The organism is Scytonema sp. NUACC21 (genome assembly GCF_054684315.1).
Genome location: NZ_BAAFZH010000092.1, coordinates 1 through 57,671 on the forward strand (window position 1 = coordinate 1; position 57,671 = coordinate 57,671).

Below are 57,671 nucleotides of genomic sequence, written 5' to 3' on the forward strand. Positions count from 1 at the left end.
CAAGTGTATATTGTTGAGGAATTGATGAATTAGCAAGTGTCATAACTACATATTCCCTTGTTTTATACCTATTTCCACTTTAGCAAAACTCTAAGACTTACTATCTGGCATTGTGCAGGCGTTGGATTCCCTTTTCCCCGACAATAACCAGGGCAAACGCATCTAAATTTGATGTCCCGCACTCAAATGTATTCTGGATGAGTCACAAAGGTGATGATTAGAACTTGACAGTAGTGCAACTATGTGTATCAATAGGACTACCTTTTTGAGCGAGGCTGTTGCTGCCACTTCGCGATCGCCAACTTCAAAACAGTCATTCATGGGCGATCGCACTTTTACCTTTGGATGCTTCAAACGAGAAAAGTCGTGCGATCGCATTAATATAGTACTAGAGAAGTTTGGGCGGTGGCGATCTCACCTGATAATCAACAAGTCATTTCCGGTTCAGCGGATCGGACTCTCAAAGTTTGGGATTTGCAATCTGGTAAAATCTTGAAGCTGATGGAGGGCTAGTCGCCTGTGCGATTGCACCTGATGGAATGACAATTGCAGCGGGTGAGGAATCAGGGCGTATGCATTTTCTGCGATTGGAAGGTTGGGATAAATTAGAGGAGCGATCGCCACTGCTCCAATCCAGATAAAGCGAGATTGACAAGCGGGTTGTTTGCAATTATCCCTTTGAATAGAATATTATTGAAAACCAAAGCTGCTCGTTTAGCATTTCAGGTTACACATACAATTGCAAAAAATGTATCTGTCCTGATATGTCTCCAGCGACAACCGTTTTCCCATCTGGAGTAACAGCACAACAAAATAAAGTACCATCTGCTACAAAACTAGTCATTTCTTGTCCACTCGTCAAATCCCAAACTCTAAGAGTTTTGTCATAAGAAACAGAGATTGCTCTTTGTCCGTCAGGAGTCACTACTACTTTGTTGATAGAGTCAGTATGACCAGTTAGGGTATTCAGTTCTTTACCAGTTGCTACATCCCATACTTTGAGTGATTTATCGACCGATCCAGAAATGAGCCGCTTTCCATTTGGTGTGACAGCAATGGTTGTCGTTGAGTATTCATGACCTTTGAGAGTTACCAGTTCTTCTCCTGTGTCTAAATTCCAGACTTTGATATTTCCACCAGATGACGAGGAAATGACTTGCTTCCCATTTGGAGCGATCGCAACAATTATTCCCGAACTCCTGTGATTTCTCAAAGTAAATACTTCTTTTTTCATTGTTAAATTCCAGATTTTAATAGTTGTATCATGAGAACCGGAAATAACTTGCTGACCATCTGGCGTGACAGCAAGGTTCCATATGTCACCAGTATGACCTGTGAGGGTAAATTCTTCTTCTCTGGCTTCCAAATTCCAGACTTTGATGTTACAGTCAGATGAACCAGAAATCAGCTGCTTTCCATCTGGTGTAATGGCAAGAGTCCAAATCTGACTTGTATGACCTCTGAGTATAAATTCCTCTTCTCTAGTTTCTAAATTCCAAACTTTGATGGTACGGTCAGATGAACCAGAAATCAGCTTTTTTCCGTCTGGTGTAATAGCAATACTATTTATCCGTGCCTTATGACCTCTTAGAGGAGAAGCAAGGGTTTCTTTTTCTAATTTCCATACTTTTAAAGTATTATCCGAGGAACCAGAAACAATCTGTTTTCCATCTGGGGTAACAACAAGTGCTGCCACAGGATTTTCATAACTTCTAAGCAAGAAACGTTCTTCTGTTTTCAGATTCCAAACTTTAATAGTATTGTCAGAGCAACCAGAAATTACTTGCTCTCCATCTGGTGTCATAGCAAGTGAAATCCCAGAAAAGTTTTCTCCTGTAAGTGTTAATACATTTTCTCCAGTTTCCAAATTCCAAAATCTGAGGCTTTTATCATAAGAACTGGAAATCACTTGCTGACCATCTGGTGTAACGACCAATGCAGTCACTTTATCTTTATGACCTTTGATAGTCAAAATTTCTTTTCCAGTTTTTAAATTCCAAACTTTAATAGTTGAATCATAAGAACCAGAAATCAACTTATGTCCGTTCTCAGCAATGGCGAGACTACTTATGCTTTCAGTATGACCTTTGAGAGTCAACAGTTCTTCTACAGTTTCTAAATTCCAAACTTTAATAATTGAATCATAAGAACCGGAAATTACCTGTTTTCCATTAGGAGTCATGGTAACTGCTTCTACCGAAGATTTATGACCTTTGGCAGGAATAAAAAAAACTTCTTGATTGGTTTCCAAACTTAAGAATTTGATAACATCCGATGAAGCAGAAATAATATATTTTCCATCTGGAGTGACAGCAATTTTTTCAATCGGGGAATTATAATTTCCAAAAGAGGATAGCTCTTCTCCCGTTTCTAAATTGTAGACTTTTACAGAATAATCTGCTGCACCTGAAATAAAATATTTTCCATCAGGAGTTATAGCAATTGTTTGTATCGGAGTATCTTGAAATTTAAGAGTGAATAATTGTTTTCTTGTTTCTAAGTTCCAAACTTTAATAGTTGTGTCATAGGAACCAGAGATAACTTTCTTCCCATCTGGCGTGATGAGCACTGTAGATATCCAATCTTTATGATTTCTAAGAGTAAATAGTTCTTTTCCTGTTTCCAGACTCCAAGCTTTCAAATAATGAAGATTTAGAGTATAGTTAGATATACCTGAAATAACTAGCTTTCCATCTGGACTGACAGCAATTGTACTTATATCTTGCACGTCATTTTGTCTATCTATAAGGACAAATTGTTCTTCTCCTGTTTCTAAATTCCAAACTTTGATGTTTTTTTCATAAGACCCGTTTATGAACTCATAAGAGCCAGAAATAAGTTTTTTTCCATCGGGAGTGATAGTAAGTGTATTCAATGGATAGTTAGAATTTTTGAAAGTCGATTTTTCTTCTCCAGTATGCAAATCCCAGACTTTTAGAGTTCTATTTAATAAACTAGCAACTACTGTTTTTCCATTAGGAGTAAAAGCAAAATATCCAACTTGAAAATCAGGACTTTTGACAGAAAATATTTCCTGACCTGTTTCCAAACTCCACACTTTTATTGTTGTATCAGAAAAACTAGAAACGAGGTATTTCCCATTGGGAGAAATATCAATAGTTCCTACTCTATCCTTATGACTACAAAAAGTAAATAATTCTGCTTGATTTTGCAAATCCCAAACTTTTATTCTTCCATCATTTGCTTTAAAAATTGCTTGTTTATTTTTAGTATTAAAAGCAACTGTTTGAACCGATCCATTATAATCATCGGCTGCAAAAGTTAATTTTTCTTCTCCAGTTTCTACGCTCCACACTCTGATAGTTTGGTCAGACGAGCCGGAAATAACTTGCTTTCCATCTGGAGTAACGGTCACTGTATTGACTTTATTTTTATGCCCTTTGAGAGTAAATATAGCGTCTCCAGTTTCTAAATTCCAAATTTTAAGTGTATTATCAGATGAACCAGAAATAATATTTTGTCCATTAGAAGTTATTGTTACTGCATTGATTGAATCTTGATGTCCAGTTAATACTTTTATTGAACTTCTTTCAGGAGGTGTTAAGCAACAAGCAAGAGGACATAACCAAGGTAATGATGCTTCATTTTTTGCTTGTTTTAATAATTTTTCAATAATAGAAAAATTAAAACATAGCAAACGTCCCAATAACTGACTGGCTAAATGTTTTTTATCCTGATTTAAAATATGTGTTGATAATTGCAACGCATCTTGAACTAATTTCAGGCTTTTTCCTGTTTCTCGGGACAGTAAATTATTAGTGTTGATAGCTAAATCATAATCAGTAATAAGCGGTTGCACACTCAAGATGAAGATTTTGTACTGAAGAAAATCAAACTCAGTCAACAATTCACACAATTCATCAGCCATATCTGCTGCTGTCAAATGATATGGCAAATTTAAAACATAATTCGCATCTTCAGGTGATAAGTTATCAAACTCACTCATGGCAACTATTCTTCCTGATTTAATTGAGCTATTGAACCTCACTCATTCGGCGTCCCTTGCGCGTCTCCTTTGGAGACGCCGTTATCGCAAAATAGACGAGGCAGGCAGCGCGTTGTGGTGAACCAGAGACAGCAGGCGAAGAGAATTTACTTTTAAGTGTTTACTGGAACTTATTTGTGTCTGCACAAGTCATAAATTTTGCGGAATGTAAGGGAAATTGTCAAATAGTCTGAGGTTTTACGGTTTAATTTAGAAAAAAATATATACTCTGGATTTCGTTAGAAGTTTTTTGATGTATTTAATATACACCTAAAATTAGTGACTTGACTAAAATACGATGTAATTAGCCCTAAAGAGTTAAATTCTATTCTCGACCGCGTTACCAAGCACCAGCAAACTAAAACCTTTTAAATTCACTAGACTTACTAAATAGGAAGCTCATATCATGAATACGCCAGTTCCTTATCTAGAGATTGCCCAGAATTATGCTGATGGAGTGCGTGTATTGTTTGCTCCATCAGGCAAATCGACTGGCGAACGGGGAGCACGTGGTTCGACTTCTCCTCAAGATTTAGCTGAGCAAGCCGAGAATTTATCACCAGTGTCGGTGGCGCTAACCCAAGCTTTGGCGGTTCAGCGAGCGGATGCTGACCCTAGCGTGCGCTTTGAAGCATCCCTCAGGCTACTGGCTAAAGCCTTAACTGATTTGGAAATTAGTGCCTATCTGCTAGAAGCAGCTAGAGACGAAGAAGAGGGAATTTTGAGGTTGCAAGCCAATTTAACAGAACGAAGCTCCGTAAACCTGACAAAGATTGAAGAAAATCTTCAAGTTTTACTTGGTATAGTTGAAGTTAGGTTGCGCTTTGCAGAACGAGGGGAGACAAAGCCAAGGGATATTCCTACCGCTCGTACAGATTTATCAAACACGATCGCCGATACCTTAGGTAGCATTTTAGAACGAGCAAGTGAAACTGGTGAATTAGCCCTAAGCAGGGTTATGGGTTTGGGTGTTGCTGAACTCGCTCAAGCAGTCGGTTTTATAGGCATGGATATTGCTAAGGTATTAGGGCAAGGGGACAACGTGACTCGTTTATACAATGTTGTCCGCGATTTCTTCAATAGAGCTTATGAATCTCTGCTAGAACTCCTGGGACAGCAATTAGCACAAACGTCTTCCCAACAAGTGCTTGAGTGGATACAGGAATTGAAAGAAGGTACACGTTTAAATACGATATTGGAAAAATTTTACCAAACAGAACAAACCAATCGGGAACTCACGAATTTTGTGTCAACCTCCCAAGCTGATTTAGAGCAATTCATTCAAGCCATTCAAGGCGTAAATGGTTTGGATACATCTTATAGGAAACAAATTAGTTGGGTTGAAAAAATACTGCAAGCTTTCAGGTGGTTTGGGACACTTTCAACAGCAGTGTTGCCTCAAGGTGAACTGCTCATAGCATCCTTATGTATTATTTTAGGAACATATGTTATATTATTAGGCGCAGATTACGTAGATTCACCAAAAATATCTGCTTTGGATTGCGTACCGGGCGTGCGTCGTGTTGTAGAAACTAACATGGCTACCGCATGAGGGGGAAATAACAGGTGGTAATTACTAAATACTGTGATTTTGTACTGGCTGTTGATAACGTTAAGAGCGATCGCTCGCAATTCTCAGTCAGGGTTTGGGAATCCCCCGCAGGTGAAAGCCATGCTGCCGAATTTGTGTCACTTCCAACAAGCTTGCAGCGAAACTTGCGCCAACTGGAGAACCGTACTTCTGATATCAGAGACATTATTGTCTTAGGAGAACAATTAGCTGATTGTCTACTCCCGACACAGGCGCGAAACCTATTTATCAACAGCCGAAATAAATTGCGAGCAGATGAAGGGTTGCGCCTACGTCTGATGTTGGAGCCAAGTCTGGCGAGCATTCCTTGGGAGTACCTCTACATTCAGGAATTGGCTGACAAAAGAGACAACACGGGTTTCTGTGCGCTGAATCCAAAAATTTCCATCGTGCGCCATGAACCTCTTCCTGTTGCAGTCAACATTGACACGACAACCAAAACTCGTCGCTTGTTAGTAGCCCTGGCTAGTCCCCAAGATGATGAACCCCTCGATGTCACTAAAGAACGCGCAAATATTGAGAGTGCTTTAAAAGATATCCCTGGAATTCAGCCGGAATTTGTAGAAGGAACTACAGTTGAACTTTTGAACGAAAAATTGATTGCAGGATCTGACATATTTCACTTTGCCGGTCATGGCAAGTTTAAACAATCAGTGTTAGACACTAATGGGGGATACATCGTCCTGCAGGGAAAAGATGGCAAATCTACTCTTATGTCAGCCGAACAACTGGCTATAAATTTGCGCCAACGGGGAGTGCAATTGGTATTTTTGGGCGCTTGTGAAACGGGAAGGCGTGACGAGCAAAATGTTTGGAGTGGTGTGGTAACGGCGCTGATGGGAGCAGGAATTCCAGCTGCTGTGGCAATGCAATACAAAATTTGGGACGAAAGCGCGATCGCATTCAGTCAAAGTTTTTACAAAGCACTAGCTGCAGGGCTTCCCTTGGATCAAGCAGTTTCATTAGCTCGGATAGCGGTTTTTAACCTGTGTGATTTGCTCAAAGAGGAGCCGCAGCGACAATTCTTCTGGCGAGATTGGGGAGTACCCGTGCTGTACTGTCGAACCAAAGAAAATTTTGTCCTCCCGGCGATTCAGGATGAAAAACAGCGACAAGACGTACTTAATGAAGTTATAAATGTCCAAAAAAATCCCCAAGTGCTTCAGGTAGGTAAGTACAACATTAATATGGATAAAGCTGAAGGTATAGCTATTGGTGATGGCGCACAAATAATCAACAGAGAAATGAGAGGCAGTTGAATATCTAGCATAAATTAAAAGCATTGAAAAATCGCGATCGCCATGAGTGAGGTTAATAATCTTTTGCCAGAAGATAGCGAATATGTCTTAAATTTGCCCTATCACCTAGCTGAGGGAGGTATGGCAGATGAGCTTCGCGAATTACTGATTGAGTTTAATTTTATTGAGTATAAGATTTCGGCTCAATCACCACAACCACTAATTGAAGATTACGAGTTCGCTTTCCGACCAAATATCGAGATTCCTACAAACATAAAGAATAGTTTGAGGCTAATTCAAAGTGCGATTCAGATGTCAGCAAATGTTTTGGAGCAGGACAAAGCACTACTTTCAAGTCAATTAATTGGGCGTTTGCTGTCTTTTGATATGCCAGATATTCAAGCAATGCTGTTGCAAGCAAAGCAAGAGAAAAATGGTTCTTGGCTATGTCCCTCGACGTCAAGCCTGATGTCTCCAGGAGGACCTTTGCTGAGAACAATTACGGGACATACAGGTAGTGTGTTAGCCGTTGTAGTAACCCCAGACGGCAAACGAATAATTTCTGGTGCTGTTAGTAACCCTATCATAATTTGGGATTTGGCAACAGGAAGAGAGTTAAATAGATTGAAACTTAGTTCTAAGTCAACAATAAACAATGCTGAAAATGCTTTTCTAAGTTTGGCAATTACCCCAGATGGGAAACGATTAATTTCTGGCAGTAACAACGGAGATATCAATATTTGGGATTTAGAAACTGGCGAGCAACTAAATACCCTTATAGGGCATAGTGAAGCTGTTAATGCTGTATTAATAACACCAGATGGTCAACGAGTTATTTCTGGTTCAACAGACAGGAAACTTAACATTTGGGAGCTAGAAACTGGTAAGAAATTAAAGACTTTTACAGAACAGAAGTCTGCAGTTCTGGCGTTGGCATTAACACCGGATGGTAAGTATTTAGTTTCCGGCTTAATAGACAGCACTATAAAAATTTGGGATTTAGAATTAGGTAAGAAACTATTCACTTTAAGAGGTCATTCAAAGGCTGTACAAGCTTTAGTAATAACACCAGATGGAAAACGCATTATTTCAGGGTCATTTGATAATAGTCTAAAAGTTTGGGATATCAAAACCGGACAGGAGCTAAATACACTAGGAAGCCATACTTCCGCTGTCATTGCGGTAGCAGTAACTCCAGATGGTAGACATTTAATATCTGGTTCGTATGACAACACTCTTAAAATATGGGACTTGGAACTTAGCAGAGAGGTCAATACTTTGATAGGTCATAGCTCTTGGGTTAGAGCTATAGCAGTGACTCCAGATGGCAAACAGATTATTTCTGGCTCATTAGATATGAGGCTGAAAATCTGGAAATTGGAAACTGACAAACATCTTCTTCCCACCATAGGTCATACTCAGTCAGTACTAACTCTTGCAGCAATACCAGGAAGTAACAAAGTTATCTCTGGCTCTAGGGATAGCACACTCAAAATATGGGACTTAGAATCAGGTAAGGAATACTCTACTCTTAGTAGTCACGTGAGTGCGGTCAACACTGTGGTAGTTACCCCCAATGGTACACAAGTTATTTCTGGAGCAAACGATTGCACTCTCAAGATTTGGGATCTCAAAACAAACCGAGAAATTTTAACTTTGAAGGGGCATACTGGAGCGGTAAATGCTGTGACAGTTACCCCAGATGGTCAACAGGTCATTTCTGGCTCAAGTGACCAGACCATTAAAGTTTGGAGTTTAGAAACAGGCGAAGAACTACAGGTGCTTAGAGGTCACACTGGTGCTATCAATACTATTGTAACAACCTCAGATGGTAAAAGACTTATTTCTGCTTCAGGGGACACAACAGTTAGGGTATGGGATTTAAACGAAGGAAGAGAACTATTTACTTTTGTTGATAAAGATTTGTTAAGCTCTCTTGAGACATTTTATTTAAGACAAGATTTCATTGCTCAAGATTCTATCGTTAGACAAGATTATATGCAATTTGTGGAGTCACTTAGGAGTGAAAATTACAACCAAAAATCATCCAGCAGCCATTGGTACACTGTTACGAGCTTAGCTTTTATTCCAAATCGTAATTGGGTAATATCTGGTTCTCCCGACGAAACCATTAAAGTTTGGAATCTAGCAACGAGAGAGAAACTTTTTACACTGCTGGGTCACAGCAACTCTGTTAAGGGCTTGGCAGTGACTCCAGATGGACAACACCTAGTTTCTGCTTCAGATGATAATTATCTCAATGTCTGGGATTTAGAAAATCAGAAAGTTATTGCTTGTTTCAGAGGTGATGATATGTTAAATTGCTGTACTGTTGTGTCTGATGGAACAACGATTATTGCTGGTGAACGTTCAGGACAGGTGCATTTTCTTCGGTTAAAAAATCATGACCAATTACCTCTCAGACAAATTATGGTTCAAAGTTTCAAATCTAGATGAGGCGAGAGGGTAGAAGTGGAATTGGGTCAAAAAGCAAATCTCGTGAAACTGAAGCGATGGTTGAAAAATCTAGCTGAAATTGCACCAGATATTCAAGAACCGAACGTTGCCATTTTAGAACGTCCTCATCCTGACATTGCTGAACCAGTGCGTCTACTTGCTGCTGATGCGCGAAAAGTCAACTAGGTAATGAATAAAGCTGCCAAAAAAGAGCCAAAAAAGGAGTGAGAAAGGAAGAAGGATCGCAGTGAGTGAGTTTGATAATAAGTCAGCTAAATATGAGGAATATGAATATGTGTTGCATTAGCCTTATCATCTAGCTATGGCTGGTATGGCTAATGATTTGTGCGAATTATTAACAGAATTCGAGTTTATTGAACATAAGGTTTTTGCTTCACGACCACAGCCACTTATTGAGGATTATGACTTGGCTTTGCAACCACTTGCAGATAATATTGGTTGGGTGAGATCGATTGCTGTGACGCTGGATGGACAATACGCGATTGGTGCTGTAGCCAACCAATTTATTATCAAGATTTGGGATTTAGAGAACAAAACGGCATTGCCTTACCTCAAAGGTCATTCGGGTTCAATTCAAGTAGTAGCGATCGCCCCAAACACCAGCCTTGGATAAAAAATAACGAAAAACTGGTATAGCATTAGGATAGGCAAGTGAGTTTGGAAAACGATGAGTTCTCAAGAGCTAAGCGAGATTCTCGATCGCATTGTAGAAGGTAAGCAGAATGAAGCAGATATCACAGATCTGCGTCAGGTGTTAAAGGCGGCTATGACTTTAGGCGGTTCTCCAGAGGAGAAGCAACACCAACATCAAATTGTCCTCCAATTTGGTAAGTATAACGTCAATATCGTTGAAGGGAAAGAACTTCGCATTGGCGATCGCATCTTACCACCACTAAATGATGAGACAATAAATTTACTAACTCGCGCCCTTCCTCCCCTCAACCAATTCAAGTTACTGATTGAAGACAAGACTAAATGGTTCGTTGGGCGTCAGTATGTCTTTGATGCCATTCAATCTTTTATCAACAACAACCCCAAAGGCTACTTCACTATCATCGGCGATCCCGGTCAGGGAAAAAGCGCCATATTAGCTAAATATGTGCAGGATACCGGGTGTGTTGCTCACTTTAACGTGCAACTACAGGGAATTAACCGAACTGACCAGTTTTTGGATAGTGTCTGTAGGCAACTACTTATCCGGTACGATCTTCCTTACGATCCCTTACCTCCAAGAGCTACTCAAGATGGAGAGTTTCTCAGCCAACTCTTAGAAGAGGTTGTCCGCAAAGCAGATCGTAAACCTATTGTGATTGCGGTAGATGCTCTGGATGAAGTTGACACAGCTAGCTACCGAGATGCAAATATTCTCTATTTACCGCCTCAATTACCAGAGGGCATATATTTCATCTTGACTCGGCGGCGAGTAGATGTACCTCTCACAGTCTATGTCCCTACCCAAGCGCTTAGCTTACTTGATGAACAATATCAGGCGGACAGTGAGCGAGACGTGCGGACATACATTCAAAATCGCATTGATGACAGTAATACTTTACGACAGAGGATTGAAGAGCGAAGGGAATCTGTTACAGATTTCATGAATAAGATTGCTGAAAAAAGTGAAAAGAACTTTATGTATTTGCGTTACATTCTACAAGACATTGAAAGTGGATTGTACGTAGATGTAAGTCTTGAGCGTTTTCCTCAAGGTCTACAAGGATACTATGAATTTCACTGGCGACGGATGGGAATGATGGATAAGCCATTGCCTACGGAGAAAATCAAGATTGTTTATATTCTGGCAGAAGTGCGTCAGCCGGTTTCAGTCAAGAAAATTTGTGATTTTTCAAGTGAAGATGGCTCTAAGGTTGAGGAAGTCATAAAAGAATGGAAGCAATTCCTGCACGATTTGCGGAAAAATGAGCATATACGCTACAGCGTTTATCACTCCAGTTTTCGTGACTTCTTGCATCGCCGAGACATTTTAGCATCACACCCAGTCACGCTTCAAGATGTTCATCGCCGCATTGCTAACGATCAGTTGAGTTTTTGGGAGAAATTTAAAGCCTCAAGGAAGTTAAGTCGCCATGAGTGAGTTTGCAGGTTCGTCATCTGAAAATTGTCCCTTTAAAAATGAGCGAACGTACAGTAATATGGAACCTATATACCTCTTTGAAAGGGTATCTTAGAAAATTTGTAGCGCGAGGATTACTTTTTGAAGAAGTACTATCTTACCCCTGCAACTTTGCCAGATTGGAGTACCTACTTCTCCCAAGTGGCTGTAGTTGAAAAGAATGGTATCAAAATGATTTACCTGGCTGGACAAGTTGGAGTTGACAATCAAAAGAATCTAGTTGGCAACGGTAAATTACGAGACCAAGTGGAACAAACATTTAGGAATCTTCAAACCGCGTTAGAAAGTGTTGAGGCGACAATTGCAGATATTGTTAAAATGAATATTTATGTGGTGAATTATCAGCCTGAAGATGCAGAGATAATTGGTGAGGTGCTACAGCAATACTTCAGTATGGGTCAACTTCCAGCAATGTCTTTGATTGGCGTACAAGCCCTTGCTGAGGAGAGATTTCTCGTAGAAGTCGATGCTGAAGCTGTGGTAGGCGGCGATGGATAGATGTAGGAAGTTTTAAATATGTTATGTAGAGGCAGCAGGCTAATACCATTAGACATCTCCGAAAACTCTTAAAGCTTCTTCCTGATTAACTTTTAACAAGTTAAATTTAGCTATACGGTTCAGTTAAGGTTAATGTGTAAAAAATCACATATGTAAAGACGCGCCATGTTTAGTCTCTACGTTGTGTTACCGATCGGGATTTTGGTGTTATCTGAAACCGTATTAGATTCTAAGGATGATTTAGTTTGGCTATGACTGTAAAAAAATAATAAGCTTTAACTTAACGACACTGAAATAACTTGACACGCATCTATCATCGGTTATACTTTATCTAGTTTATGAAGATTATTCCTTGATAGTCTTCAACAAAATGAAAACTACGCTCCTCTTGAGTAAGTAGGTGGGTGAAAATCAACAGAACTATATTACAAAATGTAAATACCCTGAAAAGCCTTACTAATGACGAATGACTCAGGACGACCATTCTCAGTTAACTTTTTTCATACAGATCTACTTATCATATTCGCCGACTAGCAAGCATATATTCTTAAACTAAACAGATAAAATTGCTTTTGCAAGTATCTAAATTTATCCACGCACTTTGCGGAATGTATATGCTTTTGCTGTACTGCAGATATCGGCTCATGGTTTAGTAGAAATATCAGCAGCATCAAAATTCTTTTTACTGTTGCTGCATCAAGTAAATGTTAGTAGAGTACAAATTTTTTGGAATCTTTACTAAGTCTTCATTTGAGTTGGGTATATTTCCCAGATGGTTGTAAGAGTTTGCTTTTTAACAGACAGACAGTTTGTCAGTTAAAAAGTATAATTTAAGTGATTACTCCCTTCCCGCCAGAAGATTACCTATAAAAAACCGCCAAGACGCCAAGAACACCAAGGTTTAAGACTAGTAATTTTAGACTGGAAAGGGAGTAAGACATCAACTTAAAGCCGGGTAATTCCCTAATAACTGTACCTAAAATACAGTGAATAGTTGCATATTTTATTCAACAAATACAGAATCAAGTAATGAATACGATCGCCAAGCTTTTGCTATTTACTACATTTACTATTTTCATAGTTATCTGTGGCTTTACTTTCAGTCAAAACATAGGATATGCAGAAAATTTAACTACAAATCCCCCAATAAATGCTCAAAAGTTAGAGCAACAATTAGATATTTCTCTAAGTCCTAACATTCCTGCTGATGTCACTATTACTAAAGGTGCTAATACATTAGAAATACTACAGCATGATTTTGATGTTTTTTCTTGGCAATCATTTATAGCACTAAACTGGCCAGCACTACCGAATGGCTCACCTAATATTGATGAAATAATTGGTATTGGAGGCGATCGCACTACTGTCTGGGAAAATTATAAAGAAGCTTATACAATTTTTCCTTCTGATGGTCAAAAACCAGCATCTTGGGAAACAGAACCAGTTATTCCCTTAGCTTGTCAGAGTCAAGCTACAAATGGTGAACCCGTGTTCCGAATGATGCAGAAAGTAACGGATGAAGTTTTAGATGCTAGTAACCAGGCATTTAAAAGTGGTCCACTAATCGATCGACAAGGTCAGTATGTACGTTACGCGATTCACGCTAACAAAGAAACATTTGACTACATTCAAACTAACAACTTATATAACAAAGTTGGTCAAGAAAATTTTACTTTTCAAGTTGACTTTCCTAGCGGTAATAATAACACACAAGAAATTGGTAGCATTATTCTCAAATCAGCTTGGAAAATTTTAAGCCCTAACGATGAACCCAAAAGATTCCACACAATTAATGCTTTAGTATACACTCCTGCTTCCACAGTTCCGGAAGTAGAAGAAACTTGTCAACGCAAAACATTAGGTTTGGTAGGTTTTCACATCAGCCATAAAACTAAATCAAGCCCACAATGGATTTGGTCTACCTTTGAACACGTAGATAATTTAGAAGTTCCTTCTGGTAGTGGTTTAAAACCATTATTTTATAATCCCGACTATAAAGCGCCTGTAAATGTACCACCTCCTAAACCTTGGAATCCAAATTTACCTGCGCCTCCTACACAAGTAAAAAGAATAATTCCCATTGACGAAGCAACAAAAGCACTAAATCATCAATGGCAAGAAAAACTGAAAAATATTAATCCTGATTCAGTTTGGCAGTATTACGAATTAATTAGTACACAATGGCCCACAGCTCGCAAAGCTTCACTAACTGGTAATCCTGCACCTCAATTTTTAGCTAATTCAACCTTGGAAACTTATAATCAAGGTCGAGTGCCAAATGTTTCCTCAAGCTGCATACAATGTCACCTCAATGCTACCACCACTAATGGGAAATTTTCTGATTTTACTTATCTCCTAGAAAGAGCAAAATAATCATTATTATGAGTGACGATTTACAATTAAAAAACTTTGTAGAACTCTCGGGAATTTTGACTGGATATAGTGCTACTCATTTAATGCCAGTTATAGACCCCATAGGTATAGCAAAAGTCTATTGGGAGTTTTTACAAACACAAACTGAAGTCAGTCAAGATTTAATTAATCAACTGCTAAAGATTTTTGAAGATATCAAAGCTCAACCAGGAATTAAATATGAAGAAAAAGTCAAAGCTGTAAAGGAAAAAATCCTGGATGATTCTGCACTTCTTCCAGTAGCTAGAAGAATAATTAGACTTTGGTATTTGTCAACTTGGTATACCAGTGAACCTCCCAAAGAATTGGGACAAGTTGTTTCTATGAATGCCTATATCAAAGGATTAGCTTGGGAAGCAATACAGGCTCACCCAATGGGTTATAGCGAACTCACATTTGGATATTGGGCAGAAAAACCCAAACAAACTACTGATTAAAAACCTTTTTTAAATGGAGTGTGATATGACCGAGCAGAATAATTATGATGTTGTCATTGTAGGAGCGGGTATTGCTGGTGCATTAGCAGCTTATAAACTTGCTCAAGCTAAAAAGAAAGTATTAATTATTGAAGCTGGTGTAGCAGTTCCTCCTAGTCGAGAAGATTATGTGGAAAGATTTTATTTAGCAGCAGCCAAAACGCCTGAATCTCCTTATCCAAATAATGATAATTCTCCCCGTCCAACTGTTTTAGAAATCAATAATTCATCTGCTCCAAATAAGAGTTATTTTATTCAAAATGGACCTTTACCTTTTAGTAGCACTAATGAAAGATTAGGTGGTGGTACTACATGGCACTGGTTGGGAACTTGTTTACGTCTTCTGCCTAATGACTTTAGAGTTAAAACTTTGTATGGTCATGGGGTTGATTGGCCGATTACATATGCAGATTTAGAGCCTTGGTATTGTGAAGCAGAACATGAAATCGGTGTTGCCGCTGATGTGAAAGACCAAAAATATTTGGGTCTAACTTTTAGCAAAGATTATCCTATGCCCGGTATTCCTCAATCTTATTTAGATCGGCAAATTAGTCAGGGAATTGGGGATATGGAAATGTATCATCAGCCAGTCAAAGTTGTTCCTACTCCCCAGGCTCGTAATTCTCGACCATTTGATGAGCGCCGCGTTTGTAGTGGAAATACCAGCTGTATCCCTATTTGCCCCATTCAAGCTAAATATGATGCTACTATTCACATTGCTAAAGCACAGAATTTAGGAGCAGAAGTTTGGTATCAAACAGTAGCTTATCAAGTTGATGTTAATACAGAAACAGGGCATATATCTGGCATTCAATACAAACAATATGAAACTCAAGATGGTCCAGTCACAAATCAAGGCACGGTGACAGCCAAAGTTTATATTCTAGCCGCCCATGCGATTGAAACAGCTAAATTATTATTAAACTCTACCTCCTCTAAATTTCCTACCGGTGTAGCAAACCGCAGCGATCAAGTGGGTAGGAACTTAATGGATCACCCAGTACAACTGAGTTGGGGACTTATGCCTCAACCTGTATATCCCTTCCGAGGACCTTTGTCTACTTCTGGGATTGAAAGCTTGCGGGATGGCTCTTTCCGCAGTCACAGAGCAGCTTTTCGCATGGAAATAGGTAATGAAGGCTGGAATTGGGCTGCGGGCGATCCTCATGACACTATTAATAGACTCATTACTGAGGGGGAAACAGGTAAAATTTTAAACAGTTCAATTAGAGAATTGATTATTAGACAAATTCGGTTTGGTTCACTTGTAGAACAGTTACCCCAAAGCACAAATCGCATTATCCCTTCTAAAAAGTATGTCGATCGCTTGGGCATTCCCCGTCCTGAGATTTACTATGATTTGTGCAATTACACTAAAGCTGGATACGCAGAAGCGCGGAAAGCCGCCCAAGCAATCTTTGCTAAACTAGGGGCTAGCGATCGCACACAAGTAAACGAAACCTCTCCAGGATTATTCTACTTTGAAGACCAGCCCTATGTTCTCAATGGCGCTGGTCATATCATGGGGACATATCGCATGGGTAACGATCCTGATTCCTCGGTAGTAAATGCTGATTTGCGTTCTCATGACCATCCTAATTTATTTATGCTGGGTAGTGGGGTCTTTCCTACTGTCGGAACCTCCAACCCAACAATCACAATCGCTGCTTTGACTCTGAAAACAGCTGCCACAATTGTTAAACAACTGAATGGTGTTGTTGTGTAAATTAACCCTCTTTTAAGAAACAGACATGTTTCTTCACATTCATTGGGAATGCGACTGCCGCTATGCAGAGCGCGAAGCTATCGCCTGCGTTAGGCTCTCTTGTCATTCCTAACTCACTACAAACAACTACTAAAAGCTCTCCTAACAAAACTCAAGTCTTTGTATAAACCCCTCCTATTTTTCTTCAAACCGCGTAAAATGCAATCGCCCAGATGCCTCTCCTGCAACAATTGTTACTCCATCAGGTGCAACAGCACAGCAGAACATAGCATCCTGGCTTTTATGAAGGATTAGTTGAGGCTTTGCCAAGTCTGGAAGGTCACTTTTGCTCTCCGGGCTGTCGTGGTGGTTTTTTAATGCGCGTGCGAGAAGGTACCATGATGGGTCATGTTATCGAACATGTGGCCCTAGAGTTGCAAGATTTGGCTGGAATGCACGTAGGCTTTGGGCGTACCCGTGAAACGATGTCCACACCTGGAGTATACCAGGTAGTGTTCGAGTATCTAAATGAGGAAGCGGGACGCTATGCTGGCAGGGCAGCGGTGCGGTTATGCCAAAGTATTGTTGATAGGGGTCGTTATCCAAAAGCGGAATTAGAGCAAGACCTACAAGACCTGAAAGACCTATGGCGTGATGCAGCATTAGGACCTTCTACAGAAGCTCTCGTTAAAGAAGCAGAAAGAAGAGGCATTCCCTGGATGCAATTAGGCGCACGCTTTTTGATTCAGCTAGGCTATGGCGTGAATCAGAAGCGAATGCAAGCAACAATGACAGATAATACCAGCATCTTGGGAGTAGAACTCGCCTGCGATAAAGAAGCTACCAAACGTATTCTTGCTAGTTCGGGAGTCCCAGTTCCTCGGGGTACAGTCATTAACTTCTTAGATGATTTAGAAGAAGCCATAGAATACGTCGGCGGCTATCCCATCGTCATCAAACCTTTAGATGGCAATCACGGACGCGGTATTAGCATTAACATTACTTCTTGGGAAGAAGCTGAAGCCGCATACGATTCTGCCAGACAAATTTCCCGAGCAATTATTGTTGAGCGATTTTACACCGGACGCGACCATCGAGTTTTGGTGGTCAATGGTAAAGTCGTAGCAGTCGCAGAACGCGTTCCAGCTCACGTAGTGGGCAATGGCAAATCCACTATTTTTGAATTGATTGAGGAAACTAACAAAGACCCAAATCGCGGGGACGGGCATGATAACGTCCTCACCAAAATTGAACTAGACCGTTCCAGTTATCAGTTACTGGAAAAACAAGGTTATACTCTCAACACTATCCCAGGCAAAGGTGATATTTGCTACTTAAGGGCAACAGCCAACTTAAGTACAGGAGGTATTGCTGTAGACCGGACTGATGAAATTCATCCAGAAAACGTCTGGTTGGCACAAAGGATAGTAAAAATAATCGGTTTGGATGTTGCGGGAATTGATATTGTTACACAAGATATCAGCCGTCCCTTGCGAGAAGTCGATGGTGTGATTGTAGAAGTCAACGCCGCTCCCGGCTTCCGGATGCACGTCGCTCCCAGCCAAGGTACCCCCCGTAATGTTGCAGGAGCAGTGATGGATATGCTGTTCCCCAACGATAAATCCACTCGTATTCCCGTCCTGTCGGTAACGGGTACCAATGGGAAAACCACAACCACCCGTCTGTTAGCACATATCTTTAAACAAACAGGTAAAGTTATTGGCTATACAACAACAGATGGAACCTATATCGGGGATTACTTAGTAGAGGCAGGCGATAACACAGGTCCTCAAAGCGCCCAACTGATCCTTAGTGACCCAACAGTAGAAGTGGCAGTCTTAGAAACTGCTCGCGGTGGTATCCTGAGGTCAGGGCTGGCTTTTGAATCAGCTAATGTAGGTATTGTGTTAAATGTTGCTGCTGACCACTTAGGAATAGGTGATATCGATACCCTCGATCAGTTGGCACATCTAAAGAGTATAGTTGCCGAAGCAGTATACCCAGATGGTTACAGCGTACTTAATGCAGATGACCCAAGAGTCGCTGAAATGGCAGAGAGAACAAAAGCCAATGTTGCTTTCTTTACCATGAACCCGGATTCGGAGTTGGTCAAAAAGCACATCCAAAAGGGAGGAGTTGCCGCTGTTTATGAAAATGGCTATCTTTCTATATTGAAAGGCGATTGGACACATCGAATTGAACGGGCGGAAAATATCCCGCTCACAATGGGTGGACGTGCGCCATTTATGATAGCTAATGCTTTAGCAGCAACCCTAGCAGCATTTGTTCAAAATGTCTCCATAGAACAAATTCGCGCAGGCTTAAATTCATTTCGTGCTTCGGTGAGCCAAACACCAGGGCGGATGAATTTATTTAATTTAGGCAATTACCACGCTTTGATAGACTACGCTCATAACCCAGCAAGTTACGAAGCATTGGGTGCTTTTGTCCGCAACTGGACTTCTGGCGAACGGATTGGGGTTGTTGGCGGACCAGGCGATCGCCGTGATGAGGACTTTGTGATGTTGGGCAAACTCGCAGCGAACATTTTCAACAATATTATCGTCAAAGAAGATGATGATACGCGGGGACGCCAACGGGGTTCAGCTGCTGATTTAATCGTTCGAGGGATTAAGGAAGTTAACCCCAATTGTCAGTACGAAGTCATTCTGAGTGAAACAGAAGCAATTAACAAAGCGTTGGACACTGCTCCTGACAACAGTTTGGTCGTGATTTTGCCAGAAATTGTCAGCCGTGCCATCAGGTTAATTAGGTCACGCGGAGTTGTGAAAGAGGAGGTACCCCAACAAAATTCCGCTTCGTCCACGGTTGATTCCCAAGTCGGCGTATCATCTTCCGTGGTGAATACACTATTGTGAGAGCTGTAGAGACGCGCCAAAGCGCGTCTGTACACAAATTTTCATTCCTCACTCCTCGGTTTTCATTTGTCACTCCTATCTTGCTCCAAATCGTTGTCTTCACTCGGCTTGTTCAGTTCTTCCTTAAAACCTCGCAGAGTTTTTCCTATTGCGCTTCCTAACTCTGGAATTTTTTTCGGTCCAAAAATAACAATGGCAACCAGACCGATAATTGCGACTTCTGGCCATCCCAATCCAAACATAATCCTCTCCTGTAAAAATTCGTATTGATAAGTAAAGCTTTAACCTAACTTAAATTGTGTCATATTTACGAGAGAACCCTGACATAATTTCTTAGGAATAAGTTTCGGTTGTCTTAGAAAAATTACTCCTTTTCTTGTACGATCTCCAAACCCAACCATTCACTCAATTCATGGGCTAACCATTGAACTTCTGCTTCAGAGCTGATACTGCCACCAAGACCGCAAACCTGATACTTCTGTGTTCCTGCCCAAACGATCAATTGGGGTGGAATGTCAATCCTGGCATTCAGAAAGTCTGTCTTGGTATGTTTTGGAATGTACACGAGTTTAGTAATATCCTGTCTTGCTGTTGAACGGGTACGAGGAAATTTCAAGCCTAATATCTCCCAAGTTAAAGCAATTTTCTGGCGGTTGAGTTGCAGTCTAATACTCAAAAACAAAGCAAACAGAACTGTGTTTCCCATTAAAAAGCTGGCACCCCAGAAAGGAAGCGATACCAAAGCTAGGAGAAGATTTGCTGGAAAAGGTATTGCAAGAACTCCAAGTGTCCACAAAAGGATAAACGAGTTCCAACCAATTGCAAATAAGCTTGATAATCCAAATAAGGGATGAAATCCCACTGGCGGGATAAAGAGTTTTAGAGCGTTTCCATCTTTTGTTAATTTAATTTTACTTGTTAAGGGTTGTTTAATACTCAAAGGAGCAAAATCTCTTTCCAAGACTTTCATTGCTTCTCTTGCTGAGGAAAAACGACGCTCTAAACTTGGCTCAACCATTAACCTCAGCCAATAAGTAAAAGAAAGGCTCAAATTGGTCAAATGCTCAAACTGTATCCGCAAATCTTTCTGGGGTAAATTAGCAGGATGGCTTCCAGTCACTAAATAAATGAGAGTCGCACCCAAACTATAAAGGTCGGAAGCAGGAACTGTTCGTCCGCTAAATTGCTCTGGAGGCATATAGCCATAGGTTCCCACAATAGTCATTGTTCCACCTTCAGTGGCAGCTACATTCTGTACCGAACCAAAATCTACAAGGTAAACTTGCCCTGCACTATTGCCAGACCTATCTCCTAACAATATATTACTTGGCTTAATATCGCGGTGGATGACTGGGGGATTTTGTTGGTGCAAATTGATTAAGATTGTTAAAACAGCTTTTGCTATTTCTTTGACTTCTTCCTCCGTAAAAGTACGCCCCACCTTTAGGTACTGCTCTAAAGTTTGTGCTGGTATATAAGTTTGTACTAAAGCAAATCCTTTTTGCTCCGCAGAATTGACTTCAAAATAATCTAAGTAGCGAGGAATACAAGGATGTGACAGCGACTTTAGCGTCTCGGCTTCACGCTCAAATAGCTTGAGATCATCCCATTCAAAATCATTGCTGAAAGAAAGTAGCTTAATGACGACGAGATCTTGGGTTTGCAAATCGCGAGCAAGTAGGGTTTTTCGCCCTGCTTTCTTTCCCAACTGCTGCTGTACTTCATAGCGATCGCTCAATATATCAAGCATATACAGGTCTGTTAATTTTTCATCAAGATTTTTTAATGGACGGGCATTGCCTATCCTCGCTTCAGGAGCAAACCCAAATGAATTCAAGGGCAAAGGATTTCATTTCTGTTACAGCCAAGAACTTATTGTTTGCTTAATTTCTTCAGGTTATCTTTAAAAAATAAGTAATATTACGAAAAGTGACGATTTATATGCTTTTATAATATTTAGGGTAAGAACAAGGTAAAAAATAAAGAAAATATTAAATCTTCACCATTGCCTTATCCGCTCTAGATTTTAAGTCAAAAGATTTGCATCACTTTGTTAGAGAGAAGTGACACGCACTTGGAGTGGTAATAAAATGCATATATTTCCGCGATCGCACCAAGATCGACAACCCCGTATAACAATGGAGCCTAAGGAACGATTGAATGTACCACCGCTTTCTTTTTTTGAAGACCCAAGTGTTAACAGTACACACATGGTAAAACAGTGCAGTTGGGACGAGTTTGGTGAAAATGAGCAAAACCAGCAACGCATTGCCATTTTTATTGATGGCGCAAACTTGTTTTACGCCGCAATGCAACTCAATCTTGAAATTGACTACACCAAACTGCTGCGTTTTTTAACCAAGGGGCGTCAACTGCTCCGTGCTTACTTTTATACTGGTGTTGATTATACCAACGAAAAACAGCAAGGCTTTCTACTCTGGATGAGTCGTAATGGCTATCGTGTGGTCAAAAAAGAGCTAGCTCAGCTTCCCAATGGTGCTAAGAAAGCGAATCTAGATGTTGAGATTGCTGTGGATATGATAACTTTGGCAAAATATTGCAATACTTTGGTTCTCCTCAGTGGAGATGGAGACCTTGCTTATGCAGTTAATGCTGTTGCTTATCGAGGAGTCCAGATTGAAGTCGTTGGGTTAGGTTCAATGACGAGCGAATCTCTGATTAGCGTTGCTGATTGTTATACTGACTTGGAAGTCATTAAACAGGACATTCAAAAAACAAAACTTAACAATACCCGTTAAGCAGTCAATCACTGGGAGTTTACTCTTGAGTGAGCAATCCCTGACTGCTAAACCCAGTTTTCAAGCTAAATTTCTTTGGTAGAGTTACAGTCACAAGAGTTCCTTGTCCTAACTGACTTTCTACAATAATGTTACCACCGTGCAATTCTATGCACGCTTTAGTTATAGCTAATCCCAAACCCGTGCCTGGGATTGTGTTCGTATTAGTCCCTCGCCAAAAAGGCTGAAACAAGTTTTTTTGTTCTTCTATTGGTATACCAATTCCCTCGTCTTTCACAGAAAAAATGACTGTTGAATCTTGCCCAACTAAGTGAAACTCTATCTTGCCTCCTTCTGGCGAGTACCTAATAGCATTAGATAGTAAACTTACAAAGATTTGCTTTAAGAGTGCCCCATCACCCCAGAAATTTTGAAAATTACCACTCATTTGAAAAAGCAACTCGTGACACGCGCTAACTTTGCCTCGCTGTTCTTCTACCAATTCAGAAAAAAAGTAGGGCAAACTTACGGGTTGCGGTGTAAACTTTGCCTGACTTAGCTCAAATTTTTGAAACAGAAGCAAGTCATCTACTAACTGAGACATATAACGAGCTTTCTGTTCAATAGTTTGCAAAAACTTTTGTTGTCTGGATTCACTAAGTTTATCACCGTAATGCTTTAAGGTTGATGCAGCAGCCAGGATAGAAGCTAGGGGGGTTCGATATTCGTAAGAAACTGTGGTGATGATTTGGGATTTAAAGGCGTTGAGTTTTTTTTCATTTAAAATGGCTGCTTGAGCCTGAGCTAGCAGTTCAGCCTGTTCGATAGCTGCTGCCAAATGTACGGTTAATTCATTTAAAATGTTGATTTCTGTAAATTGCCACGGTCGTTTGTCCAAACACTGATGGGCAACTAACAAACCCCAAAGTTGGGAATTCGGCTTTTCATAGCTTTTTAAAGTTATGGGAACCACCAAATTTGTCGGACTATCTCTTTTCTGAGAACAATCAGCTGTTTTTTTGTTACTTAAGTGTTGTTCTCTGGCTCGATTTTTAGGTTGGAGTAACTCTCGATCTCCAGCCCCGAAGCGATCGCTTTGAGTCTCTAACAAGTTAGGACATCTCGTATTTGAGCCCGCTTCACAAACCTTAGATATAACTTTTTGACTTCCTTGGCACTCTTCTTCAAGTAGGTGCCACAAGCAAGGGGTTTGCGTGCATAATTCAATCAATTTGTTAACTTCATTGCTATCTACATTTGGAACACATTGATAAACGGCAACGCGATCGCAGTTCAAAAGCTGCTGTACTTCTGCCACAGATGTTGTCAAAATCTCCTCTAGATTTAAGGACTGACGAATTCGCAAAGCTGTTGTGGCAACGAGGCGCTGGCGTTCCCGTGTTTTATTCAATTGAGTTTGTGACTCAGAGCGCTTAATGACATTACTAACTGCCGATCTGAGTGCATCTGGTTGTAGACGTTGCTTAACCAGGTAATCTTGAGCACCCCTTTTTATAGCCTGTACGGCAACCTCTTCATCGCCACGCCCCGTTAGCATAATTACAGAGGCAGCTATTTCCACTTTCTGTTGCTTCAACTCATCTAATATTTCCAGCCCACTCATATCAGGCAAGCAAAAATCAAGCAGAATGACATCCCACGACATTTCGTGGTATAATGTCAATCCCTCCCGTGCAGAATCCGCCTCTAAAATTTCGTATGACTCTTGAGGGTCTTTCAAAAGGTAACGTCGGTATATTCTCCGGTCTTCTGCACAATCATCAATGATGAGTAGCTTTCTTGGGTCCGGCATAAGTAATGAGGTAAAGGGGATTTTTTTGTACTCCCTCACTTAATTGTCTCAGACTATTACACCCATATTATAAAACCCAAGAAAGATATAAAGAAATTATTAAAATTTAACAAGCTGTTTTGTAAGTCGGGCTAAAGCTGTTTGTCGTTTTTTGTCGATTATTGACTAGAAATCAGCTACCTAGTAGATAGCTCACCTCAGTCAAAGGTTTGGGGGAGTGTTCGCATCCAGCCAATAATCGACAAATGCTTGAATTGTCTTTTGCAAATTTTGAAAATCCATTGGTTTAATCAAATAACCATTAGCACCCTTCTGGTAACACAATTCAATATCCATAGGATTAGAAGACGTAGTAAAAACAACGATAGGGATTTCCCTCAAACTCCGATCCTGCTTGAGACGCTGCAACAGGTCACGACCATCAATTCCCGGTAAATTCAGGTCAAGTAGAATAACAGAAGGTCGTGGTGCTATCTTGGGATCTTGATAATCTCCCTCTTGATACAAGAAATCTAAAACCTCGTCTCCATTGGTACAGCGATAAATTGGATTCTGGACAGCCAAGCGTTTCATGAGGCGTTGCAACATCTTAAAGTCCTCGTTGCTGTCCTCAACAACAAGTAGAGGTTCATTAAGTTTTGTTGTCGTCATTATTTTTTTTCAACAGGCGTAATATAATAGAAGGTTTTTATAGAAAAATTTTAAACTATTCCAGTGTGAAATAAAAAGTTGAGCCAACGTCTACGGTAGATTCAACCCAAATTCGACCACCATGACGCTCAACAATCTTTTGGGCAATAGCTAGCCCTGCACCTGTTCCACCACCATACTTTTCTTGAGAATGGAGACGCTTGAAAAGTCGAAAGATATTTTGGAGGTGATGTTGTGGAATACCAATACCATTGTCCCTTACGTAGAAAGCATTTGGAGCTTCAAAGCCAATTTCAACCCATTTGTCGGATTTATCGTTATATTTAAACGCGTTAATAATGAGATTACCAAATACCTCGCCGAGCAAAACAGGATCGCATTGGACTGTAGGTAAAGTATTGATGCGAATATCAAGGTTGGCATTGTGATAGCTAGCACGAAAGACACGAAGCACGCGATCGAGTAGTTCGTTAAGATTGGTAGTTTGTTTGTGCAGTTTCGTTTGACCTAACAGCGAGAGACGCAACAGAGCATTAATTAAAGTTTCCATCCGTTGGGATAAAAACACGACTGTCTGCAAATAGTCAATTCCATCTTCATCTAATAGGTGAGCGTAATCTTCCAGCAGAACATTTGAGTAATTATAAATACCCCGTAGAGGTTCTTTTAGATCGTGGGAAGCAGCATAGGCAAAAGAGGCGAGTTCCCGGTTACTTTGCTCCAACTCATGGTTAATTTTGGCTAACTCATCAGCCTTAGAAATGACGATACCCACGATCGCATTCCTTAAAGCCAGGGCGCTGTTCAGTTCACATGGTTTCCAAGCAAGAGAAGTCAATCGAACCGTTTCCTGCCATTTTTCAAAGGATTTTCGGGGAGAAATAGCTACGTTACCACTGATATCAACCTGCATCAATTCATTTGGATTGCCCGCCCAATTGACTGTTTGAAGCACTTCCGGACGAAACCAAAGGATGTAGTAGCGCCGGACTTTAGAAATCCGTAAAAGCAGCAAACCGCTAGCAGCATTTTTGAATGCAAGAGCTTCCGGGTAAAGCTGCGGTAGAGAATTGGTGGAGAACAAGTTGTCAGTGATTTGAGCGTCTGCCCATTCAATCAAGTTACGAACTTCTTCCATCGCGGGTGTTGTTCCCACAAGCGTGATTTCATTATCCAGACAAACGGCACATCCTGTTGCATCAACTAAATCTAGCAAGCGAGGTTCAGGGTAAACAAGCGCTTCTCTAAAATTATCCGCTTGGGAAATGGATTCTATAAATTCAGATTGTAATGATTTAAGCTTTACCTCATAGTCAAATTCAGATTGACTCACTTTATGGACTAGCTCTGAGCAAACAATTTGTCCTAAAAACTCGCAGATTCTCCGTACTTCCCAAGGAATGTGTTTTACAGTTTCATGATGGCAGGAAATTAATCCCCAAAGTGTTTGCTCCCGAATCAGGGGTACAACTAGGATGGCTGCCACACCCATGTTTTGATGGTACTCAACACAACAGGGATGGACGCTCCTAAGTACAGAGAGGCTTAAATTCAAGGGCTGTTGCGTTTGGGGATTGTTAACCGGAACGATCGCAACAGGTTGAGCATCAAAATCGGGAATAAAGCGGAGCATAGAACGCTTATATAATTCCCTAGCTTCGGTGGGGATATCTGTAGCCGGATAGTGCAGCCCGAGTAATGGTGATAAATCCTTTCGTTTATCTTCGGCTATGACGATCCCCGCTCCTGAGGAGTCAAATTGATAGACCATCACTCGGTCAAACTCTGTTATTTTCCGCACTTCGGATACAACTAAATGAACAAAATCCGTGAGGTTTGGTGTTTTCTGCAATTTAGATATCACTTCACGAATCAAAGCATGGAAGCTTAAAAAGCTCATTTGCGTGAGAGAATCAACTGGTTCTAGCTCCAGGATGAGAGTATCATCGGTACGATGAACAATACCATCAAAGTATTTCTCTCCGTCAGAAGTGGGAATTGACAGTTTAAAGGAGCTGATAATACCTTCGTGTTTTTGCCAGCATTTTTGGATAGCTTCAACTTGGGTTGCGTCAAGCAAAGTACTGAGAGGTTGATTCAGTAAATTTTCTAACTTTTTTCCTAAATGTTTTTGAATATTATTGCTTACTTGTAAAATGTCAAGTTTGCTACTCAACGTCAGTAGAAAACCATGAGGCTGAATTGAGCCAGGAATGTGAAGCTGTTCGTAATTTGTCATTCTTGAGTCAGAGGCAAACCCAACCAATCACTTAATTCATAAGCTAACCATTGAATTTCTGGTTCAGAATAAGTCAGACCTTTTCTCCCACCAAGTTGGTACTCATTGACTCCTGCCCAAATTGTGAGTTTTGGTGGAATTTCAATTGTGTTACCTTGCAAATCGTTGATAAAAGTTTTCGGAGTATAGACCAATTTGGTGATATCCCTTGTTGCTGTAGGAGGTACGCGATTGTATTGAAATCCCAATATTTCCCATAGGAAACGAACTGAAAATCGGTCTACGGTAAGCCGACTACGTCTCAACAAAGGAAATAAAATCGAAGACATCATCTGAAAGCCAGCGCCCCAAAAAGGAAGTGAGAATAACACAAAAGGGATATTAGCAGGGAAAGGAGCAGAGAAGGCATTAACCGTCCAGAAAAAAATAAATGAATTCCAGGCGATCGCAAACAAACCCATGAAAGTCATTGACGGCTGGAAACCCGTTGGAGGAACAAGAATTTCTAAACAATTCTCATCTTTTTGCAATTTGATTTTGCTATTGGCAGGTTGAGCAATTTTAACTGTTAGATAACTCCCATTCAACTTGAGCTGACCTGGCTTTTCTGATTGCTGTTGTATTCTACTGACCCAACTGTTGCCATCCCAATACCAATTTTCTTTAACCCAGTCATTAAACGACACTTCTAATGGATGTGGCTGTTGCAAAAGCTGTGGGTGTTCCAAAGCTGCTAGTGCTTCTCGTGCAGAACTCAAACGGCGTTCCAAACTGGGTTCTACCATCCATGACAACCATTTTGTCAAACTTGGGCTCAAGGTTGCTGCTTGTTCAAATTGTATTCGCAAGTCTTTCTGTGGTAAATCTGCTGGATGAGCCCCCGTAACCAAGTAAATTAAAGTAGCACCTAAGCCGTGAAGGTCAGAAGCAGGCACTGTGCGTCCGCCAAATTGTTCTGGTGGCATATAGCCGTAAGTTCCTACAACAGTCCTTGTCCCGTCTTCTGTTGCCGCCGCCGTCTGCACTGAACCAAAATCAACCAAAAATACTTGACCGACATTATTTCCCGAGCGGTTTGCCAACAAAATATTACTTGGCTTAATATCGCGGTGAATGATAGGGGGCTTTTGCTCGTGTAGATAAATAAGAATGATGAGGAGGGCTTTAGCTATTTGTTTAACTTCTGCTTCTGTAAAAGTACGTCCAGCTTTTATGTACTTCTCCAAGGCTTGTGCTGCTATGTAAGTCTGTACAAGAGCAAATCCTTTTATGCTAGGTAAATTTACCTCAAAATAGTCTAGATAGCGAGGAATTGAGGGATGTGATAAGGTTTTTAGGGTTTCGGCTTCCCGCTCAAACAGCTTGAGATCGTTCCATTCAAAGTCACTGTTAAAAGTTAGCAACTTGATAACTACTAATTCTCCTGTCAATAGATCGCGAGCCAAAAGCGTTCTCCGCCCAGCCTTTTTCCCAATTTGTTGCTGTACTTCATATCGCTCGCCGAATACCTGACCGTTCATTATGATGATTTATGGTTCTAACTTGAAATTTTTTGTGTGTATTAGCTTTATTTACCTAGCTCAGGCAAACTTATATCCTTACTATAACCGTACCGATACTTAGCATTCCAAATTCTAAGTTATACAACCAGGATATCAAGAATATCCACCAGACCGCGTTTTTTGGACTCTTGACGATATAACTTGCTTATGACCTCCCAACTTTGGCCTTACATTACTCCTGGTATTCCAGATGAATTGTTTGAGCGCTTGCCGGGAATTCCCTTAAGTAAGCGAGAAATTAGACTGCTGTTACTTTCCCAACTGCGGCTGAAACCCAATACAGTTTTGTGGGATATTGGTGCTGGAACAGGTACTATTCCAGTAGAAGCGGGGTTGCTGTGTCCTGATGGGCACATTATCGCTATAGAACGAGATGAAGATGTCGCAAACCTGATCGAGCACAACTGCGCTCGCTTTGAAGTTCAAAATGTCGAAGTCGTTCAGGGGAGTGCTCCAGAGTGTTTGCATTATATCAAAGTTGCTCCTGACCGGGTGTGTATTGAGGGGGGTCGCTCTATCCCAGAAATCATGCAAGCTGTATGGCAATATTTGCTTCCAACAGGTAGAGTTGTTGCCACAGCTGCTAATCTAGAAAGCTTGTATTCTATTTCTCAAAGCTTTGCCATGCTCCAAGCTAGAAATGTTGAGGTTATTCAGTCAGCGGTTAACCGATTGGAAACGAAAGGTTCTTCGCAAGCTTTTACTGCTGTCAACCCCATTTTTATCCTGAGTGGTGAGAAACTAGATTAGAACTCAAGGGTGAAGTATGAAGGATGAATCCCAATACTTCATCCTTTCTCCTTCATACTTTATACTTTTTATCTATGCCTTGGTCTCGTATTATTAGCGGAATTATTGCAATAGCCCTTGCTTTAACAGCTACCCTTCTGGGAGGATGGTATTTTACCATACTGTTCGCGATTATTATTTTTTTAGGGCAGCGGGAGTATTTTGATTTGGTGCTTGCCAAAGGGATGGCACCTGCTGCTAAAACTACCATCGTTGTCAGTCAAGTCTTATTAATTATTTGTACTCTAGATGGCGATTTAGCTGATGCTGTTATGCCTGTGGCTGGTACTTTTATTTGTTTTTACTTGCTGTTTCAGCCCAAAATGGCAACGATCGCTGATATTTCCGCATCTATTTTAGGGCTATTTTACACGGGTTATTTGCCAAGTTACTGGGTACGGCTGCGATCGCTAGATGGTTCGGTCAGTCATTTGCCTATGGGTGATTATTTATCAAAGGTATGGGATGCTTTGGCAAGATGGGATTTGGAATTGCTACCGCAAGGTTTGGCGGCTACATTACTCACTTTTGGGTGCATCTGGGCATCTGATATAGGTGCTTACATTGTGGGGAAATTTTTTGGAAAAACTCCACTTTCAGACATTAGCCCGAAAAAAACTGTAGAGGGCGCTGTTTTTGGAGTTTTAGCTAGTGTTACTGTTGCTGTATTTGGGTCTTACTACCTGAAATGGTCAAGATTCCCCTTTACTAGTGTTGCCTTAGGGTTATTAATTGGTATTGCCGGACTTCTTGGGGATCTCACCGAATCCATGCTCAAACGTGATGCGGGGGTCAAAGATTCGGGGCAGTTGATCCCCGGTCATGGAGGTATCTTGGATCGGACTGATAGCTATATTTTTACTGCGCCTTTAGTGTACTACTTTGTTACACTTCTGTTGCCACTGGTAACACGCAATTAAATTGTCAGAAAATTTGCATTTTGTACGGGAATTAATTGAAATTGAAAAATAACCCCTACTTTAATAATTCATTTATGTTATAATTAAAGTTAATAGGGGCTAATATTCTATTTTTTATTTCTAATTATTATGGGTTGACATTAATTCGTCCGCGACACACTAGCTTACCCGAGTTCAAAGTTAGTTCTTGGATATCAGCATCCGATCCCAGATCGAAATAAAGTTCGTTATCTATCCCTTTCAACATAACAGTAGGACGGCTTTGAACGTCTATTTGACTGATTTTTAACTCATGAGAACTCAGTAATTTTAAATTCATACTGATGTCTAAGTGAGTAGGTTCGCTTTCCTCTGGCAAGGTAGCAGAAAGCACTAGCCTACTGTTATCCAGATTAATTTTTTGCCAATGTACCGACTTGGATTTTGAGCACTGTTCTGGTAATAATTGAACCAGAGTATCATTTAGAGCAGTCAGTAATAAATTAGATGAGAGGGAAAGGTTTAAGTCTTCCTCTGTCTGGATCAGTTCGCCAACCACTGGTACTGTTTCTAACAGTTTGAGTGGTTGTCCCTTAAGTACTGAGCCAATGTTGACGCGAATATTTTCTGCAACTAGTTGAATATGTGTAAGATGGAGACCTTGGTAAACAGCATGACTGGCAAAGATAGATACAAAAGGGATGCATCCAGAAAGAAGTTGGCGATCGCTAGCTTTAATTTCTACTTCGAGTTGGGCAACTTGACTGACTTGTGTTTTTAACCAAAGCTTGAGTGCGGTTGTGAGCACATTAGTCACTATGCGGATTTTGTTTGTATTTCGCGTTTGGAAACTGTTTTGCATCTAACTATTTTACCTATGGGTATGTTGCCAAAAAAAACAAGTATTGAAATAAATCTTAAATTTAACACCTATGGCGATTCGCCACAAAATGTAAATATATTATTTATTTACCAGTTGTTAAATCAATCATAAGTAATTTCCACATGGAGGCGCGGTTACAAAAAATTCTGGCTCAATGGGGTATTGCCTCCCGGCGTGAAGCAGAGGAGATCATCCGGCAGTCACGGGTGTGCATCAATGGTGAATTGGCGCATTTGGGACAAAGAGCAGATCCAGAAAGGGATATTATCACTGTTGATGGTAAGCCCGTGTCTGTGGTACAACGTCCAACATTAGTGTATTTGTTGTTGCACAAGCCACCTGGTGTAGTTTCCACTTGCCACGATCCTCAACAAAGACGGACCGTCCTGGATTTACTACCCAAAGAATTAAGTTCCAGCCAGGGTATACACCCTGTTGGTCGCTTAGACGCAGACACAACAGGAGCATTAATACTTACAAATGACGGAGATTTAACATTTGGGTTAACCCATCCAAGGCACAATATTTCTAAAACATATCGTGTTTTAGTGGAGGGACATCCTCAGAAAGAAGTGTTACAAATGTGGCGTCAGGGTGTGCTGTTGGAAGGAAGAAAAACAAGACCAGCACAAGTAAAAGTAATAGAAAAACTTTCTTCTTCTACTTGGTTGGAAATTGTTTTAAAGGAGGGGAGAAAACGTCAGATACGCCGTGTTGCCCAACAGTTGGGACACCGGGTTATCAAACTACATCGCACAGCCATAGGCCCAATTCAATTAGACGCACCCGTCCAAGGCTTACTAGCCGAGGGTGAGTATCGTCACCTAGAAGATTTTGAAATACGCTTTCTGAAAAAAGCAGTTGAACAAGTATGAAGTTTGAGCAACGGCTTCTGTCGTTAGCTTCTGCCTAAAAGTAGAGCAAAGCTCAAAACTTTAGGAAGCTACCTATTAATGATTCAGCTGGGTAAGGAGTTTAACAGGATTATGAAGTGGCTAAAAAGAAAAAATAAGCGGGAAGCAACACCCTCATTAGAGCACCAGCGAACCGAGATCTTGGCAGAAATGGGTGCCCAACTCTGGACTCGGCGCTTAGAACTGGGTCTGTCCTTGGAAGAAATGGTTCTTACCACCAAGATTTCCCGAAGATTACTGCAGGGAATAGAGGAAGGTAACTTATCTGAACTGCCAGAACCAGTTTATACCCAAGGCTTGATCAGGCAATATGCCGATGCGCTGGGTTTCAATGGAACACAATTTGCCAGCACTTATCCAATTGGTACAAATCGTGTAAATCTCAGACCAATTTGGAAAACAACATCAGCCGATCAATTGCGCCCCGTCCATCTCTACTTACTCTACATATTTTTAATTTTTTGTTCTGTTAGTGGCTTGTCCCAATTTTTAAATAGCGCTACTTTGCAAGTAAGTAGCCGCGATAACAGTCTGAAGTTACAAACAAACCTCTCACAATCAAACCTGACCCAAAATAAAAACGTTCAGCTTCAAGCGTTTACTCGCGCTTCCGAAAGTGATGGTGAACAGGTACAAATCGGCGTGACTTTGAAAGAGAAATCCTGGATCAGAGTTGTCGCTGATGGCAAACTTCAGTATGAAGGTGAATTACCAGAGGGAACTCACCGTATATGGAAAGCCCAAGGACAACTGACTGTGAAAGCAGGAAATGCTGGTGGTGTTCTTGTGAGTGTGAACAAACAAGAAGCTAAGCAAATGGGAGAACCGGGCAAAGCGAAGGAAGTTACTATCGCTGCAGCGAATAGGTTTTGAAAAGAGGAGGAAGTGAGGGAGTGAGGGCGTGAGGGAGTGAGGGAGGGAAAATGGCTACCTCCCGTTATCCGCTAGTCTACCTAGTTTCTCTGGGCTCTCTGGTTTCCCTTGTCCCCCTGGTCCCGGTGGTCTCGCTTGTCTCCTTTGTCCTCCTTATCCCGGTCAAGATTTCCGTTGCGGGCTGCGTCCGGAAATTTGAGTAAGAATTTGTAAACGCTGGCTCACCTCTTTTGTCAAACTGTCTGAGGTATAACGCCACTCCCAGTTTCCTTCAGCTTTACTTGGAAAATTCATCCGGGCTTCTCCTCCCAGTCCTAGCACATCCTGCAAAGGTGTAATTGCTTGATTTGCCACAGAATTCAGACCCAGTCGAATAAAATCCCAATGGATACCATCAGGGCTGAGACAACCCAAATAATTTAGCACGTACTGCTTTTCGTAGTCTGTTGCTTGATTAAACCAACTGATGGTTGTGTCATTGTCATGAGTTCCCGTGTAGACAATGCAATTTCGCGAATAGTTAAACGGTAAAAACGGATTACCAGCATCAGCACTAAAGGCAAACTGCAAAATCTTCATTCCAGGAAATTCATACTTGTCTCGCAGTGCTTCCACTTCTGGCGTAATTAACCCCAAATCTTCCGCCATAATGGGTAGTCTGCCCAAATTCTGTTTGATTGCTTCAAACAACTCTTCTCCAGGGGCTTTAATCCACTCTCCATTAACAGCTGTCTTTTCGCCTCTTTTGACAGCCCAGTAAGCTTCAAACCCTCGGAAGTGGTCGATACGAATTACGTCCACATAGTCAAGCAACGCTTTAAAGCGACCAATCCACCACTTGTAGTCTTGTTTCTTTAATTCCTCCCAGTTATAGACTGGGTTGCCCCTTGTAAGCAAAGTCGTAGTAATTGGGGGAAACAGAGAAAATGGCTGTGGGTTTTCTTTCTTTTACAGCTTGATTGAGCTGTACCATAAACGCCGTAATTTTATCTGCTCGCCAGCGCGTCCATGCGGCACTTTGATGATTGCTTGGGGGATTGTTTTTAGTCTCTTGATTGTACAGCGCCACCGTGTATTTATCGTAGCCAAATTCCGAGGGCAAACTCATGTGGTCGTCAAACTGAATCCCATCAACATCATATTGGGTGACAATTTCCAGCACGAGATCGGTGATAAATTTTTGTACTTCTGGATGAAAGGGATTGAGCCATGCAACCTCACCTGCAGCACCAATTGAAGTTCGACTGCCATCCTGCTTTTGCGTCAGCCAATCTGGATGATTCAAGGCTAGTTCCGATGTCTCGGGAGCCATAAAACCAAACTCAAACCAAGGAATCACTAGCAAGCCTTGACGGTGAGCTTGAGCTATAAGGTCTGCAAGTATATCACGTCCATCTATACCTTTCAAGACAAAAGGTTGGATACCTTCACGTTTTGCTATAGCGCTGGGATACATAACGTATCCAGAATTCCAGACGACAGGGTAGATTGTGTTAAAGTTCAGCCGCCGCAATTGGGTGACAGCATCGTGGACTTTGGTACGATCTCTCATGATGTTAAAATCATTGTTGGTCATCCAAACCCCACGGATTTCCTGGCGGGGAAGTTGAGCGATCGCTGGGGGTAGGCTGTGTACTAAAAGTACCGTAGCAAAGGATATCAAAACAAGGAGTGGGAAAAGAGATTTGAGTCCTCGTTGCCAACCTTGAGGAATGAAACGCAATTTCAATTTCATAGACGTAAATAATGCTCTTACTACCCACACGCCCCATCGTGTGCTTTTCCGATTGAATCTACTAGTCATACAGTTTACAAGCATTTATGCCTACTAGAGAATTGGTTAATTGGTAGTTATTCAATGCATTGCATTGAATTGTTGCTTCCTTTGAACCCGAGCAGAGAAAACACAGTAGGATAGTTGACGCAGATATTAAGTCAATTGTGCCAACCGTGGCTTTTGCGTAAAGATGGGTAGTTAATATGTCATAATTATGGGAGCTAACATTCCTTAATAGATTGACTAACAGTGAACTTTTAGCGAAGCTTTCGTAAAGGTACAAAGTATAAAATAAACTTCTATTAAGTAAAAATGCAGACGAGCCAAAAACTCTCTTTTCCAATAATGGGTTGTGGGACATGGGCATGGGGTAACCGATTGCTCTGGGGATACAATGAAAGCATGGACGACCAGTTGCAAGCTGTCTTCAACCTATGTGTCAGTCATGGAGTAACCTTATTTGATACAGGAGATTCTTACGGAACAGGGAAATTAAACGGACGCAGCGAACAACTGCTAGGACGGTTTTCCAAAGATTATGTGGGGTCGAATCAAGAAGATATTTGCATTGCAACAAAGCTTGCTGCGTATCCATGGAGATTGACACGACAGTCAATGGTATCTGCTTGCAAGTCATCAGCCAACCGCCTTGAAAGAAATGTAGATTTGGTACAAATGCATTGGTCTACAGCAAACTACGCCCCCTGGCAAGAGGTAGCACTTTTAGATGGTCTTGCCGATCTCTACGAGCAAGGATTAGTCAAGGGAATAGGTCTATCCAATTATGGTCCAAAACGGCTCAAACGCGTGCATCAAAAGTTTACCGAACGGGGAGTTCCTATCTCCAGCCTGCAAGTTCAGTATTCCTTGCTGTCTACCTATCCGGTAACTCAATTAGGTTTAAAAGAGGTTTGTGATGAGCTTGGGATTAAACTGATTGCATATAGCCCCTTAGGGTTGGGGTTATTGACGGGAAAGTACTCCGAACAAGGTCCTTTTCCTAAAGGCATCCGAGGTTTGCTATTTAGACAGCTATTACCGGGAATTCGTCCCCTGGTGGGGTGTTTGCGCTCGATCGCACAAGCAAGAAACAAAACCATATCGCAAGTGGCACTCAATTGGTGTATCAGCAAAGGAACTCTTCCGATCCCCGGTGCAAAATCTGTAGAACAAGCAAGGGAGAATATTGGTGCTTTGGGTTGGCAGTTGGATGCAGGCGAGGTTGCTGAGTTGGATAATGCGGCTGCTAGTTCGGATAAAAAAATGGTACAAAATATTTTTCAGACGAAGTGAAATTCAGTGTTGCGCCGTTCCAAAGCACGGGGATGATGAAATAATAATCCACATTGACATCGATCTGCTAAAGGCACTACTTAAAGCTGGAGTACCGCTGCTATGCTGCACAAGAATCGTATCTATCTGAATCTTTTCCGATTCTTGGGGTTGGAAGTAAATTAAGTTTTTGTCATTAAAAGAAAAATATTTATCTAGTAAGGAATCTATCAATTCAGCCATCCCTTCCCAATCAGCAGCACCATAAGGAATTTCTGGCGTTACATCAAGAAAAATTGGATAATGATTGAGATTTTGTTGTTTGCACCATTCTGATAAAATATGCTGCCACCAAATTCCATCCTATGGAACGTATTCGTTCCAATACTCAACAGAATTATTGTGTTTTTTCACCCACCTCACTTGAGTAGTAAGGATACAAGCAAATATAGTATCGGATGGTTGATTATCGCTCAGCTTTTGTATAAGAGGAAAATCAACCCTATTTAAATTCTCAATTAATGTCTTATCGTTATCTGTTGCTTTTCGCTCGATATCATTTAGATTGTAGCTCTCTTGTAGCTGTTTGTAACCTTCTTGTCCATCTACTAAAATATCGCTTGTACCTAAAACTTGCAAAATTAAACGCTTCATATTCAACCAACGGAAGCTTGTTCCTTAGATAGTCACCCCAGATTACTCTTACCAACCCTGTAACGTTAAAAACAATACATTAACTGGTGAAAATCTTTAAGTGTTAAAAGAGCCAGCAAAAATTTAGATGATTTGGTTAATCTTGTCAAGAGTCAGTGGCTCTATCTGTATTGTATCTATCCGGTTAATCTGGCCTCATACTGAAAGCACCGAATCACACGTTAAATTGAGTTCTTGAAAAACCTGGCTTTGAATAGTTTGCGTACCTGTAAAGACAACTTCCTCGTAAAATCCTTCCATTAAAGTAAGAACTATTACCTTGTTTTCCATAGGGTCTACAATCCAATATTCGGGAATGCCTACAGCCGCATATTCACTCCGCTTAGCTCTGTAATCGACGTTTTTCGTACTCTCGCTTACTACTTCTACTACCAGTGGCGGCGGCGTCCGAAGTACGGCAGCAACCGTTTTAATTGCTTGCCGTTGCTCACCTGTGATTACGCATACGTCGGGCAACCGGGATTTGGTTTCCACAGTGCGGATGCCAACATTACCCGGTCGCACTACCCAATCAAGACCAAGGCGCTTGATTTCTCCTCTAAGTGCATCAACCAAGAACTCTACGATGTCAGCGTGTTGCCCTGTTGGTGGAGCCATGCAAATTAATTCTCCGTTGACCCATTCGTAACGGTTGTCGTTGTCTGGAAGTGCTAAGTACTCTTCAAAAGATATTAGCCTGGATAAGCTTTGAGCCATACTGAAAAATTCTGGAATACGGAAACTAGCGGTGGGAGTTCGGTCATTGTCCTTTGGTCTACTCTAACAAGGTTGACTGGAATGTTTGGCGATCGACAAAAACTAGTTTATTGCTTACGCAACTTGCTAAACTCGAAGTTCAAAGGACTAAATTAAGAATAATTTGAGCATTGGATATTTGAACGGAAATTGGAGTGGCTTAACTCAAGATGAACGCGCAGGAAACGCAGGTACAAGATAACAATCTTAAGGACTTCTCATGGCAATTCTGGCCCGCTTTGCCACTCTACCCATTTGGTCTCCGGCGGACAATTCGCAAAGAAGTGGTTAGGGGCACGGTTTGGACTTTTGACCAGATTCAGGGTATTTTTTATGTCGTTGTGCCCATTCGCATGACTGTGGTAAAACTTGATGAAGGGGGTCTCCTGGTTTATGCGCCTGTTGCACCAACTCCGGAATGTCTTCGTCTTGTTAATGAGTTGGTGGCAGAACACGGCGATGTCAAGTACATTATTTTGCCAACAATTTCTGGCTTAGAACATAAAGTCTTTGTCGGTCCATTTGCCAGACGCTTTCCCAACGCACAGGTGTTTGTGGCTCCCAAGCAGTGGAGTTTTCCTCTGAATCTTCCCCTTAGTTGGCTGGGCTTACCCTCAAAACGCACTCAAGTCCTTCCAGAAGATAGCAGTCAAACTCCTTTTGCCAACGAGTTTGATTATGCAATACTTGGCCCTATTGAATTAGGACCGGGTCGGTTTGCAGAAGTTGCGTTCTTGCACAAGCGATCGCACACCCTGCTTGTAACTGACTCAGTGATTTCCGTACCAGAAGAACCGCCCGCGATCGTTCAATTAGACCCCTACCCGTTGCTGTTCCATGCAAAGGATAAGGCGTCTGACATAGTCGAAGACAATCAAGCAAATCGCCGTAAGGGATGGCAGCGCATTTCACTGTTTGCTTTGTACTTCCAACCTAGTATGTTGGAAATTAGGGGATGGGGTGAAGTCTTTCGCCACGCCCTAAAAGCGCCCGAACGTTCTAAAAAAGCTTACTTTGGGTTATTTCCTTTCAAATGGAACCTTGAATGGAAGCAGTCATTTGATGCACTGCGAGGTGATGGTCGTTTGTTTGTAGCACCAATTTTACAAACTCTGATTCTTAATCGAGCACCTCAGGAAACTATTAACTGGGCTGATAAAGTCGCAAGTTGGGACTTCCAGTGGATTATTCCCTGCCATTTTGATGCACCAATAAAAGCACAACCGCATCAGTTTCGACAAGCATTCTCCTTTCTTGAAAACCACCCTGCTGTAAGTGCTGGCTTATTCAGCAGTAGCAGTTATCCTTTGCCAAGGGAGGATTTTAAATTACTGAGGGAACTTGATGAAGGGTTAAGCAAGTTTGGTATTGTACCGTTAGCAAAGGAGAAGGTATGAGAACGTTTTCCATAAACGATTGTGTTTAGAACATAAGAGAACGTACATCCAAGCGACTAGTACAAGTCGGCGTAAATAAGGCGACTATTATAAATCGCTCCAAAGCTTACAGTGTAAGCCTTTTAATTTCATCCTTTATCCTTCATACTTTAGCCTTTCTGTACTAGCGTGGCTACTCTTTATCCGTCTGCAATGTCTTGCTCTAATTGCTCATCCCAACGTTGGTAATCCAAGTCAAAAAGCCACTGCCTCAATCGCTGAAATTCATCTTGTGGAAGAGATAGAATAGCTGCTTCAATTTGTTCAAGGCTAGACATACTGTTTCTACTTTTTGACCTCAAGCAAATTATAGCGTTGTTCAATGAAAGTGAACTCACTCGCCCGTCTCACACCCTACCTCTTTAAATCTACTTTGCCTTAAAACGATCTTTGGCTTCCTGAAATGCCTGTTGCATAACGGATTGAATTTTTTGGGGATCGGGTTTCTTACCTCCCATCAGGTCACCAAAGTACACGCAAGCACCTTCACCTAGCGCCCAGGTATAGGCTGATGCCCAGGAAGCGGCTATTACACTGCCGAAGCCCGGTATAAATTTGATTAGCTCACGTCCAATTGCCCGTGCTAGGAAGCCACTGGCGATCGCACTCACAAGACCGCCTGCTTGGGATGGAGTTAATTTTTGCCCGTATAAATTCCCCAGCAAACCTACCATTGATACTTGTAAAGCTGTTAACACTGGTAAGGTAGCAAAGGGCAATGGTACAGCGGCGATCGCAGCTGCCATCACAGAAAAGACTAAAATATAACGACGCCCCGTATCCCGGTAAAGATTGCCAATTTCTTTGCCAATGTCCTCATCTAACAACTGATGAATTGCACGGGATTCTGCTTCTGGAAGTAGGTCTGCAAGTGTATCTCTCAACGCCTCCAATCCGTAAAATACTGGCGTGTAACCGTCTTCTTCCAAGGTGAAATCAATCAAGACAGCGCGATCGTACAACCCTGCAAAAGCTTGTTGTATTGCAGTAAATGCTCGGTTCACTTCCTCATAATCTGGTGGATATGACGGATGATTGTCTGTATCGAGAGGATAAACTTCGTGCAAGCAGGTTACCGCTAGCAAACAGGGAATATCTGGATGCTGTTGGCGCAATTGCTGAGCGATTTGGCGTAGGGTATCCGTTGCGAAATCATTGATTTTGACCGTCAAAATCAGAACTCTAGCGCGACGGCTCTGCTGTTGTAAATCCCCAACCAGTTCCTGAACGATCGCCTCAGTTTCCTGCTTGACATCTCCCAATCCCACCGTATCCGTAAAAATCAGCAAAGGCAGGTCATTAGAAGGATAGGCATACCGTTCCGTGTGCTGCGTGTGAGGACGAAATCCCTGACCGACGATTTCCGCAGAAACTCCCGTCAATCCCCGCACAATTGAACTTTTTCCTGCTTGGGGCTTGCCAATGAGGAGGGCGTCAGTTGTTGGTAGTTCTGCTCGAACTTTCTCTAAAATCTCTGCTACCTGAGCTTCGCTAACACTAAACCATTTCACAACAGTTTGTGCCACCTGTTCTACTGGTAGGAATTGCATCAAGCGTGCTGTTGCCTTGTTCCAAGAACCAACAATGGGGTTGGTTACCTTACCATGTGTCGGTTCCCTTAACTGTTGAGAATCAGCTGACGGCAAGTCAGCATCATGTTGGTCGGTCATTGGCGTCAAAACGGTATGTAGATTCAGACAACACCCTGTTTAAAATCCAGGACGCTAAAATTTTGAGAAAAAGACCTACTTGTTTATTGTAGATGAGCCAAGAACCCATCGCTTACCGCTTCACAATTTTAGGAAAGGTTATAAATTCAGTAAATCGGCGGTAATCAACAGAACCCAATGTAAATATGCCTTACAAATGACAAATGACTGAGGACAAAAGACGAACTCAAATTGCTTATTGAGCATTTTGACCGCTATTTTCAGCATCCACAATATAGTCATAAGTGGACGTGTTGATAGCAATTGGCTTCATTCTGCCCTGAGCTACCATTGTTTGATAGACTAATGCAGCCATCTCGCCACGAGTCACAGGTTTATTAGGGTTAAAAACTTTTCGATCTGGATAATTAACTACGATATTTGCCTTTGTTGCTTTGGCTACATTACCTACTTTGTTCTGAGGAATTTGCTCCGCATCTACGTATAAGTTAGTTATGGCATCGGTGGAAGAGTTAGAATTGGCTGAGCGATCACCTGTTTTTGAAGCTGTAGCAGCTGTATCAAGCTGTTGTGCTGGGAGTATATTAGCGGCATTAGCTTTTGCAACTAACAACGGCTGCATCAAAGAAGTCATGGCTAATGGTAACATCGTAAACTTCCTTCTCGGTCTGCTTGCTTGTTGTGTTGTTGCTGGTGTGGTCGCAACTGGTGTGCTCTTTGCTTGTGCAGTTGTAGAAGCTGGATTGACAACCTTTGATAAGGCAACTACTGCATCAACCTTAGCTACATTTTGATTGGGACGAAACAAACCACCAGGATAGCCAGTCATAAATCCTTGTTCGTAAGCATCTTCTATAGGAGGAGCAGCCCAATAACCTTCTGGTATATCTTTATAAGCCGAGCCGCTAGAAATTTGCCGAACTGGTGGTTGGTCAAAAGCTTTACTGAGCATTGCAGCAAATTCATCACGATTTACTGTTTGTTCTGGTCGAAATGTGCCATCAGGATAACCAGCTACAATTTTTTTCTCCGCTAAGCCTTGAATAAATGGTTGTGCCCAGTAATTGGGTTTTACATCAGGAAAAATTGTTGGCGCTGAATTTTGGGCATAAGTTTCTTTCGGCACATCGGTCAGAAAGAGCAAACATAAAGTTGGCAAGGATACAAGAAATGAGAATAACCGAATAAATCCATTCATTAAAAGTGCCCCTGAATTCATCTGTCTGTACTAGTAATAGTAATGAAATTAACTCATTGATTTATCCACCTGACGATATAGGGCACTTGACCAATTCACTCTGAGTTCACGATATTATTTGTACGGGCAGCTATCTTTGCCAATTCCTTTCTATCATTGCTAAAAGAAATTTGAGCCCCATGTGGTTGGAGACGATAAGATATGTGACAGCCTATCATTGATAGTAGAAATTGATTCTCGAAGATATGCGTATACCATCCAACAGAACACTGCGTCTCATATTAGCTTTTACTGCCTCACTACTTGTTGGGTTAGTAGGTAGTTATGTATATGGTCAGTCAAAATCTCAATACATAGCTCAACAATCAGTTACACACAAATTCTCTTCATTCCACAGCAATTTTCTTGTTCAGCCAACACTTGATGGCAGAGGTAAGCAAAACACTCCTTCAAAAACGGAGCCAACATTAACATCAACGTCCTATCAAGTTATTGACGAATTGCAAAAGAATAAATTTAAGGTTTCTGGCGATCGCGTTCTGACACGGGGAAAACTACCTACTGTTAAAGTTGATTTTAATCAAGCCGATTTATTAACAACTCTCTCAAATACTAGAAAGTATTTTGACGACTATGCTGCTGAAGATCCAAATGTTCAACGAACAGGATTGCCAGGAACTCAAGGCGTGACCGTACAAGAGGTTCTCAACACCTTGGATTTTATGATTTCTGTCCTACAGGAGGATATTGCCAACCAGCGAGTCACTCGTTTACAAGACCCTAATTTTATCAACACTCATTTCCGGGTTGTAAAATGGTCTGCTTATAATCCAGCCAATCCCGGACAAAAACAACTGCGTCTCACAAAATATGCTGTTTTTATTCATCCCGGCTCTCGAAAGAAAACTTCTACTTTTAACACAGCAATTTATAGTTTAAAAGATATCTCAAACACTGAGTCTTTTTATACTAGATATACTAAACAAGATGTTTTATCAGGTATTTATGAACCCGGTGGTAAAGAATTTGGGAAAGTTGAACCTCTTGCTTACCTGACTAGAGAGGGTTTAGAAGAAGCTCTTATGGAAGGGACAATACTGATTAAATTTACTGATGGTTCCGAGGCACTTTTTAATGTAGACAGAAACAATGGAATACCTTATGTTCGCTCTATATCCCCAAGAGCACAAAAGCGTTACTGGTATTTTCGAGAAGTTGATGCTATTAAAGGTTATGGATATAAGATAGATGCCAAAATTTCTATTTCTCCCGGAGTGACTTTTGCTGGAGATGTCTTAAATGTTGGTTTGGGTAAAGTTGTTGTTCTTGAATATACAAAAGGTGGACGCAAACACTTGAAACTCGGTATTATTGCAGATACAGGAGGAGCATTTCTACCCAATCTTTATCAACTGGATTTCTTAGCAGGCGTTTTCCAAAATAAAGCAGAATTCAATCGCTATATTCGACAGCTACCTGAATATGCTACAGCGTATATTTTGGTTAAAAAGTGAAAATTTGTCATTTGTCATTGGTCATTTGTCATTTGTCATTTGTAGGGTGGGCAGTGCCCACCAATATGGTGTTTGATAGAACGGGCGAGACGCCCGCCCCACAAATGCCCACACCACAAGAACTATCACTACAGCAATCCATTCAATTACGAACTAAGTAGGCGGCTGGGAATAGACAAAACTATATTACAAAATGTAAGCCCCCTGAAAAGCCTTACTAATGACAAATGACGAATGACTAAGGACGACCAAAACCAGTTAACTTTTTTCATACCGACCTACTTAGTTCAACCACTGAATTCGGTACGGAATTGACTGACAACTTTATCCAATCCAACAGAATGTGCTGCTTTGAAAAGAATTCGATCGCCCTCTTGCACAAAAGTCTTTAACCTAGCAACCAAATCTCCATGAGTGGCAAAGCATTCATAGGGTACACCTTCTGCACTCTTTGCTATGGTTTCGGCATCTTTACTGTCAACCAATACCAACAAAGCGTCTAAGTTTAATTTTCGCACTGTCTCCCCCACTTTCTGATGGATCTGGTGCGATCGCTCTCCCAATTCTTTCATAGCACCGAGTACGGCAATACGTCGCCGACCTGGTGTTTCTGCCAGTAAATTCAATGCTGCCATCATGGCTTCTGGTGCAGCATTATAAGTTTCGTCCAAAATAACCACATCACTGGACAAAGTAAAACGCTGCGATCGTCCGCCTGGCATATCCACCATCACACCTGCTTCTAAAAACGACCAATCAATACCCAGGACTTGTGCAACTGCCAAAGCAGCCATAAAGTTAGTTGCATTATGACGTCCAGCCAGGGGTAAACGCAATTGCATCCCAGAAACTTCCAAAGTTTCGCTATCAATCATTCTTCCGTGGATATCACCACCAGACAAACCATAGGTCAAAACTTTCCCTTGCCATACTTTTGCTGCTGTTTCAATTAAGAGCGGACAGTCATGATTGAGAATTGCCACACTATCCTTTGGCATTTGGGCTAGTAACTCGCATTTTGCCTGAGCAATGGCTTCTTCAGAACCCAAAAGCTCAATGTGTGCCGTTCCTACATTAGTAATCACGCCTATGGTTGGGTTGGCAATGTCTGTCAGTTCTGCAATTTGTCCTTTTCCCCGCATCGCCATTTCAATGACGGCAAAATCATGTTCTGCACTCAGTTGTAGGAGAGTTTTCGGTACGCCAATTTCATTATTGTAATTGCCATAGGTTTTCAGAACTTTTCCTTGGGTTGCCAAAACGGCAGCGATGAGTTCCTTTGTTGTGGTCTTACCCACAGAACCCGTTACCCCGATGACTGGAATCTGAAACTGGTCTCGCCACCATCTACCAATTTTCTGATAAGCTTCTAGCGTATCTCTGACTTGTAAAACAGGGAATTCAGCATTCTCATATTTAAAATCGACTATGGCTGCCAAAGCACCATTGTCTACAGCCATCTGGATAAAATCGTGTCCATCAAACTTCTCACCACGTAAAGCCAGAAACACTTCACCTGGCTTGAGAAGACGGCTATCCGTTTGTATACCACTGCTCAATTGTGCGAGTGCAGCTTCAGATAAATTTATAGTTTGGGCAGAAAGAATTTTAACGAGTTGGCTCAAGATTACAGAAAAAGGCATAATTTTAAATTTTAATATTCGTGACTCAGGGAACACCTCGTCCGCAAGTGGGGCGAATTTAAGGTTCCTTAAATGTTAATACTGTTCTAAGTTATTCGGAACAGCCCGGAAATATTGACACTTTATGTAGAATGAAAACATTTATCAAAATTAAGCCAAAAGAGGATAAACTCCTTTGGCAAGACCTAATGTATAAGAGTTTATTGAACCTAATCTCATAAGAAATTTTGGCTGTAGGAGCGTGAGGAAAAAAGTGACCTGCTCCAGACGTTCACTATATTAGAAAATTTTGAATGATAGAAAAGCACTAGCCCCTGTTCTTAATTACCATGACTTCTACAATCTGGGTAGCAATGTCACTAGAAATATCCAAAGCATAATAAAGGTCGTTTAAGAAGCCCTGCTCTTCTCGTGTCACGATGCCGTCAGCTAGCACTAAATCTGAGGCTACGGCAAAAGCTGCTTCCCGCAAGTCGTAGGGTAAGGACTCCTTTGCTAAGTTAAACAAAGCATCTAAACCTTCCCGTTTCAGAATACCAAGAAGTTTATCAAACATCCTGTCGATCGCATCACTCGGATAACTTCTGAAAAGTTTCATGCGAGACAAGGCAGCAGAAATACTGCGAGCTTCTTCATCAGAGAGGTACCCGTCTGAGGCAGTTGCAGCTAGAGTAATAGCAGCAAAAGCTTCCGGTGGAGTGAGTGCTTCGTAAACCTGGCTTTGTGTGCCAAACACTTTGTCAAACAGACCCATTGTTTTCTCCATAGTTGGTGCCTCAGTAGCGGTGCCTTTACCCGTGTCTGGGTCAGTGTCGGGCAAGGGTGCAGCGCTATGAGACTTTTATGCCTTAGTGTTCCCAAGATTTCTTTCAAACGAACACCTGCACTCAATGGTTCTTGACAAAAAGCCAACTTTTAGCGTGGAGTGAGTGGAACTTTTACCACAGGGAAAGCCCTTTGGTAACAAGCGTTGGTAGAGATGCTGCCTCTAGTGAAGGCGCTTTGCGTCTACGCGGGGATTTGTTTTTTCAATGGTTTCGATAACTGCCAAACCTATGCCAGAAAAAGCAATAAGTAGCAGTACCGAAGCCAAGAAGGCGTTTACAAGTATCCGAAGGGCATCGTCAAATAAAATGTAGCTGCTCATTGGTCTGATCTTTTGAACTCGATGGTGCTAGTACTCATATGTTTCTTCACACCCTGATTAACGTTTTTCGGCGACGAAATACTAGCATATGCATCTTAACAAAACTTTAGCTCCTTGATGAAGATGCTGAGATTTTTTCTTTTTGAAGTTCGGATAAACTTTTTCTACCTCATATCTTGCACCACCCTCTCCCAATCGAAAATCATAGGCTAAAAAGCTGATTGTTTCGTAGGATGGGCACAGCCCACCGTTGCCTTATTGAGAAGCTGCAAGATGTCAGCTATGGGGCTTTGTAAAGTAAAATAAAGAATTTTTGTATGAGATTGAGAATACCTCAATCTAAAGCTACGCAAGGATATTGCTTTAATTGGTAAAGTATGTCACTTATATCAAGAGAATTACAGACTATGGAACTTTTTCAAGTAAAAATATCTACAAATCGTCTTTTATTGTTACCTATCTCCTTGAAATTTAAAGAAGAAATTTTTAGAGAATTTACTCCAGAAATTACTACCTATATGTATGCACGCGCACCAGAAGATATTACAGAAACAGAAGAATTTATCAACCAATCACTTAGCGAAATCAAAAACGGCAATACCCTCACACTTATGATTCTTAAAAAAGATTCTCAAGAATTCTTAGGATGTACTGGGATTCACAATATCAATAGTAATATCAATAGTAAAGAGTTAGGAATCGGTATTTGGCTGAAGAAAAATGCCCAAGGTAATGGCTATGGATTGGAGACTATTGCGGCACTTAAGAAATGGGCTGATGACAATTTAGATTACGAATATCTCACCTATGATGTTGATAAAGCAAATATACCAAGTCGTAAAATACCAGAAACACTTGGTGGTCAAATTTTTAGAGAGTATGATAAAACAAATTTAAGCGGAAGAGTTTTAAATATAGTAGAGTATAGAATTCATAAGTAAAATCTTGGTGGTTTGCAAGCAGGTAACATCAATGTTAATCCGTGGTTAAAGTGATGCTATGAGTCAGCGAACTTATATAAAATAATCCATCGGTATATTTCCCAAAAATTTCTAAAAACTCTAGGTGCAATGAAGGCGCTCAAACGTATCTGGCAATGTTCCCTATTAACCTGCCTTGCTAGCAAGGAAGCTATCGCGGCCATGTAAACATGGGCTACCTTATTACTACTTACTACTGCTCGTAGCAATAAAATGGAAAAGAACATAATGTCAAGTTTCAACAGTAGAAAAGAGGTGACTGTGATAAACATTGAGCACATTGCTACACTGAGATGGACTGATACTCAAGCTCAAAAACTTCTAAGCTTGCGAGGTAAAATGTCTCGCCGCGTACTGGAACAAAAAACCGAAGAATTAGGTTTAAAGGTGACTCATCAATACATTCAACAATTAGAGCAGCCACATTTGTTTACAAAACGTTTAAAAAGTGACACGCTAACCGTCTCCGTCGAAGTCGTCAATATACTTTGTACTGCATTGGGGACAGACATTATCGACTTCTTTAACTCAGCAAAAATTATTACATCTCTTGCTTGAGTTATATCGCCATAAGCAGTAATATAATAAAGATAAAAATAAAAGGCAATCGTACTCCTGCCAGGAAGCCCGCGATCGCCTTCTATAACTCCGATAGAAGTAAAAAAACTCCGTGAGGCGAAAAAAACTGGTAAAGTCATCGATTTTAAAGAAGTACGAGAAGATGTGTATCAAGTACAACACCACAGTTGTCTGTTTTGGGAAGCTGTGAGTGCATCCAGGTTAGATAGTTTTTTGGCTCAGTTATGACCCAATGCTCAGTACTATGACTGAGTTGGTTTCAGGACGCCATTGGCATCGCGTTGAAGTCGATAGGGTTGTTTTGGCAAAGGAGCACCAGGAGCTTCAATAATAGATACACCATATGGCCAGTTAGATGGACAAATCGCAATATAACGAGCAAATCCCCCTGTGCCTCCTTCTGGCTTGGCAAAACCGATGGCAACTAGAGCACCAGCTTCTGGCACTCGATCCAGATTAGCAACACCTTCGGCTTGGGTATAGTGATTGCGTAGGAGCCATGCTTCCCCTTCTAAAGTTGGCGTTGTGTCCGTGTCTAAAGGTTCATGACCGTGAAATAGAATATTGCGTTGTAAATGTAAAAACTTGAGAGCATCTAGAGTGATTCCAGGAAAGGGCTTTTGATTGAATCGTTCAACATTAGACCACTTCTTATACCAGTCGGAACGAATCATCACCACTGAACCTTGGGGGATTTTACCGTGTTTTTTCTCCCAAGCAAGAATATCCTCAACAGTTGCATGATAACCCGGTTCTACTGCCACTTTTTTATGGATGTCAATGACGGCTAACGGTCTAACGGCATACGTCGCAGGAATGTCGCTAATAGTTGCACCATACTCGTTCCAGTGAGCTGGGGGATCGAGTTGTGTTCCATATTGGTCGGTAGGAAGTTCGTAAGCAGTAGCAATAAATCCATGAATTTTGTAAGTATACTCTTGCCCCGTTTTGATGTAGTTTGGTGTGTCTGTTCCAGCTACAGTTGGTTTAAATTTAGCTTTCTTAAAACCAGACCATACAGGGATAGTTGGATTAAACGCATGAGTAAGGTCAACGTATTTTGCGGTCTTCAAAGTACTCTCATAGATACTCCAAAGAGTTGGTGTTTGACTTGTTGCTTGAGGAGGAATAGATACTACAACAATAAGTACGGCAGCAGCAACAACAAGGGTTAAAAAGATTTTCTTCATCGTTTTGATATTATTTTACCAATTAAATTTCTAGCGATATTATTTGAGCTTCTCAAAAATTCTGGGCTATCTCATCAAACCCTCTGAACGAATAATGCCGCTATTTATTAGTAATGTTACAACGTATCTAAAACCGTATTTTTCTAAAATTGGCACCGAGCGATATACTCCTTTTTTGAGCTTTCTGTATTTTCACTAAAGCTCATTCTCTTGTGATTCTGGTAACTGTTCTTATTTTTAGAATATAAGCAACTAGCTCAAGGTAGTTGTTATTACTTGTATGTATAAGTCAAATGATAGATAACACCTTTTCTTCCTTTGGACAGATGAGCCTCACTTAGTATGGTTTCACCTTGGCAAACTCCTCTCCCGCAGTGTGGGTACGCAACGAGCCGCGTCGTTGTCTACTTTTACAGCAGCAGATTGTGCTTGTGGACTCCAATTATGTTTTCATGCTTGGTAGAAGCTATCTCGCTATACCATCAAGGACTCCTCTATGGGTTAGAATTTTTCATTTTTCCTGCTGATTTAAATCCTTTGGTTTTCCCAAGCAATTTATTCAATGAGGTCACAGTGTCTAAATTGAACAACTCTTTTTCTGTCCCTCATGACCGATGCTCCATACCAATTCCTTAGAAAAGTGATGCGGGCAAATTGGGATAAGTTCTACCGTGTAGGAGTACCTCAGGTTAATTCGGATGGTAGAAGCACGTATTTCCCCAGAATTGTAGAATTCCTGAGTCTATTGGCAATAAAACAGCGATCCCCGGTGTAAGAATGATAATTACGCTGAAAAATACTGAAATTCAACTGTCCGTTCGACCCGACCTTGGTGGTCGGATCGACCAACTGCAAGACCTGAAAACAGGACAAGCGTGGTTGTGGCATCCAAAGGATTACGATCCAAAATACTCCCGACAGCTTGCGGTAGGTGCATCATTTGATGACAATTGGACTGGTGGATGGGATGAAATTTTTCCTAATGATGCGGCGGGTGTTTTCCAGAATTGGCAATTGGTCGATCACGGCGAATTGTGGTCGCAAGCTTGGGAATTGGTGGAAAAGTCTGAGGTAAGTGTCAAGATGGCGCTTGCTTGTCGAACAGTACCAGTGCGGGTGGAAAAAACTATTGTACTGGATGAAGATCGGGCAAAATTGAAGGTAGAGTATTTGTTTAAAAATCAGTCGGAAGAGACGATTCCGTTTTTGTTTAAACAACATACAGCTATAGCCATTGAAGCGGGGGATGAAATTCTACTCCCAGATTGCACAATTGAGCCAGCAGTTCTCGAATTTAGTAAAATCATTGGTCGTCAGGCGAAAACTCCCTTTCCCAAAGCTTTTGCAGCCGATGGACGTGAAGTTGAAGTACAGCGTGTTCTACCTCCTTCGTCACAGCTGCAGGAGTTTTTTTATAGTTCTCAATTGGCTGTAGGTCAGTGCGGCATCCGCAATCTACGCTCGGCATCTGCTTTGCTTATGAGTTTTGACACTGCTGATTTTCCTTACGTTTGGGTGTTTGCCAGTTACGGTGGTTGGCGGAATCATTACGTACTTGTACTTGAACCTTGTACAAATATCCCTTACGATTTGGAAATTGCTTGTCGTAATGGGACTTCAGCACTGCTACCACCCCAATCATCGCAACTCCGTACTTTAACCGTTGAGTTGCAGCGGTTTTAAGTTTTGGAAAAATTTTGGAAAATTAAAATTAAAAAGCGCCCCCCTTTAGGAGGACGCTTTTGTTTAAGGAGACGCGATATATCGCATCTGGATATATTTATTAACCGTTGATTGCGGGAGCGCTGATTGCAACAGGAGCAGTTTCAACTGCAGCCAAGTCGAGGGGGAAGTTGTGAGCATTGCGCTCGTGCATCACTTCCATACCCAAGTTAGCGCGGTTGAGGATGTCCGCCCAGGTGCCAATTACGCGACCTTGGTTGTATTGCGGGATATCCTGATGGAACTTATCAAGGCAATCGCGCCATCAATCGTTATGAATTTGCTGCTGGATTAGCAGCTTGCTTGGAAAGAATTAACGATTTGATTGGTAAAAATACAACTAACGCACTGACAAACGAGGATTTAATCCTGTTGCAGAAGTTGCAAGCTGAATTTCAAGCTGAATTGAAGACTGTAGAAGAGCGTGTTGCTTCTTTAGAAGACAAGACATCGCAAATAGGAGAAAATCAGTTTTCCACTACAACCAAACTGGTTGGTGAAGCAATTTTTAGCTTGCAAGGAACAAACAAAGCTGATGTCGATTTGTTTCCCAGAGATGGTGTAACAGAACGCAAAGCACAAACAAATTTCACTTTTGCAGGTAGTGTCCAACTCACACTTGCAACTTCATTTACAGGACGGGATTTACTCTTAACTGGTTTAACTGCAGGTAACTTAAGCTCTAACGCACCATTTCTATTTACCAATATGGGACGCTTGGGTTTTGAACTAGATACAGACAAAGATTTAGTTCTCAATGAGTTGTCCTACAGATTTCCGCTTTCTAAGAACTTTGGTATTGTTATCGGTACGGCAGGTGTTAACCCAGCTAATACCTTTCGCGGTATAAACCCTTTGGAAGGATCTGGTGAAGGAGCTATCTCTTTATTTGGTCAGCGCAACCCCATTTTGGCAATTGGCAATGGTAGGGGCGGCATAGGTTTTGACTGGCAAATCAGCGATCGCATCAGTTTGCAAGGTGTCTACAGCGCAGAAATTCCCAATTTTCCCAGCGATAGCAAAGCAGGCGGCTTGTTTGGCGGTAGATATACGGCAGGTGCTCAGTTGAGCCTTGCACCTACAGATAATATTGATGTAGGTCTGCACTACCTTTACTCTCACTCCCCTGATGGTTTGCTAGGGACTGGTATCGGTGACGCTCAATTAATCTCTCCTTTTGCACCTCCTGTTGCCTTCAATACCCATGCTGTGGGAGCAACTGTGGCATGGCGTATCAATCCCAACTTTCAATTAGGTGGTTGGGGCGGTTGGACTTTTTCCAATGCGGAAGAACTTTCGGGAAGTGTGAAAACAACCAACTGGATGGCATTTGCCGCATTTCCCAACTTACTGCGCCAGGGTAATTTGGGCGGAATTATGTTCGGGCAACCTCCCAAGATTACCTCCAGCACCTTACCAGATGGATTTAATCTTCCCAACTTCTCTGAAGGAGGAACACCAGGTGGACGTAGCGATACCTCGTTCCACGCAGAACTTTTTTATCGCGCTCAATTGAATGATAATTTATCTCTTACGCCTGGTTTACTGTTCATTTTCAATCCAGACCACAATTCAGCTAACGACACCTTGGTTATTGGAACAGTTAGAGCAACTTTCCGGTTTTAATATCTTACTTGTGTAAATTTAATCAGATGCATTCATTGCATACGCAAACAATCAGCTTTAAATAAACGGGCATTAAGGGTGGTTCTAGTACAATCCATACAAACAGACGTGTTTCTCGTTACTTTTTAATCTAGGAACACAATTCAAATGCGATTTCTTGCGTCTGAACAAGACTTAATTCAAAAATATAACCGCATATATAAGCAAATTCACGGAGAGCAAACCAATGTTTATCCCCGTTTACGTGCTACAGGTTGCGGTTCAAAAACCAAAAATCAAAATTCCTTTAATTTGGGTTGTGTCTTTGCAAGCAGTTGTAGTCTAGCAGTAGCCATTATTGGTATCGGCGCTTCTAGGGCTACAGCTCAATTAGTAATTCAAAGCACTGGGACACTATCAGGAACTATTCAACTTCCTAGCTTTAATCCCAACTACAACGGTCGGATAACTACTGTAGATACTGACTCTAATGGCACCTATATGCGAAATATAGGTACTAAACAGAATCCTAATTTTGTTCACGTATACACCTCTGATTATGTTCGTGTACGCACTCGTGCCGATGGCAGCCTGAGCTATTACGTTGACTTTAAAGGAATTCCTGTCATCTCATTAGATGGCGTTCTCTCTTCACCTGCACTATCAGGTGGACAGTTAGAATCCTATAAGTACCAAGGCATAATACCAGGAACAAAATTTCAAGGTGTTGTCCAAGACGAGTTTGGACTGACAAAAGCTTTTTACACTGGTATTGTGACCGATCCAAAAACAGGACAGCAGTATCAAGGTACTTTTGAAGTCAACGGACAAGGACCGCGATATAGCGATAGCAATGGTGGCGACAGCCCTACAGTTTTTGATTTCAAATCCGATCTTCCAGGTTCACCAACAGTTACGTCGTTAAAAATGACCGATAGCCCTTTGGTTAGACTGACGATTAAAGTACCTGAAAATGCAATACCTATCTCTTCTGGAGGTGGTAGTACCACCCCAACGCCACCACCTCCACCACCACCTCCACCAATCAGCAATCCCACCCCAACGCCACCACCTCCTCCACCACCTCCACCAATCAGCAATCCCACCCCAACGCCACCACCTACAACACCAATCAGCAATCCCACCCCACCTACAACACCATTCACTAGTGACGCTAATCCGACTACCTCCCCAACAACGAGCACTGATAGTACACCTGCTCCCACACCCATTGCTGATAACAGCAGTGTGGCATCTTTACCAACACCTACTACAGATGCAACTGAGTCTAATTCTCCATCACCTTATACTTTGTCAGAGGTAGAGTTCAGTAATGGCACTTCCTTAAACATCACTCCGAACAACTCTTCTAGCATTGCTTCAGACCTATGTTCAAAAGACTATGCCAAACAATCAGCTCAATGCCGTACCAGAACACCTGTACGCAAGCAATTGATTGGTCCCCGCAGTCGAGTATTGCTGCGCTAACAATCCTATTTTCCTTTGTAGAAAGTTTCTGGAACTGGATTAAGTTGTGATGAAGTGTATGTAATATCTAACGCAAGGGCAACATTCCAAACGGCAAATTGCTATATGGTAGAGTTGCCCCTATTTCTATCCTAGCTCTACTAATGATTCAGCTAATTTAGGTAGGAGGTGCATACTGCAATGAAAAGCTTGGTGTGTGGCAACAGACACTACTGAATTAAATTATGTAGCTACCACTATTCTCAACTACCTAATGACGTTTCATTAGGGAATCAGCTAGCTTAAAAATACACAGGGTGAGCTGAATCATTTACACGTTTTCTGGGGAAGCAGCTATGAAAGAGGAATTGATTGAATTGATAGCTAGAGTGATACAAGTCCTGCAAATCAATATGCATTGGATGACTTGGAATTTATTTCTAGCTTTTATACCACTAGCACTGAGTGTTTGGCTGTTTCGCATCAAGCGGGGACGGTCTTGGGTTTGGTGGCTGGGATTCGCAGTTTTCGTTGCTTTTTTACCAAACGCACCTTATTTGTTAACTGATATCATTCACCTGATAGATGATATCCGTAAGATTCAGTCAGTGTGGATGATAACCCTTGTACTTATCCCATTGTATGTAGTAGTAATCCTAGCAGGATTTGAAGCTTACGTAATATCGTTAATTAACCTAGGTTACTACTTACATCGGATAGGTAAAAGCCAATGGATTTTATGGGTTGAGATGATTACTCATGCTCTCTGTGCTATTGGTGTTTATTGGGGAAGATTTTTACGTTTTAATAGTTGGGATTTTGTGACTCAATTGGATACAGTGCTTACCAGGGGTATAGAAGAAATTCTTGGTAAACAGCCTCTAGTCATTATTGCTATTACTTTTGGCATACTTGCAGGTTTACACTGGATTATGAAACGAGTGACTTTGGGTTTTGTCAGGCAAGCAAAGAGTGAAATAGGCATTACCTCAAAACAAATTAATCCAAACACACCTAATGTTGGATAAATAAGACTTTTTGCCAAAAGTCTTGTACCATATTGCCTGCCATAAGAAAGATGAAACTTTACCTTCTTTGACGTGAAATAAATCAAGATCGAGCAATCTGGGAAAGCATCCCATTAAACCGTTGGTGTTTCAACAGTCTAATTTGGGATGTTTACTCACATTCTTAGGAGGTATATAACATGACATTAATTTCTAGAGAGGAAATAAAGACATTACTAGAACAGCCGAGACAAAATTCAGTTTCAATTTATATGCCAATGCAAACAGCCGGACCAGAAGTTAGACAAAACTCTATCCGGTTTAAGAATTTAGTAAAAGATGCTGAAGCTCGCTTAATTGATGCTGGTATTAACCATAATGATGCTGTGGCATTACTAGCACAAGCCCATTCACTAGACCGGACAGATTTCTGGGAACAAATAGGAGACCAAGGACTGGCGGTTTTCATTTCTCATGACGTTTTTCGCTACTATACTTTGCCTCTAGAATTTGATGAATTGGTTGTAGTAACAGACAGATTTCATATTAAGCCACTGCTACCAATTTTAAATGGTGATGGACGCTATTACCTCTTGGCTTTGAGTCAAAAAGATATTCGGTTCTTTGAGGGCGATCGCTACGGTCTCCAAGAGGTAGAAGTAGAAAATATGCCTAAGAGCTTAGACGAAGCCCTCAACTACGACGAGACTGCCCAAGACGGTCAGTTCCGCATTGCAACATCAAAAGGGGGAACCGCCAATTCTTTTCAACAGCCCGGATCGTTTCACGGGCAGGGTAGCCCTGACAGGGATAAGCATCAGGAAAGCATCCTGCAATTCTTCCATGCAGTTAATGACGCATTGGAAGAGAAACTGCGAAACCAAACAGCGCCTTTAATGCTGGCTGGGGTAGAGTACTTAATGCCATTGTACAGAGATGCAAACACTTACCAACATTTAATAGAAGATGGTATCTCTGGGAATCAAGAAATTCTAACCGCAGAGGAGCTGCACGAACGGGCTTGGCCTATTGTTGAGCCTCTGTTTTACAAGTCACAGCAAGAGGTTGTGGAAAGATTTAATATGCTCTATGGTTCCAACACTGGCACAGCATCCAACGACCTCAAAGAAATCATCCCCGCAGCTTATTACCAAAGAATTGATTCTTTAATAGTTGCAGCCAACCGGGAGCAATGGGGACTGTTTGACCCTTCCTCCGATACAGTTATGTTACATCAAGAAGAAGAAACAGGCGATGACGATCTATTGGATTTTGCCGCCGCCTACACTTTGCTTAACGGTGGGACAGTTTACACTATTGCCTCGGAACAAATCCCCTTTAGCACACCTGTGGCAGCAATTTTCCGATATTAATCTCTTAAGTGTTGTATAAAGTAAAACGGGCTATATACAACACTGAAAATGAACGCTACCTGTTCTCCAATTTGGAACTCTCTTATTGCTTTAGCGCTTTTAACCGTGGCAGCGGTGATTCCTCAACCTGCCACGGCAGAAACTATAAGCGGACAATCGGGTAATGTCCGGGCAGAAATATCCTACGAAAAAATACAGAATTATCAGTATAAAAATGTTCGTTTAAAGATTACTCGTGCAGGCAAAACAGTTTTCAATCGCAAGCCCCTCGCAGCAGATAATGATTATGACAGACCTTTGGCTGCAGTCACCGAAGAAAATAAACTGCCTATAGTAGACTTAGACGGAGATAAAGAACCAGAAGTTATTGCTGATTTCTTCACAGGTGGCGCACACTGTTGTACATACTCTTTGATTTACCGCTTTGACAAATCTCGGCAGCAGTACGTCAACATTAATCATGCCTGGGGAAATGGCGGTTATCAACTGAATGATTTAGACAAGGACGGATTGCCAGAGTTTGAAAGTCGAGACGATCGCTTTGCCTATGCTTTTACGAGCTATGCAGCTTCCAGTTATCCCGTACAAATTTTCCAGTACCGCAACGGGAAAATGGTTGATGTGACTCGTCGCTATCCCAAAATCATTAAAAATCATGCGTCCGAACAATGGCAGTTTTACCTCAAGGAAGGTAAAGAATACGAAGATGGTAAAGGATTTTTAGCAGCTTATTTGGCAGATAAGTATATGTTGGGTCAAGGTGAAGACGGTTGGAAGCAAGTGAGACAAGCTTATAAAGGACGCGATCGCAGTCAATACTTTGCTGACCTACGTAAGTTTTTACGCGAAACTGGCTATATCCGTTAATTTAAGGGACTTCCAAACAAACAAGTATCCAACAATCTCTTAGGGAAATACTTAGGCTTACAACTCTCCCAATTCTTGCAAAATCGCCTCAACATTTGCCTTTAGTTGGGGCAGATTCTGCTCAATCACACCCCAAACTCTATTTAAATTTACCTTTAAATAATCGTGAATTAGTACATCTCTAAAACCCGCAACTTGCTGCCAAGGCACATCCGGGTAAGCTGCTCTGATTTTGGGTGATAACCGCTTCGTCGCTTCCCCAATAATTTCAAAATTTCTAATTACCGCATCTTGGATTATCGTGGTTTTCAAGAATGCCTCTTTGTCACCACAGGTATAAGATTCAATGCGCTCAATACATTCAAAGATGTTGCTCAAGTACAGGCGATCGTCTTTCATAACAATACAGCTTCGCGCAACACTTTATCTTTAATCAACTCATGTAGGGTGTCAGGCTCGGTCACATCAACTTTACGTCCTAGCAATTCTTCCAAGGACTGCATCAAAGCAATTTGGTCTAACAAGGTTCGTTGTGGCTCAAGTTCTACCAAAAAATCTACATCACTGTCTGGTCTTGCTTCTCCTCTTGCCACAGAACCAAACACCCGGACATTATACGCCCCGTACTTAGCAGCAATTCTTAAAATTTCTTCCCGGTAAGCTTTAAGTATTTCATCTATACCCATAGTCTAACCTCAAATAATTGCAACAAATTTATTTCTACCGCTAGCTTGGCAAACTGACTATTTATATCATAGAGATAGTTCATTCTTATTCTCCACACACAGCATCCAAATGAGCCAATATTGCCTCTTTCTGATGCTGAAGAATCTCCTTAGCCTTGCTCTAAGTAAGTCAGCGAGAAAAAACCAAACTATATAAAGAAACGTAAAATCTTTGGATATTGCTCGTAGTAGCGCTGTCTTTGCACGCATTGCTACTACGACTCAATTATGATGATTTACACAGACTTACTTAGTTTTAAGAAGAAATCAAAGAA

46 protein-coding genes and 5 pseudogenes are annotated in these 57,671 nt (G+C 41.3%); 28 read left to right on the plus strand and 23 right to left on the minus strand.

Annotated elements, in window-relative coordinates:
* Window positions 1–405 precede the first annotated feature (405 nt).
* Entirely contained in the window at window positions 406–513 is a 108-nt protein-coding gene (locus ACYRY3_RS25185; RefSeq protein WP_460204373.1) for a hypothetical protein, read from the plus strand.
* 214 nt (window positions 514–727) lie between these two features.
* On the opposite strand, the gene ACYRY3_RS25190 is transcribed toward ACYRY3_RS25185, so the two are convergent.
* The gene (locus ACYRY3_RS25190; RefSeq protein WP_460204374.1) at window positions 728–3,967 is read right to left on the minus strand and encodes a hypothetical protein; all 3,240 of its coding nucleotides are present in this window, start codon (window positions 3,965–3,967) and stop codon (window positions 728–730) included.
* Window positions 3,968–4,412: 445 nt separating this feature from the next.
* On the opposite strand from ACYRY3_RS25190, the gene ACYRY3_RS25195 reads away from it, so the two are divergent.
* The 11 genes and pseudogenes from ACYRY3_RS25195 to cphA form a co-directional block, all read left to right on the plus strand.
* Window positions 4,413–5,558, plus strand: coding sequence for a hypothetical protein (locus ACYRY3_RS25195; RefSeq protein WP_460204375.1), 1,146 nt, complete (start codon window positions 4,413–4,415; stop codon window positions 5,556–5,558).
* Window positions 5,559–5,572: 14 nt separating this feature from the next.
* Window positions 5,573–6,856 (plus strand): CHAT domain-containing protein, encoded by a 1,284-nt coding sequence (locus ACYRY3_RS25200; protein WP_460204376.1) that lies wholly within the window; start codon window positions 5,573–5,575, stop codon window positions 6,854–6,856.
* 42 nt (window positions 6,857–6,898) lie between these two features.
* Complete coding sequence (locus ACYRY3_RS25205; protein WP_460204377.1) at window positions 6,899–9,292, plus strand: hypothetical protein; 2,394 nt, start codon at window positions 6,899–6,901, stop codon at window positions 9,290–9,292.
* 15 nt (window positions 9,293–9,307) lie between these two features.
* Window positions 9,308–9,478, plus strand: coding sequence for a hypothetical protein (locus ACYRY3_RS25210; protein WP_460204378.1), 171 nt, complete (start codon window positions 9,308–9,310; stop codon window positions 9,476–9,478).
* A gap of 136 nt (window positions 9,479–9,614) precedes the next feature.
* Window positions 9,615–9,926, plus strand: a complete 312-nt coding sequence (locus ACYRY3_RS25215; RefSeq protein WP_460204379.1) for a WD40 repeat domain-containing protein — start codon at window positions 9,615–9,617, stop codon at window positions 9,924–9,926.
* Window positions 9,927–9,980: 54 nt separating this feature from the next.
* Window positions 9,981–11,405: a P-loop domain-containing protein gene (locus ACYRY3_RS25220; protein ID WP_460204380.1), complete on the plus strand. Its 1,425-nt coding sequence runs from the start codon at window positions 9,981–9,983 to the stop codon at window positions 11,403–11,405.
* Between the two features lie 120 nt (window positions 11,406–11,525).
* A complete protein-coding gene (locus tag ACYRY3_RS25225) occupies window positions 11,526–11,942 on the plus strand; it encodes a RidA family protein (protein WP_460204381.1) in 417 nt (138 codons plus the stop codon).
* Between the two features lie 1,029 nt (window positions 11,943–12,971).
* Window positions 12,972–14,315, plus strand: coding sequence for a hypothetical protein (locus ACYRY3_RS25230; protein WP_460204382.1), 1,344 nt, complete (start codon window positions 12,972–12,974; stop codon window positions 14,313–14,315).
* 8 nt (window positions 14,316–14,323) lie between these two features.
* Window positions 14,324–14,791 (plus strand): hypothetical protein, encoded by a 468-nt coding sequence (locus tag ACYRY3_RS25235; RefSeq protein ID WP_460204383.1) that lies wholly within the window; start codon window positions 14,324–14,326, stop codon window positions 14,789–14,791.
* Between the two features lie 25 nt (window positions 14,792–14,816).
* Window positions 14,817–16,556, plus strand: a complete 1,740-nt coding sequence (locus ACYRY3_RS25240) for a GMC family oxidoreductase (RefSeq protein WP_460204384.1) — start codon at window positions 14,817–14,819, stop codon at window positions 16,554–16,556.
* A gap of 272 nt (window positions 16,557–16,828) precedes the next feature.
* A pseudogene (gene cphA / locus ACYRY3_RS25245) lies at window positions 16,829–19,414 on the plus strand (cyanophycin synthetase); the annotation flags it as partial.
* Window positions 19,415–19,476: 62 nt separating this feature from the next.
* Here the strand turns inward: cphA and tatA are convergent.
* Both tatA and ACYRY3_RS25255 read right to left on the minus strand, forming a co-directional pair.
* On the minus strand, window positions 19,477–19,656 hold the full coding sequence (gene tatA / locus ACYRY3_RS25250) for a twin-arginine translocase TatA/TatE family subunit (protein ID WP_460204385.1): 180 nt from the start codon (window positions 19,654–19,656) through the stop codon (window positions 19,477–19,479).
* A 122-nt stretch (window positions 19,657–19,778) separates the two neighbouring features.
* Window positions 19,779–21,164, minus strand: coding sequence for a serine/threonine protein kinase (locus ACYRY3_RS25255; protein WP_460204500.1), 1,386 nt, complete (start codon window positions 21,162–21,164; stop codon window positions 19,779–19,781).
* A 460-nt stretch (window positions 21,165–21,624) separates the two neighbouring features.
* On the opposite strand from ACYRY3_RS25255, the gene ACYRY3_RS25260 reads away from it, so the two are divergent.
* Complete coding sequence (locus tag ACYRY3_RS25260) at window positions 21,625–22,173, plus strand: LabA-like NYN domain-containing protein (protein WP_460204501.1); 549 nt, start codon at window positions 21,625–21,627, stop codon at window positions 22,171–22,173.
* Between the two features lie 19 nt (window positions 22,174–22,192).
* Here ACYRY3_RS25260 and ACYRY3_RS25265 read toward each other — a convergent pair whose 3' ends face one another.
* From ACYRY3_RS25265 to ACYRY3_RS25280, 4 genes are all read right to left on the minus strand, one after another.
* Window positions 22,193–23,965, minus strand: coding sequence for a GAF domain-containing sensor histidine kinase (locus tag ACYRY3_RS25265; protein WP_460204386.1), 1,773 nt, complete (start codon window positions 23,963–23,965; stop codon window positions 22,193–22,195).
* A gap of 201 nt (window positions 23,966–24,166) precedes the next feature.
* Complete coding sequence (locus ACYRY3_RS25270) at window positions 24,167–24,616, minus strand: response regulator (protein WP_460204387.1); 450 nt, start codon at window positions 24,614–24,616, stop codon at window positions 24,167–24,169.
* Between the two features lie 55 nt (window positions 24,617–24,671).
* Window positions 24,672–26,855, minus strand: a complete 2,184-nt coding sequence (locus tag ACYRY3_RS25275; RefSeq protein ID WP_460204388.1) for an ATP-binding protein — start codon at window positions 26,853–26,855, stop codon at window positions 24,672–24,674.
* A complete protein-coding gene (locus ACYRY3_RS25280) occupies window positions 26,852–28,375 on the minus strand; it encodes a serine/threonine protein kinase (protein ID WP_460204389.1) in 1,524 nt (507 codons plus the stop codon). The genes ACYRY3_RS25275 and ACYRY3_RS25280 overlap by 4 nt, the downstream gene beginning before the upstream one ends.
* 189 nt (window positions 28,376–28,564) lie before the next feature.
* On the opposite strand from ACYRY3_RS25280, the gene cbiT reads away from it, so the two are divergent.
* The gene (gene cbiT, locus ACYRY3_RS25285) at window positions 28,565–29,167 is read left to right on the plus strand and encodes a precorrin-6Y C5,15-methyltransferase subunit CbiT (protein WP_460204390.1); all 603 of its coding nucleotides are present in this window, start codon (window positions 28,565–28,567) and stop codon (window positions 29,165–29,167) included.
* 74 nt (window positions 29,168–29,241) lie between these two features.
* Complete coding sequence (locus ACYRY3_RS25290) at window positions 29,242–30,126, plus strand: phosphatidate cytidylyltransferase (protein ID WP_460204391.1); 885 nt, start codon at window positions 29,242–29,244, stop codon at window positions 30,124–30,126.
* A 127-nt stretch (window positions 30,127–30,253) separates the two neighbouring features.
* Here ACYRY3_RS25290 and ACYRY3_RS25295 read toward each other — a convergent pair whose 3' ends face one another.
* Window positions 30,254–30,967: an LmeA family phospholipid-binding protein gene (locus tag ACYRY3_RS25295; protein ID WP_460204392.1), complete on the minus strand. Its 714-nt coding sequence runs from the start codon at window positions 30,965–30,967 to the stop codon at window positions 30,254–30,256.
* A gap of 143 nt (window positions 30,968–31,110) precedes the next feature.
* Between ACYRY3_RS25295 and ACYRY3_RS25300 the strand changes: the two genes are divergently transcribed.
* Window positions 31,111–31,863, plus strand: coding sequence for a pseudouridine synthase (locus ACYRY3_RS25300; protein ID WP_460204393.1), 753 nt, complete (start codon window positions 31,111–31,113; stop codon window positions 31,861–31,863).
* 111 nt (window positions 31,864–31,974) lie between these two features.
* The gene (locus tag ACYRY3_RS25305) at window positions 31,975–32,775 is read left to right on the plus strand and encodes a helix-turn-helix domain-containing protein (protein ID WP_460204394.1); all 801 of its coding nucleotides are present in this window, start codon (window positions 31,975–31,977) and stop codon (window positions 32,773–32,775) included.
* 162 nt (window positions 32,776–32,937) lie between these two features.
* On the opposite strand, the pseudogene malQ reads toward ACYRY3_RS25305, so the two are convergent.
* Window positions 32,938–33,660, minus strand: a pseudogene (gene malQ / locus ACYRY3_RS25310) (4-alpha-glucanotransferase); the annotation flags it as partial.
* Window positions 33,656–34,579 (minus strand): annotated as a pseudogene (locus ACYRY3_RS25315) (glycoside hydrolase family 10 protein); the annotation flags it as partial. The pseudogenes ACYRY3_RS25315 and malQ, both read right to left, overlap by 5 nt.
* 285 nt (window positions 34,580–34,864) lie before the next feature.
* Here ACYRY3_RS25315 and ACYRY3_RS25320 point away from each other — a divergent pair.
* Window positions 34,865–35,845 (plus strand): aldo/keto reductase, encoded by a 981-nt coding sequence (locus ACYRY3_RS25320; protein WP_460204395.1) that lies wholly within the window; start codon window positions 34,865–34,867, stop codon window positions 35,843–35,845.
* Window positions 35,846–35,848: 3 nt separating this feature from the next.
* Here the strand turns inward: ACYRY3_RS25320 and ACYRY3_RS25325 are convergent, their stop codons facing one another.
* The 3 genes from ACYRY3_RS25325 to ACYRY3_RS25335 all read right to left on the minus strand — a co-directional run bounded on the left by ACYRY3_RS25325 (window position 35,849) and on the right by ACYRY3_RS25335 (window position 37,234).
* Window positions 35,849–36,067 (minus strand): hypothetical protein, encoded by a 219-nt coding sequence (locus tag ACYRY3_RS25325; protein WP_460204396.1) that lies wholly within the window; start codon window positions 36,065–36,067, stop codon window positions 35,849–35,851.
* Window positions 36,068–36,187: 120 nt separating this feature from the next.
* Complete coding sequence (locus ACYRY3_RS25330; RefSeq protein WP_460204397.1) at window positions 36,188–36,478, minus strand: hypothetical protein; 291 nt, start codon at window positions 36,476–36,478, stop codon at window positions 36,188–36,190.
* Window positions 36,479–36,673: 195 nt separating this feature from the next.
* Window positions 36,674–37,234 (minus strand): Uma2 family endonuclease, encoded by a 561-nt coding sequence (locus ACYRY3_RS25335; protein WP_460204398.1) that lies wholly within the window; start codon window positions 37,232–37,234, stop codon window positions 36,674–36,676.
* Window positions 37,235–37,443: 209 nt separating this feature from the next.
* Here ACYRY3_RS25335 and ACYRY3_RS25340 point away from each other — a divergent pair, with 209 nt between their 5' ends.
* Window positions 37,444–38,670 (plus strand): DUF4336 domain-containing protein, encoded by a 1,227-nt coding sequence (locus tag ACYRY3_RS25340; RefSeq protein WP_460204399.1) that lies wholly within the window; start codon window positions 37,444–37,446, stop codon window positions 38,668–38,670.
* Window positions 38,671–38,849: 179 nt separating this feature from the next.
* Here the strand turns inward: ACYRY3_RS25340 and ACYRY3_RS25345 are convergent, their stop codons facing one another.
* The 3 genes from ACYRY3_RS25345 to ACYRY3_RS25355 form a co-directional block, all read right to left on the minus strand.
* Window positions 38,850–38,987, minus strand: a complete 138-nt coding sequence (locus ACYRY3_RS25345; protein ID WP_460204505.1) for a hypothetical protein — start codon at window positions 38,985–38,987, stop codon at window positions 38,850–38,852.
* A gap of 90 nt (window positions 38,988–39,077) precedes the next feature.
* Window positions 39,078–40,379, minus strand: coding sequence for a YcjF family protein (locus tag ACYRY3_RS25350; protein WP_460204400.1), 1,302 nt, complete (start codon window positions 40,377–40,379; stop codon window positions 39,078–39,080).
* Window positions 40,380–40,614: 235 nt separating this feature from the next.
* Complete coding sequence (locus tag ACYRY3_RS25355; RefSeq protein WP_460204401.1) at window positions 40,615–41,577, minus strand: S-layer homology domain-containing protein; 963 nt, start codon at window positions 41,575–41,577, stop codon at window positions 40,615–40,617.
* Between the two features lie 245 nt (window positions 41,578–41,822).
* On the opposite strand from ACYRY3_RS25355, the gene ACYRY3_RS25360 reads away from it, so the two are divergent.
* On the plus strand, window positions 41,823–43,091 hold the full coding sequence (locus ACYRY3_RS25360) for a hypothetical protein (RefSeq protein WP_460204402.1): 1,269 nt from the start codon (window positions 41,823–41,825) through the stop codon (window positions 43,089–43,091).
* A 287-nt stretch (window positions 43,092–43,378) separates the two neighbouring features.
* Here ACYRY3_RS25360 and ACYRY3_RS25365 read toward each other — a convergent pair whose 3' ends face one another.
* The 3 genes from ACYRY3_RS25365 to ACYRY3_RS25375 all read right to left on the minus strand — a co-directional run bounded on the left by ACYRY3_RS25365 (window position 43,379) and on the right by ACYRY3_RS25375 (window position 45,881).
* Window positions 43,379–44,734 (minus strand): UDP-N-acetylmuramoyl-tripeptide--D-alanyl-D-alanine ligase, encoded by a 1,356-nt coding sequence (locus ACYRY3_RS25365; protein ID WP_460204403.1) that lies wholly within the window; start codon window positions 44,732–44,734, stop codon window positions 43,379–43,381.
* 307 nt (window positions 44,735–45,041) lie between these two features.
* Window positions 45,042–45,488: a tellurite resistance TerB family protein gene (locus ACYRY3_RS25370; RefSeq protein WP_460204502.1), complete on the minus strand. Its 447-nt coding sequence runs from the start codon at window positions 45,486–45,488 to the stop codon at window positions 45,042–45,044.
* A gap of 234 nt (window positions 45,489–45,722) precedes the next feature.
* Entirely contained in the window at window positions 45,723–45,881 is a 159-nt protein-coding gene (locus ACYRY3_RS25375) for a hypothetical protein (RefSeq protein ID WP_460204404.1), read from the minus strand.
* A 407-nt stretch (window positions 45,882–46,288) separates the two neighbouring features.
* On the opposite strand from ACYRY3_RS25375, the gene ACYRY3_RS25380 reads away from it, so the two are divergent.
* Together ACYRY3_RS25380 and ACYRY3_RS25385 are read left to right on the plus strand one after the other, a co-directional pair.
* Window positions 46,289–46,822: a GNAT family N-acetyltransferase gene (locus ACYRY3_RS25380; protein WP_460204405.1), complete on the plus strand. Its 534-nt coding sequence runs from the start codon at window positions 46,289–46,291 to the stop codon at window positions 46,820–46,822.
* 300 nt (window positions 46,823–47,122) lie between these two features.
* A complete protein-coding gene (locus ACYRY3_RS25385) occupies window positions 47,123–47,419 on the plus strand; it encodes a helix-turn-helix domain-containing protein (protein ID WP_460204406.1) in 297 nt (98 codons plus the stop codon).
* 263 nt (window positions 47,420–47,682) lie between these two features.
* On the opposite strand, the gene ACYRY3_RS25390 is transcribed toward ACYRY3_RS25385, so the two are convergent.
* Window positions 47,683–48,630, minus strand: a complete 948-nt coding sequence (locus tag ACYRY3_RS25390; protein ID WP_460204407.1) for a cyclase family protein — start codon at window positions 48,628–48,630, stop codon at window positions 47,683–47,685.
* A 777-nt stretch (window positions 48,631–49,407) separates the two neighbouring features.
* Here ACYRY3_RS25390 and ACYRY3_RS25395 point away from each other — a divergent pair.
* Window positions 49,408–50,313, plus strand: coding sequence for an aldose epimerase family protein (locus ACYRY3_RS25395; protein WP_460204408.1), 906 nt, complete (start codon window positions 49,408–49,410; stop codon window positions 50,311–50,313).
* Between the two features lie 100 nt (window positions 50,314–50,413).
* Here the strand turns inward: ACYRY3_RS25395 and ACYRY3_RS25400 are convergent.
* Window positions 50,414–50,572: pseudogene (locus tag ACYRY3_RS25400) on the minus strand (photosystem II q(b) protein); the annotation flags it as partial.
* Here ACYRY3_RS25400 and ACYRY3_RS25405 point away from each other — a divergent pair.
* The 5 genes and pseudogenes from ACYRY3_RS25405 to ACYRY3_RS25425 all read left to right on the plus strand — a co-directional run.
* Window positions 50,569–51,978, plus strand: a pseudogene (locus ACYRY3_RS25405) (iron uptake porin); the annotation flags it as partial. The pseudogenes ACYRY3_RS25400 and ACYRY3_RS25405 sit on opposite strands and share 4 nt — an antisense overlap.
* Before the next feature lie 147 nt (window positions 51,979–52,125).
* Window positions 52,126–53,445 (plus strand): hypothetical protein, encoded by a 1,320-nt coding sequence (locus ACYRY3_RS25410; protein ID WP_460204409.1) that lies wholly within the window; start codon window positions 52,126–52,128, stop codon window positions 53,443–53,445.
* 335 nt (window positions 53,446–53,780) lie between these two features.
* Entirely contained in the window at window positions 53,781–54,452 is a 672-nt protein-coding gene (locus ACYRY3_RS25415) for a DUF1361 domain-containing protein (protein WP_460204410.1), read from the plus strand.
* 179 nt (window positions 54,453–54,631) lie between these two features.
* Window positions 54,632–55,804: a baeRF7 domain-containing protein gene (locus ACYRY3_RS25420; RefSeq protein WP_460204411.1), complete on the plus strand. Its 1,173-nt coding sequence runs from the start codon at window positions 54,632–54,634 to the stop codon at window positions 55,802–55,804.
* 48 nt (window positions 55,805–55,852) lie between these two features.
* A complete protein-coding gene (locus ACYRY3_RS25425) occupies window positions 55,853–56,671 on the plus strand; it encodes a hypothetical protein (RefSeq protein ID WP_460204412.1) in 819 nt (272 codons plus the stop codon).
* 57 nt (window positions 56,672–56,728) lie between these two features.
* Here the strand turns inward: ACYRY3_RS25425 and ACYRY3_RS25430 are convergent, their stop codons facing one another.
* A complete protein-coding gene (locus ACYRY3_RS25430) occupies window positions 56,729–57,070 on the minus strand; it encodes a HepT-like ribonuclease domain-containing protein (protein ID WP_460204413.1) in 342 nt (113 codons plus the stop codon).
* Window positions 57,067–57,357, minus strand: coding sequence for a nucleotidyltransferase family protein (locus ACYRY3_RS25435; protein WP_460204414.1), 291 nt, complete (start codon window positions 57,355–57,357; stop codon window positions 57,067–57,069). The genes ACYRY3_RS25430 and ACYRY3_RS25435 overlap by 4 nt, the downstream gene beginning before the upstream one ends.
* Window positions 57,358–57,671 lie beyond the last annotated feature (314 nt).

Coding starts and splice junctions, on each gene's coding strand:
- ACYRY3_RS25190 (WP_460204374.1), bottom strand. CDS start 3,967: ATGAGTGAGTTTGATAACTTATCACCTGAAGATGCGAATTATGTTTTA.
- ACYRY3_RS25195 (WP_460204375.1), top strand. CDS start 4,413: ATGAATACGCCAGTTCCTTATCTAGAGATTGCCCAGAATTATGCTGAT.
- ACYRY3_RS25205 (WP_460204377.1), top strand. CDS start 6,899: ATGAGTGAGGTTAATAATCTTTTGCCAGAAGATAGCGAATATGTCTTA.
- ACYRY3_RS25215 (WP_460204379.1), top strand. CDS start 9,615: ATGGCTGGTATGGCTAATGATTTGTGCGAATTATTAACAGAATTCGAG.
- ACYRY3_RS25220 (WP_460204380.1), top strand. CDS start 9,981: ATGAGTTCTCAAGAGCTAAGCGAGATTCTCGATCGCATTGTAGAAGGT.
- ACYRY3_RS25230 (WP_460204382.1), top strand. CDS start 12,972: ATGAATACGATCGCCAAGCTTTTGCTATTTACTACATTTACTATTTTC.
- ACYRY3_RS25235 (WP_460204383.1), top strand. CDS start 14,324: ATGAGTGACGATTTACAATTAAAAAACTTTGTAGAACTCTCGGGAATT.
- ACYRY3_RS25240 (WP_460204384.1), top strand. CDS start 14,817: ATGACCGAGCAGAATAATTATGATGTTGTCATTGTAGGAGCGGGTATT.
- tatA (WP_460204385.1), bottom strand. CDS start 19,656: ATGTTTGGATTGGGATGGCCAGAAGTCGCAATTATCGGTCTGGTTGCC.
- ACYRY3_RS25255 (WP_460204500.1), bottom strand. CDS start 21,164: ATGCTTGATATATTGAGCGATCGCTATGAAGTACAGCAGCAGTTGGGA.
- ACYRY3_RS25260 (WP_460204501.1), top strand. CDS start 21,625: ATGGTAAAACAGTGCAGTTGGGACGAGTTTGGTGAAAATGAGCAAAAC.
- ACYRY3_RS25265 (WP_460204386.1), bottom strand. CDS start 23,965: ATGCCGGACCCAAGAAAGCTACTCATCATTGATGATTGTGCAGAAGAC.
- ACYRY3_RS25270 (WP_460204387.1), bottom strand. CDS start 24,616: ATGACGACAACAAAACTTAATGAACCTCTACTTGTTGTTGAGGACAGC.
- ACYRY3_RS25275 (WP_460204388.1), bottom strand. CDS start 26,855: ATGACAAATTACGAACAGCTTCACATTCCTGGCTCAATTCAGCCTCAT.
- ACYRY3_RS25280 (WP_460204389.1), bottom strand. CDS start 28,375: ATGAACGGTCAGGTATTCGGCGAGCGATATGAAGTACAGCAACAAATT.
- cbiT (WP_460204390.1), top strand. CDS start 28,565: ATGACCTCCCAACTTTGGCCTTACATTACTCCTGGTATTCCAGATGAA.
- ACYRY3_RS25290 (WP_460204391.1), top strand. CDS start 29,242: ATGCCTTGGTCTCGTATTATTAGCGGAATTATTGCAATAGCCCTTGCT.
- ACYRY3_RS25295 (WP_460204392.1), bottom strand. CDS start 30,967: ATGCAAAACAGTTTCCAAACGCGAAATACAAACAAAATCCGCATAGTG.
- ACYRY3_RS25300 (WP_460204393.1), top strand. CDS start 31,111: ATGGAGGCGCGGTTACAAAAAATTCTGGCTCAATGGGGTATTGCCTCC.
- ACYRY3_RS25305 (WP_460204394.1), top strand. CDS start 31,975: ATGAAGTGGCTAAAAAGAAAAAATAAGCGGGAAGCAACACCCTCATTA.
- ACYRY3_RS25320 (WP_460204395.1), top strand. CDS start 34,865: ATGCAGACGAGCCAAAAACTCTCTTTTCCAATAATGGGTTGTGGGACA.
- ACYRY3_RS25325 (WP_460204396.1), bottom strand. CDS start 36,067: ATGGCTGAATTGATAGATTCCTTACTAGATAAATATTTTTCTTTTAAT.
- ACYRY3_RS25330 (WP_460204397.1), bottom strand. CDS start 36,478: ATGAAGCGTTTAATTTTGCAAGTTTTAGGTACAAGCGATATTTTAGTA.
- ACYRY3_RS25335 (WP_460204398.1), bottom strand. CDS start 37,234: ATGGCTCAAAGCTTATCCAGGCTAATATCTTTTGAAGAGTACTTAGCA.
- ACYRY3_RS25340 (WP_460204399.1), top strand. CDS start 37,444: ATGAACGCGCAGGAAACGCAGGTACAAGATAACAATCTTAAGGACTTC.
- ACYRY3_RS25345 (WP_460204505.1), bottom strand. CDS start 38,987: ATGTCTAGCCTTGAACAAATTGAAGCAGCTATTCTATCTCTTCCACAA.
- ACYRY3_RS25350 (WP_460204400.1), bottom strand. CDS start 40,379: ATGACCGACCAACATGATGCTGACTTGCCGTCAGCTGATTCTCAACAG.
- ACYRY3_RS25355 (WP_460204401.1), bottom strand. CDS start 41,577: ATGAATGGATTTATTCGGTTATTCTCATTTCTTGTATCCTTGCCAACT.
- ACYRY3_RS25360 (WP_460204402.1), top strand. CDS start 41,823: ATGCGTATACCATCCAACAGAACACTGCGTCTCATATTAGCTTTTACT.
- ACYRY3_RS25365 (WP_460204403.1), bottom strand. CDS start 44,734: ATGCCTTTTTCTGTAATCTTGAGCCAACTCGTTAAAATTCTTTCTGCC.
- ACYRY3_RS25370 (WP_460204502.1), bottom strand. CDS start 45,488: ATGGGTCTGTTTGACAAAGTGTTTGGCACACAAAGCCAGGTTTACGAA.
- ACYRY3_RS25375 (WP_460204404.1), bottom strand. CDS start 45,881: ATGAGCAGCTACATTTTATTTGACGATGCCCTTCGGATACTTGTAAAC.
- ACYRY3_RS25380 (WP_460204405.1), top strand. CDS start 46,289: ATGGAACTTTTTCAAGTAAAAATATCTACAAATCGTCTTTTATTGTTA.
- ACYRY3_RS25390 (WP_460204407.1), bottom strand. CDS start 48,630: ATGAAGAAAATCTTTTTAACCCTTGTTGTTGCTGCTGCCGTACTTATT.
- ACYRY3_RS25395 (WP_460204408.1), top strand. CDS start 49,408: ATGATAATTACGCTGAAAAATACTGAAATTCAACTGTCCGTTCGACCC.
- ACYRY3_RS25410 (WP_460204409.1), top strand. CDS start 52,126: ATGCGATTTCTTGCGTCTGAACAAGACTTAATTCAAAAATATAACCGC.
- ACYRY3_RS25415 (WP_460204410.1), top strand. CDS start 53,781: ATGAAAGAGGAATTGATTGAATTGATAGCTAGAGTGATACAAGTCCTG.
- ACYRY3_RS25420 (WP_460204411.1), top strand. CDS start 54,632: ATGACATTAATTTCTAGAGAGGAAATAAAGACATTACTAGAACAGCCG.
- ACYRY3_RS25425 (WP_460204412.1), top strand. CDS start 55,853: ATGAACGCTACCTGTTCTCCAATTTGGAACTCTCTTATTGCTTTAGCG.
- ACYRY3_RS25430 (WP_460204413.1), bottom strand. CDS start 57,070: ATGAAAGACGATCGCCTGTACTTGAGCAACATCTTTGAATGTATTGAG.
- ACYRY3_RS25435 (WP_460204414.1), bottom strand. CDS start 57,357: ATGGGTATAGATGAAATACTTAAAGCTTACCGGGAAGAAATTTTAAGA.